Annotated in this window: 51 protein-coding genes (1 of these 51 running past the window's edge); 35 read left to right on the forward strand and 16 right to left on the reverse strand. The window is 71.8% G+C overall.

Annotated features, from left to right (window positions below; translation table 11 throughout):
- Window positions 1-34: 34 nt before the first annotated feature.
- From AB3X52_RS10665 to AB3X52_RS10675, 3 genes are all read right to left on the reverse strand, one after another.
- Entirely contained in the window at window positions 35-2,188 is a 2,154-nt protein-coding gene (locus AB3X52_RS10665; protein ID WP_367994048.1) for an MMPL family transporter, read from the reverse strand.
- A 122-nt stretch (window positions 2,189-2,310) separates the two neighbouring features.
- Window positions 2,311-3,321 (reverse strand): adenosine deaminase, encoded by a 1,011-nt coding sequence (locus AB3X52_RS10670; RefSeq protein ID WP_367994049.1) that lies wholly within the window; start codon window positions 3,319-3,321, stop codon window positions 2,311-2,313.
- A 34-nt stretch (window positions 3,322-3,355) separates the two neighbouring features.
- Entirely contained in the window at window positions 3,356-4,534 is a 1,179-nt protein-coding gene (locus AB3X52_RS10675) for a class I SAM-dependent methyltransferase (protein ID WP_367994050.1), read from the reverse strand.
- 276 nt (window positions 4,535-4,810) lie between these two features.
- Here AB3X52_RS10675 and groES point away from each other — a divergent pair, with 276 nt between their 5' ends.
- The 5 genes from groES (at window position 4,811) to AB3X52_RS10700 (ending at window position 9,816) form a co-directional block, all read left to right on the forward strand.
- A complete protein-coding gene (gene groES, locus AB3X52_RS10680) occupies window positions 4,811-5,104 on the forward strand; it encodes a co-chaperone GroES (RefSeq protein ID WP_367994051.1) in 294 nt (97 codons plus the stop codon).
- Between the two features lie 77 nt (window positions 5,105-5,181).
- The gene (groL, locus tag AB3X52_RS10685; protein ID WP_367994052.1) at window positions 5,182-6,804 is read left to right on the forward strand and encodes a chaperonin GroEL; all 1,623 of its coding nucleotides are present in this window, start codon (window positions 5,182-5,184) and stop codon (window positions 6,802-6,804) included.
- 189 nt (window positions 6,805-6,993) lie between these two features.
- Entirely contained in the window at window positions 6,994-7,998 is a 1,005-nt protein-coding gene (locus AB3X52_RS10690) for an amino acid ABC transporter permease (RefSeq protein ID WP_367994053.1), read from the forward strand.
- Entirely contained in the window at window positions 7,995-8,780 is a 786-nt protein-coding gene (locus tag AB3X52_RS10695) for an amino acid ABC transporter ATP-binding protein (protein WP_367994054.1), read from the forward strand. Before AB3X52_RS10690 ends, AB3X52_RS10695 begins: the two co-directional genes overlap by 4 nt.
- Before the next feature lie 58 nt (window positions 8,781-8,838).
- Window positions 8,839-9,816, forward strand: a complete 978-nt coding sequence (locus AB3X52_RS10700; RefSeq protein WP_367994055.1) for an ABC transporter substrate-binding protein — start codon at window positions 8,839-8,841, stop codon at window positions 9,814-9,816.
- Here the strand turns inward: AB3X52_RS10700 and AB3X52_RS10705 are convergent.
- The 3 genes from AB3X52_RS10705 to AB3X52_RS10715 are packed head-to-tail and all read right to left on the reverse strand — an operon-like array spanning window position 9,813 to window position 13,616.
- A complete protein-coding gene (locus tag AB3X52_RS10705; protein ID WP_367994056.1) occupies window positions 9,813-10,928 on the reverse strand; it encodes an LLM class flavin-dependent oxidoreductase in 1,116 nt (371 codons plus the stop codon). The two genes, AB3X52_RS10700 and AB3X52_RS10705, sit on opposite strands and share 4 nt — an antisense overlap.
- Window positions 10,925-12,322 carry an NtaA/DmoA family FMN-dependent monooxygenase gene (locus AB3X52_RS10710; protein WP_367994057.1) on the reverse strand — a complete coding sequence of 466 codons (1,398 nt, stop codon included), beginning with the start codon at window positions 12,320-12,322 and terminating at the stop codon, window positions 10,925-10,927. The genes AB3X52_RS10705 and AB3X52_RS10710 overlap by 4 nt, the downstream gene beginning before the upstream one ends.
- Window positions 12,323-12,329: 7 nt before the next feature.
- Complete coding sequence (locus AB3X52_RS10715; RefSeq protein WP_367994058.1) at window positions 12,330-13,616, reverse strand: LLM class flavin-dependent oxidoreductase; 1,287 nt, start codon at window positions 13,614-13,616, stop codon at window positions 12,330-12,332.
- Between the two features lie 34 nt (window positions 13,617-13,650).
- Between AB3X52_RS10715 and AB3X52_RS10720 the strand changes: the two genes are divergently transcribed.
- The 4 genes from AB3X52_RS10720 (at window position 13,651) to AB3X52_RS10735 (ending at window position 18,286) form a co-directional block, all read left to right on the forward strand.
- Window positions 13,651-14,820 (forward strand): LLM class flavin-dependent oxidoreductase, encoded by a 1,170-nt coding sequence (locus AB3X52_RS10720; RefSeq protein WP_367994059.1) that lies wholly within the window; start codon window positions 13,651-13,653, stop codon window positions 14,818-14,820.
- Between the two features lie 44 nt (window positions 14,821-14,864).
- A complete protein-coding gene (locus AB3X52_RS10725) occupies window positions 14,865-15,770 on the forward strand; it encodes a GNAT family N-acetyltransferase (protein WP_367994060.1) in 906 nt (301 codons plus the stop codon).
- An 83-nt stretch (window positions 15,771-15,853) separates the two neighbouring features.
- Window positions 15,854-17,362: an IMP dehydrogenase gene (gene guaB / locus AB3X52_RS10730; protein ID WP_367994061.1), complete on the forward strand. Its 1,509-nt coding sequence runs from the start codon at window positions 15,854-15,856 to the stop codon at window positions 17,360-17,362.
- A gap of 198 nt (window positions 17,363-17,560) precedes the next feature.
- Window positions 17,561-18,286, forward strand: a complete 726-nt coding sequence (locus AB3X52_RS10735) for a hypothetical protein (RefSeq protein ID WP_367994062.1) — start codon at window positions 17,561-17,563, stop codon at window positions 18,284-18,286.
- Between the two features lie 4 nt (window positions 18,287-18,290).
- Here the strand turns inward: AB3X52_RS10735 and AB3X52_RS10740 are convergent, their stop codons facing one another.
- Window positions 18,291-18,827, reverse strand: a complete 537-nt coding sequence (locus AB3X52_RS10740) for a hypothetical protein (protein ID WP_367994063.1) — start codon at window positions 18,825-18,827, stop codon at window positions 18,291-18,293.
- Window positions 18,828-18,866: 39 nt separating this feature from the next.
- Between AB3X52_RS10740 and AB3X52_RS10745 the strand changes: the two genes are divergently transcribed.
- Window positions 18,867-19,973: a GuaB3 family IMP dehydrogenase-related protein gene (locus tag AB3X52_RS10745; protein ID WP_367994064.1), complete on the forward strand. Its 1,107-nt coding sequence runs from the start codon at window positions 18,867-18,869 to the stop codon at window positions 19,971-19,973.
- 187 nt (window positions 19,974-20,160) lie between these two features.
- Here AB3X52_RS10745 and AB3X52_RS10750 read toward each other — a convergent pair whose 3' ends face one another.
- Window positions 20,161-20,742, reverse strand: a complete 582-nt coding sequence (locus AB3X52_RS10750) for a TetR/AcrR family transcriptional regulator (RefSeq protein ID WP_367994065.1) — start codon at window positions 20,740-20,742, stop codon at window positions 20,161-20,163.
- A gap of 91 nt (window positions 20,743-20,833) precedes the next feature.
- On the opposite strand from AB3X52_RS10750, the gene AB3X52_RS10755 reads away from it, so the two are divergent.
- From AB3X52_RS10755 to AB3X52_RS10790, 8 genes are all read left to right on the forward strand, one after another.
- On the forward strand, window positions 20,834-21,589 hold the full coding sequence (locus tag AB3X52_RS10755) for an SDR family oxidoreductase (protein ID WP_367994066.1): 756 nt from the start codon (window positions 20,834-20,836) through the stop codon (window positions 21,587-21,589).
- On the forward strand, window positions 21,589-22,398 hold the full coding sequence (locus AB3X52_RS10760) for an SDR family oxidoreductase (RefSeq protein ID WP_367994067.1): 810 nt from the start codon (window positions 21,589-21,591) through the stop codon (window positions 22,396-22,398). Before AB3X52_RS10755 ends, AB3X52_RS10760 begins: the two co-directional genes overlap by 1 nt.
- Window positions 22,395-23,384 (forward strand): NADPH:quinone oxidoreductase family protein, encoded by a 990-nt coding sequence (locus AB3X52_RS10765; protein ID WP_367994068.1) that lies wholly within the window; start codon window positions 22,395-22,397, stop codon window positions 23,382-23,384. Before AB3X52_RS10760 ends, AB3X52_RS10765 begins: the two co-directional genes overlap by 4 nt.
- Entirely contained in the window at window positions 23,381-24,016 is a 636-nt protein-coding gene (locus tag AB3X52_RS10770; protein ID WP_367994069.1) for an HAD family hydrolase, read from the forward strand. Before AB3X52_RS10765 ends, AB3X52_RS10770 begins: the two co-directional genes overlap by 4 nt.
- Window positions 24,013-25,095, forward strand: a complete 1,083-nt coding sequence (locus AB3X52_RS10775; protein ID WP_367994070.1) for a phosphotransferase family protein — start codon at window positions 24,013-24,015, stop codon at window positions 25,093-25,095. The genes AB3X52_RS10770 and AB3X52_RS10775 overlap by 4 nt, the downstream gene beginning before the upstream one ends.
- Complete coding sequence (locus tag AB3X52_RS10780) at window positions 25,095-26,327, forward strand: acyl-CoA dehydrogenase family protein (protein WP_367994071.1); 1,233 nt, start codon at window positions 25,095-25,097, stop codon at window positions 26,325-26,327. Before AB3X52_RS10775 ends, AB3X52_RS10780 begins: the two co-directional genes overlap by 1 nt.
- Window positions 26,328-26,465: 138 nt before the next feature.
- A complete protein-coding gene (locus AB3X52_RS10785) occupies window positions 26,466-27,653 on the forward strand; it encodes an acyl-CoA dehydrogenase family protein (RefSeq protein WP_367994072.1) in 1,188 nt (395 codons plus the stop codon).
- The gene (locus AB3X52_RS10790; RefSeq protein WP_367994073.1) at window positions 27,650-28,777 is read left to right on the forward strand and encodes an acyl-CoA dehydrogenase family protein; all 1,128 of its coding nucleotides are present in this window, start codon (window positions 27,650-27,652) and stop codon (window positions 28,775-28,777) included. Before AB3X52_RS10785 ends, AB3X52_RS10790 begins: the two co-directional genes overlap by 4 nt.
- A gap of 49 nt (window positions 28,778-28,826) precedes the next feature.
- Here the strand turns inward: AB3X52_RS10790 and AB3X52_RS10795 are convergent, their stop codons facing one another.
- Complete coding sequence (locus AB3X52_RS10795; protein WP_367994074.1) at window positions 28,827-30,038, reverse strand: PucR family transcriptional regulator; 1,212 nt, start codon at window positions 30,036-30,038, stop codon at window positions 28,827-28,829.
- A gap of 162 nt (window positions 30,039-30,200) precedes the next feature.
- On the opposite strand from AB3X52_RS10795, the gene AB3X52_RS10800 reads away from it, so the two are divergent.
- The 16 genes from AB3X52_RS10800 to AB3X52_RS10875 all read left to right on the forward strand — a co-directional run bounded on the left by AB3X52_RS10800 (window position 30,201) and on the right by AB3X52_RS10875 (window position 47,227).
- Window positions 30,201-31,037, forward strand: a complete 837-nt coding sequence (locus AB3X52_RS10800; RefSeq protein ID WP_367994075.1) for an ABC transporter ATP-binding protein — start codon at window positions 30,201-30,203, stop codon at window positions 31,035-31,037.
- Complete coding sequence (locus tag AB3X52_RS10805; RefSeq protein ID WP_367994076.1) at window positions 31,037-31,741, forward strand: ABC transporter ATP-binding protein; 705 nt, start codon at window positions 31,037-31,039, stop codon at window positions 31,739-31,741. The genes AB3X52_RS10800 and AB3X52_RS10805 overlap by 1 nt, the downstream gene beginning before the upstream one ends.
- 10 nt (window positions 31,742-31,751) lie before the next feature.
- The gene (locus tag AB3X52_RS10810; RefSeq protein ID WP_367994077.1) at window positions 31,752-32,630 is read left to right on the forward strand and encodes a branched-chain amino acid ABC transporter permease; all 879 of its coding nucleotides are present in this window, start codon (window positions 31,752-31,754) and stop codon (window positions 32,628-32,630) included.
- Window position 32,631: 1 nt separating this feature from the next.
- On the forward strand, window positions 32,632-33,669 hold the full coding sequence (locus tag AB3X52_RS10815; protein ID WP_367994078.1) for a branched-chain amino acid ABC transporter permease: 1,038 nt from the start codon (window positions 32,632-32,634) through the stop codon (window positions 33,667-33,669).
- A gap of 70 nt (window positions 33,670-33,739) precedes the next feature.
- Complete coding sequence (locus AB3X52_RS10820; RefSeq protein ID WP_367994079.1) at window positions 33,740-35,083, forward strand: ABC transporter substrate-binding protein; 1,344 nt, start codon at window positions 33,740-33,742, stop codon at window positions 35,081-35,083.
- A gap of 126 nt (window positions 35,084-35,209) precedes the next feature.
- Entirely contained in the window at window positions 35,210-36,022 is an 813-nt protein-coding gene (locus AB3X52_RS10825) for a serine hydrolase (RefSeq protein ID WP_367994080.1), read from the forward strand.
- On the forward strand, window positions 36,019-37,110 hold the full coding sequence (locus AB3X52_RS10830) for a dipeptide epimerase (protein WP_367994081.1): 1,092 nt from the start codon (window positions 36,019-36,021) through the stop codon (window positions 37,108-37,110). Before AB3X52_RS10825 ends, AB3X52_RS10830 begins: the two co-directional genes overlap by 4 nt.
- Window positions 37,107-37,751, forward strand: coding sequence for a C40 family peptidase (locus AB3X52_RS10835; RefSeq protein WP_367994082.1), 645 nt, complete (start codon window positions 37,107-37,109; stop codon window positions 37,749-37,751). Before AB3X52_RS10830 ends, AB3X52_RS10835 begins: the two co-directional genes overlap by 4 nt.
- A 44-nt stretch (window positions 37,752-37,795) precedes the next feature.
- Window positions 37,796-38,020 (forward strand): hypothetical protein, encoded by a 225-nt coding sequence (locus AB3X52_RS10840; protein WP_367994083.1) that lies wholly within the window; start codon window positions 37,796-37,798, stop codon window positions 38,018-38,020.
- A gap of 39 nt (window positions 38,021-38,059) precedes the next feature.
- Entirely contained in the window at window positions 38,060-39,799 is a 1,740-nt protein-coding gene (locus AB3X52_RS10845; RefSeq protein ID WP_367994084.1) for a glycerol-3-phosphate dehydrogenase/oxidase, read from the forward strand.
- A 147-nt stretch (window positions 39,800-39,946) separates the two neighbouring features.
- Window positions 39,947-40,546: a hypothetical protein gene (locus AB3X52_RS10850; RefSeq protein ID WP_367994085.1), complete on the forward strand. Its 600-nt coding sequence runs from the start codon at window positions 39,947-39,949 to the stop codon at window positions 40,544-40,546.
- A gap of 80 nt (window positions 40,547-40,626) precedes the next feature.
- On the forward strand, window positions 40,627-42,249 hold the full coding sequence (locus AB3X52_RS10855) for a succinic semialdehyde dehydrogenase (RefSeq protein ID WP_367994086.1): 1,623 nt from the start codon (window positions 40,627-40,629) through the stop codon (window positions 42,247-42,249).
- Between the two features lie 79 nt (window positions 42,250-42,328).
- Complete coding sequence (locus AB3X52_RS10860; RefSeq protein WP_367994087.1) at window positions 42,329-44,083, forward strand: GMC oxidoreductase; 1,755 nt, start codon at window positions 42,329-42,331, stop codon at window positions 44,081-44,083.
- Between the two features lie 414 nt (window positions 44,084-44,497).
- Window positions 44,498-46,078 (forward strand): glutamine-hydrolyzing GMP synthase, encoded by a 1,581-nt coding sequence (gene guaA / locus AB3X52_RS10865; RefSeq protein WP_367994088.1) that lies wholly within the window; start codon window positions 44,498-44,500, stop codon window positions 46,076-46,078.
- Window positions 46,079-46,247: 169 nt separating this feature from the next.
- Window positions 46,248-46,589 (forward strand): DUF3140 domain-containing protein, encoded by a 342-nt coding sequence (locus AB3X52_RS10870; protein ID WP_367994089.1) that lies wholly within the window; start codon window positions 46,248-46,250, stop codon window positions 46,587-46,589.
- Window positions 46,586-47,227 carry a UdgX family uracil-DNA binding protein gene (locus tag AB3X52_RS10875; RefSeq protein WP_367994090.1) on the forward strand — a complete coding sequence of 214 codons (642 nt, stop codon included), beginning with the start codon at window positions 46,586-46,588 and terminating at the stop codon, window positions 47,225-47,227. Before AB3X52_RS10870 ends, AB3X52_RS10875 begins: the two co-directional genes overlap by 4 nt.
- Before the next feature lie 140 nt (window positions 47,228-47,367).
- Here AB3X52_RS10875 and AB3X52_RS10880 read toward each other — a convergent pair whose 3' ends face one another.
- Both AB3X52_RS10880 and AB3X52_RS10885 read right to left on the reverse strand, forming a co-directional pair.
- Window positions 47,368-47,511: a GPGG-motif small membrane protein gene (locus tag AB3X52_RS10880; protein ID WP_367994091.1), complete on the reverse strand. Its 144-nt coding sequence runs from the start codon at window positions 47,509-47,511 to the stop codon at window positions 47,368-47,370.
- Window positions 47,512-47,600: 89 nt separating this feature from the next.
- Window positions 47,601-48,032, reverse strand: a complete 432-nt coding sequence (locus tag AB3X52_RS10885) for a DUF5709 domain-containing protein (protein ID WP_367994092.1) — start codon at window positions 48,030-48,032, stop codon at window positions 47,601-47,603.
- 160 nt (window positions 48,033-48,192) lie between these two features.
- On the opposite strand from AB3X52_RS10885, the gene AB3X52_RS10890 reads away from it, so the two are divergent.
- Window positions 48,193-49,785: a sulfatase family protein gene (locus AB3X52_RS10890; protein WP_367994093.1), complete on the forward strand. Its 1,593-nt coding sequence runs from the start codon at window positions 48,193-48,195 to the stop codon at window positions 49,783-49,785.
- Here AB3X52_RS10890 and AB3X52_RS10895 read toward each other — a convergent pair.
- The 5 genes from AB3X52_RS10895 to AB3X52_RS10915 form a co-directional block, all read right to left on the reverse strand.
- On the reverse strand, window positions 49,773-50,789 hold the full coding sequence (locus AB3X52_RS10895) for a formylglycine-generating enzyme family protein (protein ID WP_367994094.1): 1,017 nt from the start codon (window positions 50,787-50,789) through the stop codon (window positions 49,773-49,775). The genes AB3X52_RS10890 and AB3X52_RS10895 overlap by 13 nt on opposite strands.
- Window positions 50,790-50,976: 187 nt before the next feature.
- Window positions 50,977-52,650, reverse strand: coding sequence for a hypothetical protein (locus AB3X52_RS10900; RefSeq protein WP_367994095.1), 1,674 nt, complete (start codon window positions 52,648-52,650; stop codon window positions 50,977-50,979).
- 129 nt (window positions 52,651-52,779) lie between these two features.
- Window positions 52,780-54,249: a flavin-containing monooxygenase gene (locus AB3X52_RS10905; RefSeq protein ID WP_367994096.1), complete on the reverse strand. Its 1,470-nt coding sequence runs from the start codon at window positions 54,247-54,249 to the stop codon at window positions 52,780-52,782.
- Window positions 54,242-56,590, reverse strand: coding sequence for a 7,8-didemethyl-8-hydroxy-5-deazariboflavin synthase CofG (gene cofG, locus AB3X52_RS10910; RefSeq protein ID WP_367994097.1), 2,349 nt, complete (start codon window positions 56,588-56,590; stop codon window positions 54,242-54,244). Before cofG ends, AB3X52_RS10905 begins: the two co-directional genes overlap by 8 nt.
- Window positions 56,591-56,710: 120 nt before the next feature.
- Window positions 56,711-57,125: the 3' portion of an Ig-like domain-containing protein gene (locus AB3X52_RS10915; protein WP_367994098.1), read on the reverse strand. Its footprint extends 1,391 nt past the window's final position; 415 of the gene's 1,806 nt are visible here — the last part of the coding sequence; its start codon lies off the right edge, out of view; it ends in the stop codon at window positions 56,711-56,713.

Below are 57,125 nucleotides of genomic sequence, written 5' to 3' on the forward strand. Positions count from 1 at the left end.
CCCCCCCCCCCCCCCCCCCCCCGGCGGGGGAGGCTCAGACCCGGGTGAGCTCCCGCTCCTCGTCCTTCTTCTCGTCCCCGTGACCCGGCCACCACGCGGCGTGGCCGATGAGCGCGGTGAGGGCCGGGGTGAAGAACATCGCCATCACGAAAGCGGCGACGACGATGCCGAAGGCGATCGCGAAGCCCATCGTGGTGAGCAGCGAGTTCCCGGCCAGCATGAGCGAGGCGAAGGTGCCGGCGAGGATGACGCCGGCGGCCGCGATGGTGGGGCCGGCGTGCTTGACCGCCTGGGCGGCGGCGTCGCGCGGCGACCTGCCCTCGCGGGCCTCCTCGCGCAGGCGCGACACCATCAGGATGTTGTAGTCCGTCCCGAGCGCGACGACGAAGAGATAGATGTAGATCGGCAGCAGGAAGATCAGGCCCTGGTCGCCGCGGGCGTGCTGGAAGACCAGCACGGTCGCGCCCAGGGTCGCGCCGAAGCCGAGGCCGACCGACACCATGAGGTACCACGGCGCCACGAGCGAGCGCAGCAGCAGCCCGAGGATGATCATGATGATCACCGCGGCGACGGGGAAGACCACGGCGTAGTCGCGGTTCATCGCGGACTGGAAGTCGACGAAGACCGAGGTGAGACCGCCGACGTACGCCTGCGTGCCATCCGGTGCCGCCTCGTGGACGGCAGGTCGCAGGTCGTCCTTGACCGCGTGGATCGCGGCGTCGGAGGACGGATCGGCGTCGAGGACCGCGATGACGATCGCCGTGCTCGGGTCGGTCGGTGAGATGGTGGCGAGGCTCTTCTTCGCGCCGGGGACGACGGCGCCGACGCCCGGGGTCTTCGCGACGGCCGCACCGAACGCGTTGGCCGCGGCCTGGTCGATCGGCTTGCCGTCGGTCGAGCGCAGCACGATCGGGGTCGGCTGCGTGGCGCCGGCGGTGAAGCCGCCGTCCTCGAGCTTCTGCGTCGCCACCGACGACTCCATCGAGGTGTCCTCGCTGCTGGAGCCGAGGTCGAAGGTCGGATTGAACCCGCCCCACAGGAAGCAGAAGAGGGTGAGGATCACGAGTACGCCGCCGGAGGCTGCCGCGGTGCGGCCCGGTCGGCGGCCGAGCTGCTGGCCGACCCAGGCGAAGCGGCTCGCCGTCGGCTCCTGGCGCCACTTCTTCGACGGCCAGAACAGGGCGCGGCCGAGGACGGTGACGACGGCGGGGACCAGCGTGAGGGCGGCCACCAGGGTGACGGCGACCGCGATCGCCAGCGACGGGCCGATCGAGCGGAAGATGCCGAGCGAGGAGAGCACGAGGGTCAGGAAGGCGACGAAGACGGCGCCGCCGGCCGACGCGATGGCCTCGCCGGCGCGCTCGAGCGCATGGGCGACCGCGGCGCGGTGCTCCTCGCCCTCGCGCATCCGCTCGCGATAGCGGAAGAGGAAGAAGAGGATGTAGTCGGTCCCGATCCCGAACAGCACCACGATGAGGATGACGCTCGTCGAGTCGTCGGTCTTGAGGTGGAAGATCTTGGCCGCCCAGTCGATGAGGCCGTTGGCGATGGTCGAGACCAGGCCGACGAGCACGATCGGCATGAGGGCGATCAGGACGCTGCGGAAGATGATCGCGAGCAGCACGATGATGAGCAGGAACGTCGCCGCGCCGACGATCGCCTCGGCGTTCTTCCCCGACTGGGACTGGTCATAGCTCTGTGGCAGCGTCCCGGTGGTGAGCGCCTCGAGGCCGGTGCCGTCGGTGAGCTTCTTGAGCTGATCGCGCTGGTCGGTGACCTGATCGAAGTCCTTCTGCGACTGGCCGGTCACCCCGTCGGCGAGGTCGATGTTGACGATGGCGACCTGCTTGGTCGGTGAGACCTGCACGCCCTCCGCCCGGGTGAAGTCGGAGCCGAGCTTCAGCCCCTTCATCACCTGGTCGATCTTCGCGATGTCGGCGGTGCCGAGCGCCTTGCCGTCCGTCCGGTCGAAGACGACGGTCGCTCCCGTGTCCTGCTGCTGCGGGAACGCCTTCTCCGTGAGCTGCGCGGCCTTGATCGACTCATAGTGCTTCGGCAGGAAGTCCGACTGGTCGGTGGTCGCGTGGATCGTGGGCGCCGAGACGACCACGATCACCGCGAAGACGATCCAGGCGGCGATGACATACCAGGGATGGCGGGCGACGAAACGGCCCAGAGCACCGAACATGCCGCCCAAGTTATCCGCGCCGGGTGAACGTGCTCGCGGGGATACGTCAGCAAGCCGGCACGACAAATGTCACAAGCGGGGGCGCGGTCCGGCGTACGACGCCAGGTCGCTGCCCGCGCGGGTCATCGGTCCGGGCAGCGGGTGGCGAGCCAGTCGTCGACCTCGGCGAGGAGCGCGCGCCGCCGGTCAGCCGGCAGGAAGCTCGCGACGACCGCGTTGCGGGCCAGGTCGGCCAACTGGTGGTCACTGAGCCCGAAGGTGTCGGCGACGGCCAGGAGGTTGTCGTCGGCATACCCGCCGAAGTAGGCCGGGTCGTCGGAGTTGATCGTGACGAGCGCGCCCGTGTCGAGCAGCGCCGGCAGCGGATGGTCGGCCAGGGTCTCGACACCCTTGAGCCGGACGTTGGAGAGGGGGCACACGGTCAGAGGCACCCGCTCGGCGACCAGCCGCGCCATCAGGGCCGGGTCCTGCAGCGCGCGTACGCCGTGGTCGATCCGCTCCGCGCCGAGCAGGTCGAGCGCCTCGGCGACGCACTCCGGACCGCCCTCCTCGCCGGCGTGGGCGACGCGGTGCAGTCCGAGCTCCTTCGCCCGGGCGAAGACGTCGACGAACTTCGCGGGCGGGTTGCCGACCTCGGTGGAGTCCAGGCCGATGCCGACGATCGGGGCGTCGAGCGCGACGAGCTGCTCCAGCACCTCGCACGCCTCCTCGGCGGGACGGTCGCGGAGGAAGCAGGCGATGAGGGTGCTGGTGATCCCGGCGTCCTCGCCACGGCGGAGCCCCTCGGCGAGACCGGTGACGACCTCCGCCAGCGCGACGCCGCGGACCAGGTGGGCCTGCGGGTCGAAGAAGATCTCCGCATGGCGTACGCCGCCGGCGGCCGCTCGGCGCAGGTAGGTCTCCGCGAGCAGGGTGAAGTCGGCAGCCGTCCGCAGCACCGCCATGTTGTCGTAGTAGAGGTCGAGGAAGCTCTGCAGGTCGGTGAAGTCGTAGCGCGCCCGCAGTTCCTCCACGCCGGCGTAGGGGAGCGTCACGCCGTTGCGCTCCGCCAGGGCGACGATCAGCTCGGGCTCGAGGGTGCCTTCGATGTGGAGGTGGAGCTCGACGGTCGGAGGGGTCTCGAGAACAGGCATGGGCCCCACCCTAGGTGCCGCCGGCCGCGCGCCGTCAGGAGGCAGCGGTGAGCGGCTCGACGCGCAGACAGGTGCCCTCGCCGGCGACCCGGGTGAGCACGATCGTCGCCTCCTCCGGGCCTTGGAGGCCGAGTCGCCTGCGGAGCGTCTCGGGCGTGATCGCCACGCCGCGCTTCTTGATCGTGAGCCGGCCGACGCGGCGCTCGCGGAGTGCGGCGCGCAGCTGCTTCTCCCGGTAGGGCAGCTCCTCGATCACGCGGTAGCCCTTCGCGAACGGCGTGGTGTACGCCGCGTCACTGGTCACGTAGGCGATGTGCTCGTCCAGCAGGCCGCCCTGCACGCCTGCGGCCACCGCGGTGACGAGGCCGGCCCGGATGACCGCGCCGTCGGGTTCGTAGAGGAACGCGCCCAGCGGCTGCACGGCGGCCCCGGGGTCGTCCTCCGACGTCAGGGTGGCGAGGCCGCCCTCGCCGATGACCGTGGCCCGCCGGTCCGTCGTGGCGAGCATCCCGGACCACAGCGCCGCCTCCTTGACGTCGCCGTGGTCGCTCACCCACTCCGCCTCGACGCCGGCGGGGACCAGCTCGTGGGGGATGCCGGGCGCGACCTTGACGCACGAGTCCCGGCGCAGCAGCGTCTCGACGAAGGACCACGAGGGCGTCCAGCCCTCCGCGTCGAACAGTCGTCCTCGGGCGCCCCGGCGGGCCGGGTCGGCGAACGCGACCGCGAAGGGGGAGTGGTCCACCTCGGTCGCGTCGGCGACCTGCACGGCCCCCGGGAGATCGAGCGCCGCCAGGTTGGCGCGCGCGACGGCGACCCGGACCGGGTCCAGGTCGACGCCCGCCGCCGTGATGCCGGTCCGCGCGGTGGCGACCAGGTCGCCGCCGATCCCGCAGCCGAGGTCGATGACGCTCGCCGCGCCGAACGCGGCCAGCCGGGCGGCGCGGTGCTCGGCCACCGCCCGGCGGGTCGCCTGCTCCAGGCCGTCCGGGGTGAAGTACATCCGCGCCGCGTCGTCGCCGAGCTTCGCCCGCCCCTTGTCGCGGAGCTCGACCTGGGTCAGCGCCGCGGCGACGTACGCCGGCGCCGCGGTCCGGCGCAGGGCGGTCTGCACCGCCAGCGACGCGCCACCGGTCGCGGTGAGCTTGGTCGCTCGGGTCAGCAGCGCCTGCCCCTCGTCGGTGAGCAGCCACTCGAACGCCTCCAGATCCACCCCTCGATCGTCCCAGGTCCGGCCGCCGGCGAGCCGGCGACCCGGGCCGGACTTCCGTAGGACGGCTCGTTCGACCGACTACCCTGGCACTCCGTCGAGGTGAGTGCTAACGTCTGGCTTGGCACTCTCACCTTGAGTGTGCCAACAGCTTGCGAGCCGGGTGCGACCCCCGCGACGGCGTACGAGGCAACGCGCAGGCGACACGTGCATGCACCGCATGCACAACCCAATCACCCGCAAGTGTGACCCTGTTGATTGAAAGGGGAGGTCGACACCATGTCGATCAACATCAAGCCTCTCGAGGACCGGATCGTCGTCAAGGCGGTCGAGGCCGAGCAGACCACCGCCTCGGGTCTGGTCATCCCGGACACCGCCAAGGAGAAGCCGCAGGAGGGTGAGGTCCTGGCGATCGGCCCGGGCCGCATCGACGACAACGGCAACCGCGTCCCGCTCGACGTCGCTGTCGGTGACAAGGTCATCTACAGCAAGTACGGCGGCACCGAGGTCAAGTACGCCGGCGAGGAGTACCTCATCCTCTCCGCGCGCGACATCCTCGCGGTTATTGCCTGATTTCCGAGTCGTGAGTGTCAGCGAGGGCCCCGGGCCGCGCTGACACTCACGACTCGATCCGTTTCGAAGGAGAAACAATGCCGAAGATCCTGGAGTTCGACGAGAACGCCCGCCGTGCCCTCGAGCGCGGTGTCGACGCGCTCGCCAACGCCGTCAAGGTGACGCTGGGCCCGAAGGGTCGCTACGTCGTCCTCGACAAGAAGTGGGGCGCCCCGACCATCACGAACGACGGTGTGACCGTCGCGCGTGAGGTCGAGCTGGACGACCCGTTCGAGAACCTCGGTGCGCAGCTGACCAAGGAGGTTGCCACCAAGACCAACGACATCGCCGGTGACGGGACGACGACCGCGACGGTCCTCGCCCAGGCGATGGTCCACGAGGGTCTGCGCGCGGTCGCCGCCGGCGCGAACCCGATGGGCCTCAAGCGCGGCATGGACCAGGCCGCGGCCGCCGTCGGCGACGCGCTGCGCGCCGCCGCCCGCGACGTCGACAGCAAGGAGGACATGGCTGCGGTCGCGACCATCTCCTCCCGCGACAGCCACATCGGCGAGCTGCTCGCCGAGGCCTTCGACAAGGTCGGCAAGGACGGTGTCATCACCGTCGAGGAGTCCAACACCACGGGCACCGAGCTCGAGTTCACCGAGGGGATGCAGTTCGACAAGGGCTACATCTCGCAGTACTTCGTGACCGACCCGGAGCGCATGGAGGCCGTCCTCGACGACCCCTACATCCTGCTCCACCAGGGCAAGATCTCCTCGATCCAGGAGCTGCTGCCCCTGCTCGAGAACGTCATCCAGGCCGGCAAGCCGCTCTTCATCCTCGCCGAGGACGTCGACGGCGAGGCCCTTTCGACCCTGGTCGTCAACAAGATCCGCGGCACGTTCAACGCCGTCGCGGTGAAGAGCCCCGCGTTCGGTGACCGCCGCAAGGCGATCATGCAGGACATCGCGCTCCTCACCGGCGGTCAGGTCGTGGCGCCCGAGGTCGGCCTCAAGCTCGACCAGGTCGGCCTCGAGGTGCTGGGCTCGGCCCGCCGCGTCGTGATCACCAAGGACAACACGACCATCGTCGACGGTGGCGGCGACGCCGCGGCGGTCGAGGGTCGGGTCAAGGAGATCAAGGCCGAGATCGAGAACACCGACTCCGACTGGGACCGCGAGAAGCTCCAGGAGCGCCTCGCCAAGCTCGCCGGCGGCGTCTGCGTGATCAAGGTCGGCGCCCACACCGAGGTGGAGCTGAAGGAGAAGAAGCACCGCATCGAGGACGCCGTCTCCGCGACGCGTGCCGCGATCGAGGAGGGCATCGTCCCCGGCGGTGGCTCCGCGCTGATCCACGCTGTCTCCGTCCTGGAGAAGGACCTCGGTCTCGAGGGCGACGAGGCCGTCGGCGTACGCATCGTGCGCAAGTCGGCCGACGAGCCGCTGCGCTGGATCGCCGAGAACGGTGGCGAGAACGGCTACGTCATCACCACCAAGGTCCGCGACCTGGGTGCGGGACAGGGCTACAACGCCGCCACTGGTGAGTACGGCGACCTGGTCGCCCAGGGCGTCCTCGACCCGGTCAAGGTCACCCGCTCCGCGCTGGTCAACGCCACCTCGATCGCGGGCATGCTGCTCACGACCGAGACCCTGGTCGTCGACAAGCCCGAGGAGGAGGAGCCCGCGGCCGCTGCCGGTCACGGTCACGGTCACGGTCACTGATCGACCGCCTTTCCGCATCGAGTCGGCGTCCATGGACGCCGACTCGATGTCATTTCTCCCGCGAGTCGGCGTCCCTGGACGCCGGCTCGCAGGCATTTCACGCCGGATCCCTGCCCGGTCTTCCCGTGTCCCCTCTCTCTGCGTCTATGATGTCTACTGACTTAGTAGAGAAATAAGGGGAGGTGGCCGGTGACAGCCGACGTGGAAGCCCAGGTGGCGCAGGACGCCACGGCCGGGGACGTCCCCGGTGTGCCATTGGTCCACCGTGCGGGTGACGCGGAGCTGCTCGCGGCTCGACTCGTGCCGCGACGCAAGCCCGGCCAGTGGATCTCGGCGGCGATCGTCCTGGTCGTCGTCGCGCTGGTGATCCGCAGCCTCGTCACCAACCCGCGCTACCAGTGGGACGTGGTGCGCCACTTCTTTCTGCGGCCCTCGATCCTGGAGGGTCTGCTGCTGACCCTGTGGCTGACCGCTGCCGTGCTGGTCGTGAGCTACGTGATCGGGATCGGGCTGGCGGTCATGCGGCTCTCCGGCAACCCCGTCCTCAAGACGGTCAGCTTCGTCTACGTGTGGCTCTTCCGGTCCGTGCCGCCGCTCGTGCAGCTGCTGTTCTGGTTCGAGCTCGCCTCGCTCTACCCGAGGCTGAGCCTCGGCATCCCGGGGGTCAAGACCTTCGCCACGGTCGACACCGCCCACCTCTTCACCGCGCTGCTCGCCGCCTTCGTCGGCCTCACCTTCGACATGGCCGCGTTCTCCTCCGAGATCGTGCGCGGCGGGCTCCTCTCCGTGGAGCCCGGGCAGACCGAGGCCGCCAAGGCGCTGGGGCTCGGCAAGGGGCGGATCTTCCGGCGGATCGTGCTCCCGCAGGCGATGCCCGCGATCATCCCCGCCTCAGGCAACCTGCTCATCGGCCTGCTCAAGGCCACCTCGATCGTGTCGGTGATCGCCGTCCACGACCTGCTCCAGTCGGTCAAGCTGATCTACGCGCAGAACTACCTGATCATCCCGCTGCTGCTGGTCGCGACGATCTGGTACATCGTCCTGACGACGATCCTCTCGATCGGGCAGTACTTCGTGGAGCGGCACTACGCGAGGGGCAAGGGCGGGTCGTCCGGCCGCGGGTTCTGGCAGGTCGCCCGTGGCAACGTGCCGCTCTTCGGTCGCACGCGTCAGGACCTGGCGGGCATCGCATGAGCCTCGCCCCGGCGGCCCCTCCCGACGCCCCGCTCGTCCGCATCCGTGGGCTGCAGAAGCGGTTCGGGTTCCACACCGTCCTCGACGGCATCGACCTCGACGTACGCCGGGGCGAGGTCACCGTCCTGCTCGGTCCCTCCGGCTCCGGCAAGTCCACCCTGCTGCGCTGCATCAACCACCTGGAGAAGCCCGATGCGGGCTTCACCGAGGTCGGCGGCGAGATCATCGGCTACCGCAGGGACAATCGGCGCCTTCGCGAGCTGCCCGACCGCGAGGTGACCCGTCAGCGGTCCCGGATCGGGATGGTCTTCCAGCAGTTCAACCTGTTCCCACACAGGACCGCACTGGAGAACATCCTGGAGGGCCAGCTCGCCGCGGGCGTCCCGCGGAAGGAGGCGGCCGCCCGGGGCAGCGAGCTGCTCGAGCGGGTCGGGCTGGGTGGGCGCGAGTCGTCCTACCCCCGGCAGATGTCGGGTGGCCAGCAGCAGCGGGTCGCCATCGCGCGGGCTCTCGCCGTACGCCCCGAGCTGATGCTCTTCGACGAGCCGACCAGCGCCCTCGACCCGGAGATGGTCGGCGAGGTGCTCGCGGTCATGAAGGACCTCGCCGAGACCGGCATGACGATGATCGTCGTCACCCACGAGATCGGCTTCGCCCGCGAGGTCGCCGACCAGGTCGTCTTCCTCGACGACGGCCGGATCGTCGAGTCCGGCGCGCCCGCCGACGTGCTCACCGCTCCGCGCCACGACCGGGCGCGGGCGTTCCTCTCCGCCGTCCTCTGACCCGGTGGCTCCCGGTCCGCTCCATCAAGCCCCTCGGGCAAGACTGAAAGGAACCCCGTTGAAGAACACAACCCGGCCCTGGCGCACGCGCACGGCCGCACTCGGGATCGCCGTCACGGCGGTCCTCGCGCTCGCCGGTTGCGGCGGCGCGTCCGACACCCTGAGCGCCGCCGACAAGAAGGTCGGGTCCCAGACGTCCGCCTCCGCCGAGGCGGTCCCGACCCAGGACGTCGTCTCCGGGATCCAGGAGGACCCGAAGCTGCACGACCGCCTCCCCGCCGCCATCAGGAGCGGCGGCGTGCTCTCGCTCGGCACGACCGAGGCGACCGGGGAGTCGAGCCTGCCGCACGGCGGCACCGACGCCGCGGGCGACCAGATCGGTCTCGACGTCGACGTGCGCGAGGCGGTCGCGAAGCTGCTGGGCGTGAAGTGGAAGACGGAGTTCGGCAGCTTCGAGACGATCGTGCCGGGCACCCAGAGCGGGAAGTACGACGTCGGCCAGGCCAACTTCGCGGTCACCACCGAGCGGCTCGCGGTCGTCGACTTCGCGACGTACCTCAAGGACGGGCAGTCGTTCGTCACGACCGCGGACAGCGACCTCGACTCGGTCAAGACGCTGACCGACATCTGCGGCCACACCGTGTCCACGACCCCGGGATCGAGCTTCCAGCAGATCCTCGAGGCTGGCGCCGGGGAGTGCAAGAAGGCGGGCAAGCAGCCCTACAAGGTGCAGTACTTCGACGACAACGCGGCGATCCTGCTCGGCCTCCAGAACGGCAAGACCGACCTGTACTTCGGACCCACGCTGAGCCTGAAGTACCTCGTCGACCACCAGCCGAACCTGAAGTACCTCGGCGAGCTCAGCCTCACCGACGTGGGCTTCGTCGTCGCCAAGGGCTCCCCGCTCGCGCCGATCCTGGTCGACGCCGTCAACGAGCTCATCAAGAACGGCGACTACGGCAGGATCTTCGACAAGTGGGGCGTCTCGGACATCCAGATCGACAAGTCCGAGCTCAACCCGAAGCCCGCCTTCTAGCCGCGCCGGGTCCACTCCTCGGCGAGCAGCTCGTAGGAGTGGACCCGGTCGGCGTGGTCGTGAGTGATCGTCGTGACGACGAGCTCGTTGGCGCCGGTGGCCCGCTGCAGGACCTCCAGCTCGTCGGCGACCTGCGCGGGAGTGCCGACGAGCTGGGTGTCGACGCGGTCCTGCACGATCTCGCGGTCGGCGTCGGTCCACGTCCAGCGGCGCGCCTCCTCCGGCGTCGGGAAGGGGATCGCGCCCTCCGCCGTACGGATGCTGCGGACCCAGAGTCCGTAGCCGGTCGCGAGCTCGCGGGCCGTGGCCTCGTCGTCGGCGACGACGACGTCGGCCGAGACGGAGACGTACGGCGCGGGCAGGTCCGCCGAGGGCTCGAACGCGGCCCGGTAGGCACCGACCGCGTCGAGGACCGTGGCGGGGCTGACGTGGTAGTTGGAGGCGAACCGCAGGCCGCGTCGGCCCGCGACCTCGGCGCTCTCGCCGCCGCTGCTGCCGAGGACCCAGACCTGCAGGTCGGCGCCCTCGCCGGGGACCACGTGGGCCTCCTCGCCTTCGGCGGACTTGTAGGTGCCCGCGAGCAGTGCGAGTACGTCGTCGACCTGCTCCGCGTAGGGCTGCGGCTCGGCGCCCGGGAGGCTGAGGAGGGCCTTCTGCAGCGCGAACCGCGGCGAGCCGAGCAGGCCGGCGGGGGAGAAGCGGGGCGGGATGAGCAGGCCCTCCGGCGTACGCCCCACGAACGGATCTCCCGCGGGCGCGCCCGACGGCGGCTTGCCGCCCGAACGACCCAGGCCGAGGTCGAGGCGGCCCGGGTGGAGCGCGTCGAGCAGGCCGAACTCCTCGACGGTCGCGAGGGCGGTGCGGTGGCCCATCTGCACGGCGCCCGAGCCGACCCGGATCGTCGAGGTGGCGGCCGCGAGCAGGCCGAGCACGACCGCGGGCGAGGTGCCCGCGACGCCGGGGTTGAGGTGGTGCTCGGCGACCCAGTAGCGGGCGTAGCCGAGCGACTCGGTGTGCCGGGCGAGGTCGACGCTGTTGCGGAGCGCGTCAGTGGCCGTCGAGCCGGACGAGACCGGGACCAGGTCGAGGACGGAGAGCGGCGGCCGGCTCACGACGCCGCCTCGGTCCGGCCGGCGAGGTTGGAGGCCGCGGCGGGCCGAGGCGCGGCGAGACCGAGGTTGTCGCGCAACGTCGAGCCGTCGTACTCCGTCCGGAAGACCCCGCGCTCCTGCAGGATCGGCACGACCCGGTCGACGAACGGCGCCAGGCCGCCGGGCGTGAAGTGGGGGACGAGGATGTAGCCGTCGGCGGCGTCCGCCTGGACGAACCGGTCGATCGTGTCGGCGACGGTCTCGGGCGAGCCGACGAAGTTCTGCCGGCCGGTGACCTCGACGATGACCTCGCGGGTCGAGAGGCCCTTCTCGGCGGCGATCGCGCGCCAGCGCTCGGCCTGCTCGAGCCGGTCGCCGTGGCTGCGGGCGCTGGCCCGGCCCTTGGCGATGAGGTCGTCGCTCTCGACCGGGTCGACGGTCGGCAACGGACCGTCGGGATCGTGGTCGGAGAAATCGCGGTTCCAGAGCTGCTCGAGGAACTTGATGGCGGTCGCGGGCGACACCTGCGCGAGGCGCACCTCGCGCGCCAGTTCGGCGGCCTCCGCGTCGGTGTCGCCGAGGACGAACGTCGCCGAGGGGAGGATGAGGAGGTCCTCGCGGCGGCGGCCGTGCTGGGCGAGCCGGCCCTTCACGTCGGCGTAGAACGCCCGGCCCTCCTCCAGCTTGCTGTGCCGGGAGAAGATCGCGTCGGCGCTCGACGCCGCGAACTCGCGGCCCGCGTCGGAGTCGCCGGCCTGGAAGATCACCGGGCGGCCCTGCGGGCTCCGAGGCACGTTGAACTGGCCCTCGATGTCGAACTGGCTGTCGTGGTGCTCGAACCGTCCCGGGTCGGGGGTCGCGAGGAACCGGCCCGACTCCTTGTCGGCGAGGATCTCGTCGCCCTGCCAGGTGTCCCAGAGCTCGGTGGCGGTCTGCAGGAACGTCCTCGCGCGCTCGTAGCGCTGGTCCTGCGGGAGGTAGCCCGCGCGCCGGAAGTTCTCGCCGGTGAAGGCGTCCCAGCTGGTGACGACGTTCCAGGCCGCGCGGCCCCCGGAGAGGTGGTCGAGCGACGCGAACTGGCGGGCCACCTCGTAGGGCTCGTTGAACGTCGAGTTGATCGTCCCGGTCAGCCCGAGGTGGTCGGTCACCGCCGCGAGCGCGGCGAGGATCGTGAACGTGTCGGGCCGGCCGACGACGTCGAGGTCGTAGATCCGGCCCGCCTGCTCGCGCAGCCGGAGCCCCTCGGCGAGGAACATGAAGTCGAACCTCCCGCGCTCGGCGATCTGCGCGAACTCCACGAACGAGGAGAACTCGATGTGGCTGCCCGACGCGGGATCGCTCCACACGGTCGTGTTGTTCACCCCGGGGAAGTGTGCGGCGAGGTGGATCTGCTTCTGCTGTCTCTGCGTGCTCATGACGACCTCAGACGGTGGCGTAGCGGTTGGCGGGACGGGGCAGACCGAGGAGACCGCGCAGGGTGTCGGCCTCGTAGCGGTCGTGGAAGAGACCGCGGCGGCGCAGCTCCGGCACCAGCTCGCGGGTGATGCGCCTCAGGTCGTCCGGGAGTACGGCGGGGCGCAGCCGGAAGCCGCTCAGACCGGCGGCGTGCCACTCGGCGAGGAGGTCGGCCAGGCCGGCGGGCGTACCTGCGAAGACGAGGGCGTCCGAGGCGAGGCCGGCGAAGTCCGGGCCCGCGGCGTCGTCGAGCCGCGCGAGCCGGTCCAGGGCCGCCTGCTCGCTGTCGTCGAGGACGACCAGGACGTCGCCGAAGACGTGCACCGTCTCCGCGCTCCTGCCGGCGGCCTCCTGGGCGGCGCGGATCTCGTCGAGGATCGGCCCGATGCCGGCCGTGTCGGCCGGGGTGACGAACCCGAGGTCGGCCGCGCGGCCGACGAGCTCGAAGGGCACCGACTGGTGGGCGAGGGCGGCGACCACCGGCTGACCCTGGGGCGGCCGCGGCGTGATCGAGGGCCCCTTCACCGAGAACCAGCGGCCCTCGAAGTCGATGTAGTGCAGCTTGTCGCGGTCGATGAAGCGGCCGGTCGCGACGTCGCGGATCTCGGCGTCGTCCTCCCAGCTGTCCCACAGCCGGCGCAGCACCTCCACGTAGTCCGCCGCCTCGTCGAAGCTGTCGCGGAGCAGCTGCTGCCCGGCGGGGGTCGCGAGGCCGTCGTACGCCAGCTGGGGGAACTCGCGCCGCCCGAGGAGCGCCGCATCCCGGCGTCGTGGCGCCACCTGCACGCGTACGCCGGCGCGGCCGGTGCTCACGTAGTCGAGTGTCGCGATCGCCTTGCTGAGGTGGAACGGCTCGGTGTGGGTCACGACCGCCGTCGGGATGAGGCCGATTTGGCGCGTGAGCGGGGCGATCCGGGAGGCGACGAGGACGGCGTCGAGGCGGCCGCGGACCCGGTCGGTGCGGCCGTCGGCGACCTGCCCGCTCTGCCCGGTGTGCGCGCTCCGCGCGAGGGGGTCCTCGGTCTGCAGCGAGAGGCTGTCCTCGATCGTGACGAGGTCGACCAGGCCGGCCTCGGCCTCGGCGACCAGGTCCGCCCAGTAGCCCGGGGTCAGGAGCTCCGCCGGCCGGGCGTCGGGCTCCCGCCAGGAGGCCGGGTGCCAGCCGGTCCCGTCGAGCGCGACGGCGAGCCGGAGGCGTGGGTGACGTGGGGGAGGACCGGAGAGCCGGTCGGAGGACGGCGACGGAGCGGTCATGGCAATAAAACTATCAAGTCACTAGATTTAATCCATGAAGTTCCAGGTCCTCGACATCGTCCCCCACCTCACGAACCCGGTCACGGGCCGCGCGATCAGCCCGGATGAGCGGCTCTCGCAGACACTGACCGCCGCGCGCTACGCCGAGGAGCTCGGTTTCGACGCGGTGGCGCTCGGCGAGCGGCACGCCGGTGCGTTCCTCTCCAGCGGCGTGACCGTGCTGCTCGGGGCGGTCGCCGCGACGACCAGCCGGGTCCGCATCGGGACCGGCGTCACGGTGCTCTCGATCCTCGACCCGCTCCGGGTGGCGGAGGACTACGCCACCGTCGACCAGCTCTCCCGCGGTCGGCTCGAGATCGTGATCGGCAAGGGCAACGAACTGCGGCAGTTGCCGATGTTCGGGATCAAGGAGGGCGAGCAGTGGGACGCTCTCGCCGAGAAGTATGCGCTGCTGCGTCGGCTCTGGCGCGAGCAGGACGTCACCTGGGAGGGGAGATTCCGGCCGCCGCTGCAGGAGGTCACGAGCCTGCCCCGCCCGTACGCCGGCGCGCCGCGCGTCTGGCACGGCTCAGCGACCACCCGCACCTCGGCGAGCCTCGCGGCGAAGCATGGTGATCCGCTGTTCAGCGCCAACGCGATCCAGCCGCGCGACAACTACGCGGTCCTCATCGACCACTATCGCCGCGAGTACGCGGAGCAGGGTCACGACCCGCGGTTCGCGTACGTCGGCGCCGGCGCGGGGTTCCTCTACCTCGCCGACACGACGCAGGAGGCGAAGCAGGCCTTCGGGCCGACGTACGAGCAGATGGTCGCCCATCATCTCAGGCCCGGGAACCACACACCGGGCAATGAGATGACCTTCCGCGATATCGACAGCGCCGTCGCCGCGGGGCCAGTGCTGGTCGGCAGCCCGCAGCAGATCGCGGAGAAGATCCTGTGGTGGCACGAGGCGTTCGGTCACGACCTGCAGTCGTTCAGCCTGCCGACCATGATCCCCCACGAGCAGCAGCTCCACATGCTCGAGCGGCTCGCGGCCGAGGTCCTGCCGGTGGTCCGCCGGGCCGCTCCGACGACGTTATGGTCCGACGAGGACCCGTACGGCGCCCGCCCGGCCGTGCACGGGCGCACCGTCGCCGACGCGGCCGCCGAGATCGAGAAGACCCGGACGCTGACGCCCGTTCGCGCGCCCGACCCACACGCGTAACCGGCCGTAACCGGGCTGCAACAGGGCGCGCGCAGACTGTCGCCATGCTGTGGAGAGTGCGTACGACGCTGCCCGACCGTCCGGGCGCGCTGGCGGTCCTCGCGCAGCGCTGCGGCGCGGCCGGGGTCAACATCCTCGCCCTCCAGATCTTCCCCGGCCTCGAGCGGGTCACCGACGAGGTCGTCCTGCGCACGCCTCCGGGCTGGGGCGAGCAGGAGATCGTCGCGCTGCTGGAGTCGTCGGGTGGTGCCGGCGTCGTCGTACAACCGTGCACGGAGGCGGCGCTGACCGACCAGCCGACCCGCTACGTCCGCGCCGCGCGGACCATCCTGGAGCGGCCGATGGCCTTCCCCGAGGTCGTCGCCCGGCTCTTCGACGCCGAGGAGGAGCCGTCCGATCCGAGCGTCGTGCACGACACGCTCGAGATGGTCGTCGGGGACGTGCAGGTCCAGGTCCACCGGCGTGCGCCGTTCACCGATACCGAGCGCGCCCGTGGCGCCGCGCTGGCGGACGTCGTCGACGACGTCCTGCGGCGGAGCCGGGAGTCCGTCGCCCTCGGCGCCCGGCCGCCCGTGCGCCGCCTCGGCGGCGGTACGGCGCCGGAGTACGTCGTCGACGGTGACACCGTCACCGCCGTGCTCGACGGGGTCGCCGTCGGTCTGGCGCAGCTCCGGCCCGCGATGACCGAGGGCGACGCGGAGGTGCGGCCCGTCGTCGTCCGCGTCGACCCGCCCTGGCAGCGTCGCGGCATCGGGACCAGGCTCCTCGTCGACGCGGCCCGGCTCGCCCACGCCCTGGGGGCCGCCGAGGTGCTGCTCACCGCCAGAGCGGACAACCAGGCGATCCTCCCGATGGTGATGGCGACCGGGATGCGCGGCCGCATCCGGATGGCGGCCGACGAGCTCACCGTCCGCATCCCCGTCCGTGACCTCCGGCCGCTGACGAGCTGAGCGTCGTACGCCGTGGGCGAACGCACATCCATCGGCCGCTCGACGTTTCGGAGATGTCCGTGGGGGCGCCGTAACATCTAGTCATGGAGATCGCTGACGTACCTGCGAAGTTCGCCACCCTCGGCCTCACCTATGACGACGTGCTCCTCCTGCCCGGCTATTCGGACCTGGCGCCGTCTGACATCGACACCACCAGCCGGCTGACGCGCGAGATCTCCCTCAAGGTGCCGCTGGTCTCGGCCGCGATGGACACCGTGACCGAGTCGCGGATGGCGATCGCGATGGCCCGACAGGGCGGCATCGGCGTGCTCCACCGCAACCTCTCCATCGAGGATCAGGCCTATCAGGTCGACCTGGTCAAGCGGACTCAGACCGGGATCATCTCCAACCCGGTCACGATCGGCCCTGACGCAACGCTCGAGCAGCTCGACCGGCTCGCTGGCGAGTACCGCATCTCAGGGTTCCCGGTCGTCGACGCCGACAACAGGTTGATCGGCATGATCACCAACCGCGATCTGCGGTTCACGCCCGTCGCCGAGTGGGCCACCACCAAGGTCGACGAGGTGATGACCCCGATGCCGCTGATCACCGGCGACGCCGGCATCAGCCGTGAGGATGCCACCGCGCTGCTGCGTCAGCACAAGCGCGAGCGGCTGCCGCTGGTCGACGAGCAGGGCCGCCTCGCCGGGCTCATCACCGTCAAGGACTTCGTCAAGGGCGAGCAGTTCCCGAACGCCTCCTACGACGCCGACGGCCGTCTTCTGGTCGGCGCGGCGATCGGCTACTTCGGCGACGCCTGGCTGCGGGCCACGACGCTCATCGAGGCCGGAGTCGACGTGCTGGTCGCTGACACCGCGCACGGCAACGTGCAGATGCTCATCGACATGGTCAAGAAGCTCAAGAGCGACCCGGCCACCAAGCACGTCCAGGTCATCGGTGGCAACGTCGCCACCAAGGAGGGCGCCCAGTCCTTCGTCGACGCCGGCGCGGACGCGGTCAAGGTCGGGGTGGGCCCCGGCTCGATCTGCACCACCCGCGTCGTCACCGGCGTCGGCGTCCCACAGATCAGCGCGGTCTACGAGGCTGCGCTGGCCTGCCGGCCCGCCGGCGTACCCGTGATCGCCGACGGCGGCCTCCGCTACTCGGGTGAGATCGGCAAGGCGATCGTCGCCGGTGCCGACACCGTCATGCTCGGCTCGATGCTGGCCGGGACGGCAGAGGCGCCGGGTGACCTGCTCCTCATCAATGGCAAGCAGTTCAAGGCATACCGCGGCATGGGCTCCATGGGCGCCATGTCCTCGCGCGGCAAGAAGTCCTATTCCAAGGACCGCTACTTCCAGGCCGAGGTCACCAGCGACGACATGATCGTTCCCGAGGGCGTCGAGGGCCAGGTGCCTTACAAGGGCTCGCTGGCGACCGTCGCCCACCAGCTCGTCGGTGGCCTGCACCAGACCATGTTCTACGTCGGTGCGCGCACGGCGACCGAGCTGCAGGAGAAGGGCAAGTTCATGCGGATCACCTCGGCCTCGCTGAAGGAGAGCCACCCGCACGACATCCAGGTCACCGTCGAGGCGCCGAACTACCACAGCTGACGCACGACGCATCGAAGCACCACGAACGGCCCGGCTCCCGCCGGGCCGTTCGTCGCTCCGTTCGTTGTTTCGTCTGCCACCACCGCGGGTATGCGTCGGCGGTGAGCTCGGTGGTGCCAGGAGCTGTCGCTCTCCGGCCTGGCGCTGGCCGGTTCGGCACAGGTCTACGAGGACAACGACGCCGACGCCAACGCTCGGATGGACCAGGTCTGGCCGGGGGTGGGGAAGCCGCCGCCGCTGGATGACGAGGCGAGCGGAGGCAAGGTGGAGGATCCCGCGGGGCCGCTCGACGAGGTGCCCGAGTCGGAGGTGATGATCCCGGATCCGGTGCACTGGATCATGGACCAGGCGGGGTGGCTCTCCATCGGCAACGACGTGCTCAAGGTGGCCAGCATCTTCGGCCTCGACCCTGCCGCGCTGCTGACCAAGTCCATCGCCGGCGACTACTCGATGGTCGCGCGGGGAGGGCACGCCGCGGACGCGGTGGCCGAGTTCGAGCGTGAGCACCGGCCGGACCGCGCCCGGCGACCCTGGGCTGCCCGACGCGGCCACCGCCGCGGAGATGGAATCGCCCGAGGTCGACTACTCGGCGATCTCAGCAGTGGCCGGCAACGACCCGGTAACGACCCGGTCCTGGTCCGGCGGCTGCGGGCGGACATCGCGGTGATCGCCCGACGTACCGACGACCCGGGCCTGCGTGACCTGTGCCTGTCCGTGCTGCGTGGCACGCAGAGCGTCCGGCGGGTCTTCGAGCATCCCCCCTTCGCCCGGCTGACGCGGACGAGCGTCGACAACCTCCAGGCCGGCATCGACCGGCTCGATGAGGAGGAGCGGGCGGACCTGCTCGCCGGCATCGGCGTGGATGCGTTGCCGGAGGAGAGGCAGTTCGCGCTGATGGAGGGCCGGCCGTTGCCGGAGGAGTGAGCCGCTACGCGGCGGTGAAGAACACGCGGGTCCCCGCCGGGGCCTCGGCCAGGTCGTCGGCGTTGACGTCGATCCGCGCGCCGCACTCGGTGGCCCGGTGGCGGAGGTCCTGCACGAAGGTGGGGTACCCGACCAGGAAGTAGATCCGGAACGGGCGCTTCCCGGTGGCGGCGACCCAGACCACCAGGCGATGGCGATCGGCGCGCCGGCCCGTCCGCTCGTGATGCACCGCTGTCAGGTCCGACAGCCGCACCCGGACCTGGGTGAAGCGGCTCAGCACGACCAGCTCGTCGTCGGTCACGACGACACGGCGTCGCAGCTCGCTCCACAGTCCCAGCGCGGCGGCGATGGCGATCAGCGGCAGGATCACGATGCCGGCGGTGGCGCCGGAGGCGATCGCCGGGATCGTCAGCAGCAGGCAGAAGAAGGCGAGTACGACGAGTCCGACGACGATCCTGATGCGGAACGCCTCTCTCGGCTTGTACACGACCGGCGCCGAGGGGAGGCCGGCGGCCCGCGGGGTGTTCATCTCCCTGTGCACCCGCACGAGTATGGCATCGGCCTCATCTAGACTTCCCCGGTGACCGAGATCGAGATCGGACGGGCCAAGCGGGCGCGACGCGCCTATTCCTTCGACGACGTGGCGATCGTGCCGAGCCGCCGTACGCGTGACCCCGAAGAGGTCAGCACGGACTGGCAGATCGACGCCTACCGCTTCGACATCCCGGTCCTGGCGGCCCCGATGGACTCGGTGATGTCGCCCGCGACGGCGATCAAGCTGGGTCAGCTCGGCGGTCTCGGCGTCCTCAACCTCGAGGGCCTGTGGACCAGGTACGACGACCCCGAGCCGCTGCTCGAGGAGGTCGCCGGCCTGCGCGGGGTCGAGGGGACCAAGCGGCTGCAGGAGATCTACACCGAGCCGATCAAGGCGGAGCTCATCGCCGAGCGGCTGCGCGAGGTCCGAGAGTCGGGGGTGACCGTCGCCGGGGCGCTGAGCCCGCAGCGGACCAACGAGTTCGCGAAGACGGTGGTCGACGCGGGCGTGGACATGTTCGTCATCCGGGGCACCACCGTGTCCGCCGAGCATGTCTCCTCGCAGGCCGAGCCGCTCAACCTCAAGGAGTTCATCTATGAGCTCGACGTCCCCGTCATCGTCGGCGGCTGCGCCACCTATCAGGCGGCGCTCCACCTGATGCGCACCGGCGCCGCGGGCGTCCTCGTCGGCTTCGGCGGCGGTGCCGCCCACACGACCCGCACCGTCCTCGGCGTGGCGGTGCCGATGGCCTCCGCCGTCGCGGACGTCGCCGCGGCCCGCCGGGACTACCTCGACGAGTCCGGCGGACGCTACGTCCACGTCATCGCCGACGGTGGCGTCGGCCGGTCCGGCGACATCGCGAAGGCGATCGCCTGCGGCGCCGACGCGGTCATGGTCGGCTCGCCGTTCGCGCGCGCGAGCGACGCGCCCGGCCGTGGCTTCCACTGGGGCGCCGAGGCCCACCACGCCGAGTTGCCGCGCGGCCAGCGGGTGGAGTTCGAGGCCGTCGGCACCTTCGAGGAGATCCTCTTCGGCCCCTCCCACGTCGCCGACGGCACGATGAACCTCGTCGGCGCCCTCAAGCGCGCCATGGCCACCACCGGCTACACCGAGCTCAAGGAGTTCCAGCGCATCGAGGTCGTCGTCGGCTGAGCCCGGCCGAGTGGCCGGTTGTAGCCCGTCGAGTTGCGCGTTGTGGTCGGTCGAGTTGTCGGTTGTGCCCGGTCGAGCTGCGGGTTGTGGTCGCTGGCGTCGTACAAACCCACGACTCGACCCTTCCAAACCCACGACTCGGCCCGTCCAAACCGACGACTCGACCCGTCCAAACCGACGACTCGACTCAACGTGGGGCGGCGCCGACGATCCGCAGGGCCATGTCGGCGTACCCGTCGGCGACGTCCTCGGGTGACCAGCGTCCGCCGTCGTCGTACCAGCGCGCGATGTCGATGCCGAGCGAGAGCAGCGCGGTGGCGGCCATCCGCGGACAGGGGACGTCGAAATCACCGGCGGCGGCCCCGGCCTCGACGACCCCGCGGACGAGCCGGTCGATCTCGTGCCGGAGCGCCAAGATCTCGGCGAGGTGCTCGGGACTGAGCGCCGCGAGCTCGTAGTTCACCACCCGCGCATGGGTGTGGCCGCGCGCGTGGTGCACGGCGAAGTCGTGCACGAGGGCGCGTAGTTGCTCGGTGGGGGAGTCGTGGCGCGCGATCGCGTCGCGCACCAGGCGCAGCGTCGCCTCGTGCCCCTGCAGGGACAGCTCGTGGAGGAGCTCCTCCTTGGAGCGGTGGTGCACGTAGAGCGCGGCCGGGCTCATGCCGGCCGTGGTCGCGATGTCGCGCGTCGTCGTGCCGTGGAAGCCCCGCTCGGCGAAGGCTGCGACCGCGGCCTCGCGTAGCCGGCTTCGCGAGCTGTCCGTCGCCATGCCCTTCCCTCCTCGCCCTCGCCGTCCTACAGTGACTGCTGTCACAGCATAAGCAAGCGCTTAGTCAGCAGCCAAGCACGAGGGAGAGCGGATGTCGAGGTTCGAGGGACGTACGGCGATCGTCACCGGCGCGAGTCGCGGGATCGGACTGGGGATCGCCCGGCGGCTCGTCGACGAGGGCGCCAAGGTCGTGATCACCGCCCGGAAGCCGGAGGCGCTGGCGGAGGCGGTCACCGCCCTCGGCGGCCCGGAGCACGCGCTCGGGATCGCCGGCAGGGCCGACGACGTCGACCACCAGGCCGAGGTGATCGGGCGCGCGATCGACACGTTCGGCAGCGCCGACCTGCTCGTCAACAACGCCGGCATCAACCCCATGGCCGGTGGCCTGCTCGACCTCGACCTCGGGGCCGCGCGCAAGACCATCGAGGTCAACTGCCTGGCCGCGATCTCCTGGGTCCAGCAGATCCGGAAGGCCTGGCTCGGCGAGCACGGCGGCGCCATCGTCAACGTCTCGTCGGTCGCCGGCCTCGCGCCCACGCGGCTGCTCGCGATCTACGGTGCCAGCAAGTCGATGCTCAACTACCTCACCCAGGGGCTGGCGCTCGAGCTCGGCCCCGACATCCGGGTCAACGCCGTCCTGCCGGCGGTGGTGAAGACGAAGTTCGCCACCCTGCTCTACGAGGGCAAGGAGGCCGAGGTCGCCGAGGCGTACCCGCTCAAGCGGCTCGGCACGCCGGAGGACATCGCCGGCGTGGTCGCCTTCCTCCTCTCCGAGGACGCCGCCTGGGTGACCGGCCAGCTGCTCACGGTCGACGGCGGCGTCACGCTCGCCGGCGGTGGGGTCTGATGGTGACCTCGCCCCTGACGGCGGGCAGCGGGGTCGTCGTCACCGGGGCCGCGCGCGGGATCGGGAAAGGCCTCGCCGCGAAGCTGACGGCCGAGGGCTGCCGCGTCGTCGTGGCTGACGTCGACGCCACCGAGCTGCAGCGGACGGCCGCGGAGCTCGGCGCCCATCCGGTCGCGAGCGACCTCAGCACACAGGCCGGCGTCGCGGCGCTGGTCCAGGCGGCGGAGGACCACCTCGGCGCGATCGATGCGTGGTATGCCAACGCCGGCATCGACCGGGGTCGCGGTCTCGACGCCTCCGAGGACGACTGGGCGGCGTCGTACGACGTCAACGTGCTCGCCCACGTGCGCACGGCGCGTCTCCTGGTGCCGCGCTGGCTCGCGCGGGCGGAGCAGGAGGAGCACGGCGGGCGGTTCGTCGTCACTGCCTCGGCCGCGGGGCTGCTCACGATGGTGGGCGCCCCGGCCTACTCCGTGACCAAGCATGCGGCGGTCGCCTTCGCGGAGTGGCTCTCGGTGACCTACCGCCACCGCGGCGTTGTCGTCCAGGCGATCTGCCCGCAGGGCGTGCGGACCTCGATGCTCAAGCGCTCGCAGGGCCTGCAGGACCTGCTCAGCCACGACGAGGCGCTCACCCCGGCGCAGGTGGCCGACGTGGTCTGGGAGGCCGCCCAGGACGACCGGTTCCTGATCCTGCCGCACCCGCAGGTCGCGGACTACTACGCCGGCCGGGCGGCCGACCCTGACCGTTGGCTTGCCGGGATGAACCGGATCCAACGTCGACTCGAGGAGCAGGGGGTCCTGTCATGAGGGCGTGGCGTGTCGCCGAGCTGGGGGAGCCGCGGGACGTGATGACACTGGCGGACGTCGAGGATCCGCGGCCGGGGCCCGGTCAGCTCGTCGTCCGGGTCCTCGCCTCGCCGGCCAACTTCCCCGACGTGCTCATGTGCCGCGGGCTCTACCAGGTGCGGCCCGAGCTGCCGTTCACACCGGGTGTGGAGCTGTGCGGCGAGGTCGTCTCCGTCGGCGACGGCGTCACGGACGTCACGCCGGGCGACCGGGTGATCGGCGCCGGCGCCCTGCCGTACGGCGGCTTCGGCGAACTCGCCCTCATGGAGGCCGCGACCACGTTCCCCGCGCCGAGCGGGCTCGACGACGCGCAGGCGTCGTCGCTCTACATCGGCTACCAGACGGGATGGTTCGCGCTCCACCGCCGGGCCGCGCTCCAGCCCGGCGAGACGCTGCTCGTCCATGCGGCGGCGGGCGGTGTTGGCAGCGCGGCGGTCCAGCTCGGCAAGGCTGCCGGCGCGACGGTCGTGGGCGTCGTCGGCGGGTCGGAGAAGGCGAAGGTCGCGGCGGCGTTGGGGGCCGACGTCGTGGTCGACCGCTACACCGACGACTTCGTCGCCGTGGTCAAGGAGATGACCGGCGGTCGTGGCGCCGACGTCGTCTACGACCCGGTCGGCGGCGACACCTATGACCGGTCGACCAAGTGCATCGCCTTCGAGGGCCGGATCCTCGTCATCGGCTTCGCGGGCGGGCGCATCCAGCAGGCGGCGCTCAACCACGCGCTGATCAAGAACTACGCGATCCTCGGCCTGCACTGGGGGCTCTACAACCAGCAGGCGCCGGGGCTGGTGGCGCAGTGCCATCGCGAGCTGGTGAGGCTCGCCGACGAGGGCGCCATCGCGCCGCTGGTGAGCGAGCGGCTGCCGCTGGAGCGGGTCGCCGACGGCGTACAACGCCTCGCCGACGGCACCACCGTCGGCCGGGTCGTCTACGAGGCCTCGGCATGAAGGCGGTCGTCCTCGACTACGGCGGCGTGCTGACCTCACCCGTCGGCGCCTCGATCACGGCCTGGCTCGAGGCCGACGGGATCCGTCCGGAGAGCTTCACCGCCGTCCTCAAGGAGTGGCTGGGCCGCGACGCCGCGCCGGGGACGCCGATCCACCGCCTCGAGCTCGGCGAGCTGAGCATCGCCGAGTTCGACGCTCTGCTGGCCGCACGCCTGCAGACGTACGACGGCGGCCCGGTCGCGGCGCAGGGCGTGCTGTCGCGGCTGTTCGCCGGGCTGCGCCCCGACCCCGCGATGTGGAAGCTCGCCGAGGACCTGTGTGCGGCGGGCCACCGGGTCGCGCTGCTCTCCAACAGCTGGGGCGACACCTACCCGCGTGACCGGCTGACGGCGCTCTTCGACCCGATCGTGATCTCGGCCGAGGTGGGGCTGCGCAAGCCGGACCCGGCGATCTATCGGCTCGTCCTCGAGCGGCTCGGGGTCGACGCCGAGGAGTGCGTGTTCGTCGACGACGCGGAGCCCAATATCGCGGGCGCGCGGGCGATGGGCCTCGAGGCGGTGCTCCACACGGACGCCGCCACCACCCGGGCGGCCCTGGCCACCCTCGTCCCGGAGCTCGGAGGTGTGGCGTGATCGCGCAGGAAGCGACCGAGAGCCTCCCCGGTCTCGACCTCGCCCGGCTCCACCCGTGGCTGGTCGAGCACCTCCCCGAGGTTCGCGCCGCCTCGCCGGCGGGGCTCACCGCGCGCCACATCGCCGGTGGGAAGTCCAACCTCACCTACGAGGTGGGGGACGGCACGGGCACCTGGATCGTCCGGCGTCCACCGCTCGGTCACGTGCTGGCGACGGCGCACGACATGGCCCGGGAGTACACCGTGATGACCGCGCTGCGCGACACCGCTGTGCCGGTGCCGAGGACCTTCGCGCTCTGCCGTGACGAGGAGGTGCTCGGTGCGCCGTTCTATGTGATGGAGCGGGTGGTCGGACGGCCCTACCGGCACGCCAGCGAGCTGGAGCCGCTCGGGCCTGCGCGGACCCGCGGGCTGTGTGAGCAGCTGGTCGACGTCTTGGCCGCGCTCCACGCCGTCGACCCGGCCGAGGTGGGGTTGGGCGACTTCGGTCGCCCGGAGGGGTTCCTCTCCCGTCAGGTCGGCCGCTGGAAGAAGCAGCTCGACGCCTCCCACACCCGTGACCTCCCTGCCGCCGAGGAGCTCCACCGCCGGCTGGCGGCCGCGGTCACGACGGTCGAGGAGGTCGGGTCGGTGCCGGGGATCGTCCACGGTGACTACCGGCTCGACAACGTCCTCACCGACACCGACACCGACACCGACGACGGCGAGGACCGGATCCGGGCGGTCGTCGACTGGGAGATGGCCACGCTCGGCGACCCCGTCACCGACCTCGCCGTCCTCATCACCTATCAGCGGATGGCCGACTGGGCCGCCGATGGGACCGTCACCGACGTGAGCCGGGCTCCGGGCTGGCTCTCCGAGGACGAGCTCCTCGGGCGCTACGACGCGGCCAGCCACCGCGACCTCACCCACTTCGGGTTCTACCTCGGGCTCGCGGCCTTCAAGCTCGCCGCGATCCTCGAGGGCATCCACTACCGCTACCTGCAGGGCCAGACCGTCGGGCCCGGCTTCGACACCGTCGGCGACGCGATCCACCCGCTGCTGGACGCCGGCCTCACCGCACTAGGAGAGAGAGCCTGATGGACTTCGCACATGACGCCCGCACCGAGGAGCTCCGGGCGGACCTGCTCGACTTCATGACGTCGTACGTCGAACCGGCGGAGCCGGTCTTCGACGAGCAGCTGGCCGCACAACCGGACCCGTGGGCCTGGGACACCGTGCCGGTGCTCCAGGAGCTGCGGGCCGAGGCCCGCAGCCGGGGACTGTGGAACCTCTTCCTGCCGGGGGAGGCAGGCGCGGGGCTGACCAACCTGCAGTACGCCCCACTCGCCGAGCTCACCGGCCGCAGCCACCTTGCGCCCGCCGCGCTCAACTGCGCGGCGCCCGACACCGGCAACATGGAGGTGCTGGCGCAGTTCGGGACCGAGGTACAGAAGAAGGAGTGGCTCGAGCCGCTCCTCGACGGCCGGATCCGGTCCTCGTTCGCGATGACCGAGCCCGACGTGGCCTCCTCGGACGCGACCAATATCGCGACCCGGATCGAGCGCGACGGCGACTCCTACGTGATCAACGGCCGCAAGTGGTGGATCACCGGGGCGATGAACCCCAACGCGACGATCCTCATCGTCATGGGCAAGACCGACCCCGACGCCGAGCGCCACCGGCAGCAGTCGATGATCCTGGTCCCGCGTGACACCCCGGGGCTGGAGGTCAAGCGCGGGATGGAGGTCTTCGGCTATGACGACCACGACCACGGCGGTCACGCCGAGCTGGCCTTCCACGACGTGCGCGTGCCGGTGGCGAACCTGATCGGCGAGGAGGGGGCCGGGTTCGCGATCGCGCAGGCGCGGCTGGGTCCTGGCCGGATCCACCACTGCATGCGGTCGATCGGTCTCGCGGAGAAGGCGGTCGAGCTGATGTGCGAGCGGGTCGAGGGTCGGGTGGCGTTCGGCCGGCCGCTCGCGGAGCAAGGCGTGGTCCGGGACTGGATCGCGGAGTCGCGGGTCCGGATCGAGCAGCTGCGGCTGCTGGTGCTCAAGACCGCGTGGCTGATGGACACGGTCGGCAACAAGGGCGCCCACACCGAGATCCAGGCGATCAAGATCGCGACGCCGGCCACGGTGCAGTGGATCCTCGACAAGGCCATCCAGGCGCACGGTGCCGGCGGGCTCTCGCAGGACTTCCCGCTGGCCCGGGCGTACGCCGGCATCCGGACGCTCCGGTTCGCCGACGGCCCCGACGAGGTGCACAAGAACGCGCTGGCCCGCGCCGAGCTGCGCCGCCAGGCCGCACGCCGGGAGGGACCCCGATGAACCACCCCACTCGATTCTCGGCCTCCCCCGCTCCGCTCCTCCGCCCGACAATCGATCGGGGACCCCGATGAGCCACCCCACTCGATTCTCGGCCTTCCCCGCTCCGCTCCTCCGCCCGACCATCGAGCGGGGACCCCGATGACTCCCGACGAGCTGCGGGAGCGCGTGGCGGCGTTCCTCGCCGAGCACGACCCGGCCACCACCGACCGGTCCGCGTTCCTGCACGCGCGCTACCGCGCCGGCCTCGCCTGGGTCTCCTTCCCCGAGGGGTACGGCGGCCTCGGCCTGCCCCGGGCGCTGCAGCCGCTGGTCGACGGGCTGTTCGCCGCCGCCGGGGCGCCCGACAACAACCCTCGGCGCAACGGCATCGGGCTCGGCATGGCCGCGCCCACGATCCTCGCGTTCGGCACCGAGGAGCAGAGGCAGCGCTACCTCGAGCCGCTGTGGTGCGGTGAGGAGATCTGGTGCCAGCTCTTCAGCGAGCCGGGCGCCGGCTCCGACCTTGCGGGTCTGGCGACGCGTGCGGTCCGCGACGCCGAGGGCTGGGTCGTCAACGGACAGAAGGTCTGGACGTCGGGCGCGCACAACGCGGACTTCGCGATCCTGGTGGCGCGCACCGACCCGGACGTCCCCAAGCATCGCGGACTCACCTACTTCCTGTGCGACATGCACGCCCCGGGCGTCGACGTACGCCCGCTACGGCAGATCACCGGCGAGGCGGAGTTCAACGAGGTCTTCCTGACCGACGTACGCATCCCCGACGGCCAGCGCCTCGGCGAGGTGGGGGACGGGTGGCGGGTCGCCAACGCGACGCTCAACAACGAACGAGTGGCGATCGGCGGCCACGCCCAGCCGCGTGAGGGCGGCATGGTCGGGCTCGTCGCCCAGTCGTGGCGGGAGCGGCCCGAGGCCCACACGCCCGAGCTGCACGACCGGCTGATGCGGCTCTGGGTCGAGGCCGAGGTCGCCCGGCTCACCGGCCAGCGGCTGCGCCAGAAGCTGGCGGTGGGGCAGCCGGGTCCCGAGGGCTCGGCCATGAAGCTCACCTTCGCCCGGATCAACCAGGAGCTGACCGGCCTCGACCTCGAGATCCGGGGTGCCGACGGGCTGCGCTACGAGTCCGAGCCGGGCTGGACGATGCGGCGACCCGAGCAGGTCGACATGACCGGTCGCGACGCCGTCTACCGCTACCTGCGCGCCAAGGGGAACTCCATCGAGGGCGGCACCTCCGAGATCCTCCGCAACATCGTCGCCGAGCGCGTCCTCGGCCTGCCCAGTGAGCCGCGCGTCGACAAGGACGTGCCGTGGAAGGAGATCCCGCGATGACCGCGACCCACGCGCGCGACGACGTCGAGCTGCGCGACACCGAGCTGGAGCAGGACCTGCGCACCACCGTCCGCGACTTCCTCGCCGACCGCTGCGAGCCGGGCGCCGTGGCGGCGCTCTACGACGGTGACCGCTCGGCCGTCGCCGGCCTGTGGAAGGGGCTCGCCGGCGACCTCGGTCTCGCCGGGCTGCTCGTCCCCGAGGAGTACGGCGGCGCCGGGGCCTCCGCCCGCGAGGCGGCCGTGGTGCTCGAGGAGCTGGGGCGCTCCGTCGCCCCGGTGCCGTTCCTCACCAGCAGCGTCATCGCGACGACCACCCTTCTCGCCGGGCCGACCGACGCCGGTCGGGAGCTGCTCACCGGGCTCGCGACGGGGGAGCGGACCGCGGCGCTCGCGCTGCCGCTGACGGCCGCGGTCGGCGACGACCTGACCGACGCGTCAGTCAGGTCGCCGGTCGTCTCCGTCGCCGGGGCGATCGAGGCCGACGTCCTGCTGGTCCCGGCCGTGGCCGAGGGCGGTCTCGAGCTTCGGGCCGTCCCGGCGAGCGCGGTGACCGTCACCCCGGTCGTCTCGCTCGACATGAGCCGCCAGCTCGCCGACGTGACCGTGGACGCGCCGGCGGCGGCCGACGCCCCGGTCGTCGTCGGTGCGCCCGCCGCCCTCGATGCGATACGCCAAGGACTGATGGCCGGCACCGCGCTGCTCGCCGCCGAGCAGGTCGGCGTGGCGCAGTGGTGCCTCGCCCAGACGGTCGCCTACCTCAAGCAGCGGCGCCAGTTCGGCCGGATCGTCGGCGGCTTCCAGGCGCTCAAGCACCGGCTGGCCGACCTCTACACCAGCGTGGAGGGTGCCTCGGCCGCGGCGACCTACGCCGCCGCCGTACTCGCCGCCGAGGGCCCGGCGACCCAGGAGGCCGAGATCGCCGCCCGTGTCGCCGCGGCCTGGTGCGGCGACGTCGCAGTGACCGCCGGCGAGGAGGCGGTCCAGCTCCATGGCGGCATCGGGATGACCTGGGAGCATCCCACCCACCTCTACCTCAAGCGTGCGAAGGCGGACCAGCTCGCCCTGGGCCTCCCCGGTGCCCACCGGGCCCGGCTGGGGGATCTGGTGGATCTGACCGTGTGAGTGGCTGACCGGGCGTCCTGCGCTCGGCCCGGACGAGCTCGGCGCAGGCTCAGCGGTCGAGTGCCATGAGGCCGAGCTGCAGCAGCAGCCGGTCCTCGGGGTCGTCCAGGCGACGCCCGGTCAGCGACTGCAGCTGCCGCATGCGGTACATCACCGTGTTGCGGTGGCAGAACAGGTCCTGCGCGGCGTGGGTGGGCGAGCCGTGGTGGGCGAGGAGGGCCCGCAGCGTCTCGACGAGCACCTCCGCCTGGTGGTTGGGCTGGGCGAGGACCGGACCGAGGGTCCGGCGCACGAGGAGCGCGGTCACGGCCGGGCTGGCGGTGAGCAGCACGCGTGGCAGCCGGTCCTCGACGTCGGAGACCTCGGTGCGTCCCCGCGGGATCGTCTCCACCGTGTGGCACGCGAGCTGGAAGGCCGTGCAGAAACCCGCCAGGCCGGTGGAGGCGGCGACGCCGACCCGACCCGAGGAGCATTGGGCGAGCAGCGCGACGACGTCACGGACCGGGTGGCTGCCGAGTCGGACCAGGCCGAAGTGCAGGTCGCCGCGGACCTGCCAGTACGACGTCAGCCCGGCCTCCTCGAGCCGGTCGTCGGGGTTGCGCAGGGGGCTGTCCCGGTCGCCGTCGAAGGCGGCGACGACGCAGGCGAGCGGCTCGTCGGCGGCGACGCCGAGCACCTCCTGCACCTCGGCCGCGAAGGCGGGATCGCTGCCGCGGCCCTCGACGAGGCCGTCCAGGAGCCGTCCCTGCAGCTGCAGGTCGCGGCGCTGCAGCAGCGCGCTCTCCTTGCGGTAGGCCGCCGACATCACGGAGTTCTGGACGTCGAGGTTGGACCAGATCCGGCGGCCCGCGACCAGGACGACGTACTCGTCGAGCTCGGAGCCGGGCTCGCGCTGGCGGTGCACGAGCGCCTCCCAGAGCACGCGGGTACCCATCGTGTAGGCGTTGAGGACGAGCTCGAGCGGCACACCCTGGCGGGCGCGGCGCCGGCCGGTCTCCCGCCAGAGCTCCTGCGCGTCGTCCGCCGTCGCCATCCCGGCCATGGCGCGCAAACCCAGTCGGACGTGCTCGCGCGTGCTCTGCCGCAGGTCGGCCTGGATCTGGGGCCCCGCGGTGTCGTACCACTCCCGCTCTCGCTCGAGCAGCGTCAGGGTGATGTCGTCGGCGATCGCGTCGGCGCGGGGGACGAGGCCGGCCCAGGCGCGCTCGACCTGACGCCGGAGTGCCTCCCCCGACGCCGATGTGTCCTGGGTCACACGCACGCAGGCACCTTCGCACGAGCGCACAGTCCTGCCAAGAGGCCTCGGCGGACCGCCGCGGGGAACCGGACGGGGAGCCCGAACAGGATTGGGCGCTCCGCCCATGTCCGGTGCTGTGCTCAGCGACCAAAGTGATCCCCGTCACATCACGGGAGAGGGATGCCGATGGCCGACGACGCTGCCCCCCTGCGGCCGGGTGCCGCACCGCTCTTCTCGGTCCAAGACGTGTCCGTGCGGTTCGGTGGGGTCCACGCTCTCTCCGGGGTGTCGCTGGAGGTCGCGCCCCACGAGGTGCTGGGCGTGATCGGCCCGAACGGCGCCGGCAAGACGACCCTCTTCAACGTGCTCTGCGGGTTCGTCGTGCCGCAGCAGGGCGAGCTGTCCTGGGAGGGCCGTCGACTGCCGCGGGTGCGTCCCTCCCGCCTCGCCCGGCACGGCATCGCGCGGACCCTGCAGGGTCTCGGCCTCTTCGACCGGATGAGCGTGCTGGAGAACGTCGTCGTGGGCGCTGAGGTGCACGCCCGCTCCGGCTTCTGGGCGGGGCTCGCGGGACTCGGCAGCCGCGACGAGGCCAGACTCACCGAGCGGGCGCGGGCGACGCTGGCCAGGCTCGGCATCGAGGAGTACGCCGACCGGCTGCCGCCCAGCCTGCCCTACGCGATCCGGAAGAAGGCCGCCCTCGCCCGGGCACTGGTGGCGGAGCCCCGGCTCCTGCTGCTCGACGAGCCGGCGAGCGGGCTCTCGCGCGAGGAGATGGACGAGCTCGGGGCGCTCATCCGCGAGCTGACCGAGTCCACGGCCACCATGCTCGTCGAGCACCACATGGATCTGGTGATGACCGTGTGCGACCGGGTGATGGTGCTCGACTTCGGGCGGGTCATCGCGAGCGGGACGCCCGCCCAGGTCCAGGACGACCCGGCGGTCCTCGCGGCCTACCTCGGCAACGCCGTCGACCATGCGCAGGTGGAGCACTCCGCCGGGACCGCGACGGAGGTGCGTTGATGCTGGCCGTGGACGACCTCGTCACCCGCTACGGCGCGGTGACCGCGCTCGACGGCATCAGCCTGGAGGCGCCCGAGGGGCAGGTGACCGCCGTGCTCGGGGCCAACGGCGCCGGCAAGACCACGCTGCTGCGGACCATCTCCGGGCTGGTCCGGCCGCAGCAGGGTCGGGTCCTGCTCGACGGCACGGACCTCAGCAGGACGCCGCCGGAGAAGATGACCAGCCTCGGCATCGCGCACGTCCCGGAAGGGCGCGGCGTCATCGCCGAGCTCTCCGTGGCGGAGAACCTCCGTCTCGGCGGGCTCCACCGCCGCGCCGGGGCCGAGGCGGTGGACCTCGACCGGGTCTTCGCGTTGTTCCCGGTCCTCAAGGAGCGTCGCACCGCGACCGCCCACGTCCTCTCGGGCGGGGAGCGGCAGATGCTCGTCATCGGTCGCGCGCTGATGGCGGCGCCCCGCATCCTGCTCCTCGACGAGCCGTCGTTGGGCCTCGCGCCCCGGGTCGTCGCGCAGATCCTGGCGCTGCTGCGCAACCTCGTCGAGAGCGAGGGCCTCACGGTCCTGCTCGTCGAGCAGAACGCGGCCAGCGCCCTCTCGATCGCCGACCGCGGTGTCGTGCTCAACCTCGGCAGCGTCGTCGCCAGCGGCGCCGCCGAGAGGCTCGCCGCCGACGAGAAGCTCCGTCACGCCTACCTGGGGTTCTAAAGGAGGGACCGTGCAACAGTTCTTCACCACGCTCCTTGCGGGCCTGACGCTGGGCGCCGTCTACGCCGCCTTCGCGCTGGCGCTCTGCCTGATCTGGCGCTCCACGCGGGTGGTCAACTTCGCGCAGGCGCCGATGGCGATGGTCACGACCTACGTCGCGCTCGAGGTCATCGACCACACCGGCAGCTACTGGTTCGGCTTCGCCGTCGCGCTGCTCGCCGGGCTCGTCCTCGGCGCGGTGGTCGAGCGTGGCTTGGTCCGGTTCGTGGAGGGCAAGTCCGACCTCAACGTCGTCATCCTGACGCTCGGCCTCTTCGTCGTCCTGCACTCGCTGGCGGCGATCGTGTTCGGACAGGACTACAAGTCGTTCCCGGCGCCGTTCGGGCTGCGCGGCCTCCACGTCGCCGGCCACGACATCGCGATCACGGGCTTCGGGATCTTCACACTGATCGCCGTCGCGGTCGTCTTCGGGCTCCTCGTGGCGCTCTTCCGCTTCACCGACCTCGGGCTCAAGATGCGGGCCTCGGCGTTCAGTCCCGAGGTGGCGCGGCTCCTCGGCGTACGCGTCGGGAAGATGCTCACCCTCGGCTGGGCGCTCGCCGCGGTGGTCGGCTCCCTGGCCGGGCTGCTCGTCGCCGGCGGCAACCTGGTCTTCCCGCAGTTCATGGACTCGGTCGTCGTCTACGGCTTCGTGGCCGCGGTCCTCGGCGGCCTGGACAGCCCTGCGGGATCGGTCGTCGGCGGCCTGGTCCTCGGCCTCGCACTGAGCTTCGTGAGCGGGTACGCCGCGTCCGACCTCGTCCCGATCACCGCGCTCGGGATCCTCGTGCTCGTGCTGCTGGTGCGGCCGGGCGGTCTCTTCTCCCATGTCGCCGAACGGAGGGTCTGAGATGGCAGCCATCACGCGGGTGTGGCGGATCCCGCTGGTCCGCCACGGCGTCCTCGGACTCCTGGCTCTGGTGGTCATGATCTTCGTGCTGAGCCAGCTCAGCCCGTTCCGCAACGCCCAGATGGCGACGATGGCCTACCTCGCGATCGCCGCAGGCGGCCTCACCGTCCTCACGGGTCTCTCCGGGCAGCTCTCGCTCGGCCACGGAGCGTTCCTCGCCGTCGGTGCCTACACGTCGGCGTACCTCCTCAAGGACGGTGACCCGCCGTTCCCGCTCGTGGTCGTCATGCTCGTCTCGGTGGTGATCACGGTCGTCGTCGGCGCCGTCGTCGGGGTCGCAGCCGCGCGGCTCAAGGGCCCGTACGTCGCCGGCGCGACCCTCGCGCTCGCGGTGGCCGTCCCCGCGCTGGTGAGGTACGCCGGCGGTCTCGGCCAGGAACAGGGGCTCCACGTCGTGGTCCCCGACGTGCCGCGCTGGTTCGACGACACCATCTGGCAGATCACCGGCGTCGACGTCGACCCGACGAGCTACGTCGCCTACCTCGGCTGGATCGCGCTCATCGTCAGCTACGTCCTGCTGGCGAACCTCATGCGCAGCCGCACCGGCCGCAACTGGCGCGCGCTGCGCGACAACGACGTCGCCGCCGAGATCGCCGGCATCACGCTGGGTCGGTCGCGGGTCCTCGCCTTCGTCGTGAGTACGGCGGCGGCCGGCCTGGCCGGGGCCGTGATGGCGCTCGCGGTGCGGGTCGCGGCGCCGAGCGGCTTCCCGGTCGATCTCTCGCTGACGCTGATCAGCGCGGTCGTGCTGGGCGGGCTCGGCAGCCTCACCGGTGCCCTGCTGGGGGCGGCGTTGCTGACCTTCCTGCCTCAGGCCGTCACCAGCTGGGGCACGTCAGCGGGCCTCTCCGACGTCCAGGCCGCGGAGCTCGCGCCCGTCGTCTACGGCCTCATCATGATGGCCGTCATCCTGCTCGCGCCCGCCGGCGTGGTGGGCAGCCTCCGTCAGCTCTGGCAACGCCGACGAGGCCTCGTCTGAACCCTCGTCGCCTCGCTGCCCGCGACTCCCTCGTCGTACACCTCGCACCACCCGAGAAGGAGACCGACACATGACACGCACGACACGCAGGGGACACCGGCTCCGCGGCTCGGCAGGGGCCGTGGCGCTGCTGCTCGTCGGGGCGCTCGCGCTGGCGGGCTGCGGCCGCGACCAGAGCAGCCGCGACGAAGGAAGTGCGGGCGACTCCACCGGGGTCACCGACACCTCCATCAAGATCGGCGCGACCTACCCGCTCACCGGGGTGGCGGCGCCCGGCTACAGCGAGATCCCCAAGGGGGTGAAGGCGTACTTCGACTACGTCAACGACCACGGCGGCGTCTACGACCGCAAGATCGACTACGTCGTGAAGGACGACGCCTACAACCCGACCACGACGAGCTCGGTCACCAACGAGCTCGTGCTCAAGGACCAGGTGTTCGCCGTGATGGGGGCGCTCGGCACGCCGACCCACGAGGCGGTCGTCGACTTCCTCAACTCCAGCAAGGTGCCCGACGTCTTCGTCTCGAGCGGCTCGGTGACGTGGGGCGACGATCCGACGAAGCACCCCTGGACCTTCGGCTGGCAGACGGACTACGAGTCCGAGGGCAAGATCATCGGCAAGTGGATCGCGGACAACATGCCGCACGCCAAGGTCGGTCTCTTCCTGCAGAACGACGACTTCGGCGCCTCGGGCGAGAAGGGGCTGCGGCAGTACATCGACAAGCAGATCGTGGCCGTGTCGAAGTACACCCCCGGCGGGACCGACGTGACGCCGCAGATCGCCGCGCTCAAGGCGAAGAAGGCCGACCTCGTCGTGGGCTTCAACGTGCCGTCCTACACCGCGCTCTCGCAGCTGGTCGCGATGAAGCTGAACTACCAGCCGCAGTGGTTCTACTCCAACGTGGGCAGCGACGCGACGCTCGTCGGCTCTCTGCTGGCGAACTTCTCCAAGGGGCAGGTCAAGAACGGCGCGGCGCTGCTCAACGGCGTCATGACCACCGCCTACCTGCCCACGGTCGACATGACCGACGACCCGTGGATCCAGCTGTTCGAGAAGGTCTGGAAGGCCAATGGCGTCAAGGGGCCGCTGAGCAACTACGAGGTCTACGGCATGGCGCAGGCCTACACGTTCGTCCAGGCGCTGCAGGCGGCCGGCAAGGACCTCACCCGTGAGGGGCTCGTCAAGGTGCTCGAGGAGCAGGGCGGGAGCCTCACCGGGCCCGTGTATGCGCCGTACCGCTTCAGCGCCGACAGCCATCTCGGCACCTCGGGCATGAAGGTGGTCAAGCTGGAGGGCGGCAAGGTCCAGCAGGTCACCGGCGTCGAGACCACCGACATCGGCGATGCTGCCATCACCAACGCCGACCAGGAGGAGGCGACGCCGCCGGCCGACGGCATCCCGCCGGCCAAGTAGCGACACTCCGCCGGTCGAGTCGAGCCCGGACACGGCGGGGCCGGCGCGAGACCCCCACCTCGCCTCCGCAGGAGGTCCGATGGTGGGGGTCTCGACCCCACGGGCCGGCGCCTGTGGGGTCTCGCCGTGGCCACTACGCTCGAGGGCATGACCGTGGGGATGGGTGACGCGCTGGTCTCGACCTGGGTGAGCGGGCTCGACGGCCCACCCATGCACGCACAGAACGTCAACCAGCAGCACGACGCCGCGAGCCTGGTGAAGCTCCCGGTCGCGATGGCGGCCTACCGCCTCCTCGACCGTGGCGAGCTCGACCTCGACGAGCAGGTCGCCGTGCACGACGAGTTCGCGTCCGTCGTCGACGGCGCGCGCTTCACGATGAGCGCCGCGGACGACCAGGACCCGGAGACGTGGGAGGCGATCGGCGGCTCGCTCCCGCTCCATGATCTCGTACGACGGTCGCTGACCCGGTCGGGCAACCTGGCCGCCAACCTCGTCCTCGAGCGGGTCGGGCTCGCCGAGGTCGCGGCGGTCCTCGCCGATGCCCACTGCTCGCCCATGACGGAGGTGACCCGGTGGATCGGGGACGCTCCGGCGCGCGACGCGGGACGCACCAACCTCGTGACCGCCCACGACATGGGCCGCCTGCTCGCCGGCCTCGCCGGTGGGCGGCTGGCCTCGCCGGCGTCGAGCGCGGCGCTGGAGGAGATCCTGCGCGACCAGGTCTACCGCGACGCGATCCCGGCGGGGCTGCCGGGTGACGTGTCGGTCGGCAACAAGACGGCCTGGATCGACGGGGTCCGCCACGACGTCGCGATCGCCCGCCCGGAGGGCCGCGACCCGGTCGTCATCGCCATCTTGACGACCGGGCTCGACGACGAGGAGTCGGAGTGGCGGATCAGCGAGCTGGCGCGCTTCCTGTGGGACACCCTGCCGGCGTGATCACCGGCCTCCGCACGCGCGTTGTCCGGGTCCCGCTGCGGGCGCCGTTCATCACCGCGCAGCGGCGCACGGACGCCGTGGAGACGCTCGTCGTCGAGCTGAGCGACGAGGACGGCGTCACCGGCTGGGGCGAGGCACCGCAGGTCTGGCGGGTCACCGGGGACTCCCTGGCCGGCTCCCGTGCCTGTCTCGAGGGGCCGCTGCGCGAGGTGCTGGTGGGCGCGCCCGTCGACCCGCGGGAGACCGCTCCGCGGGTGCAGCGCGCGGTGGTCGCCAACCATGCCGCCAAGATGGCGGCCGACATCGCGCTCCACGACCTCGCCGCGCGGCGTACGGGTCGGACGCTCGCCGAGCATCTCGCGAGCCTCGTCGGGGCGACCGCCACCACCGGCCCGGTCCGCACCGACGTGACGCTCTCCGCCGGTGAGCCCGCCGACCTGGCCGAGGCGGCGGTCGCCCGGGCCCGGGAAGGCTTCACGACGCTCAAGGTCAAGGTCGGGACCGACGCCGGCACCGACGTGGACCGTGTGCTCGCCGTGCGCGCCGCGGTCGGGCCCGACGTCGTGCTCCGCCTCGACGCCAACCAGGGCTGGGACGCGCGCGAGGCCGTGCGCGTGATCGGCGAGCTCGAGGATGCCGGTGCCGGTCTCGAGCTGGTCGAGCAGCCGGTCGCCCGGCGCGATCTCGCCGGCCTCGCCCACGTCCGCCGCCACGTCGCGACGCCGGTGATGGCCGACGAGTCGGTGTTCGACCTCGACGACCTCGTCGAGGTCATCCGCACGGGCGCCGCCGACTGTGTCAACGTCAAGCTGGCCAAGTGTGGCGGCCTGACGCCGGCGCTGGAGATGCTCGAGGTCGCTGGGCGCCACGGGCTGGGCCGCATGGTCGGCTGCATGATGGAGTCCCATCTCGGCGTCGGCGCGGGCGCCGCGCTCGTCGCCGCGCTGGGACTTCCGGGCGCCCACGACCTCGACGCCGGCTGGTGGGCACGCTCCTCGCCGTACGTCGGCGGAGTGGTGTACGACGGCGCGCGGATCGCGCTCCCGGACGAGCCGGGCCTCGCGATCACCGGACTGGTGGCGCGATGACATTCACGGTCAGCGCGGTCAGCGACGTGCGTGCCGAGCCCGACGACGCCGCCGAGCTGGTCACCCAGCTGCTCCCCGCTGAGTCGGTCGAGCGCCTCGCGCAGGTAGGGGAGTGGAGCCGGATCGTGGCGCCCGCCCAGCCGTCGGCGCGCGACGAGCGGGGCTATCCCGGCTGGGTCCGCACCGCCGCTCTCACCCGAGGTGACACCCAGCGTGCGCTCGGGCGCACCCTCGGCGTCGCCTCGCTCGTCGACGAGGCGCGGCGCTATCTCGGCACGCCCTATCTGTGGGGAGGGACGACGGCCGCCGGCATCGACTGCTCCGGCCTGACCCACGTCAGCGCCCGCGCGCTCGGACGCACCATCCCGCGTGACGCGCGGGACCAGGCCCGCGCGCTCGCGCCGGTCGACCTCGCCGACGTGCGCGCGGGCGACCTCTACTTCTTCGCCGCCAGCGACGGCCGGGTCACCCATGTCGCGATTGCGACCGGCCCGCTCGGCCCCGACGGCAGCCGGCCGATGATCCACGCCTCCGACGCCGACGGCCAGCACGCCGTCGTGGAGGAGCCGATGAGCGACGTACGCCGCGCTGCCCTCGTGGCGGCCGCACGGCTGACCGGTGTCCTGGCGGATGAGGTTTGAACCACGGGTGCGGCGGCGAGAGTCCCGTCATGACGAATCCGGTGATGACATGTCCGACGTGTGGCCCCCAGGAGTTCCGCCCGGGTTTCATCGACGACGTGGCCGTCGACCGCGGTGCCGTCCGTTGGGTCGCGGGGCCGATGCAGGTCTCGCCGCTGGGACGGTCGGCGAGCCTGACGCGCGAGCAGCGCCCCGTGCTCGCCTACGCCTGCGGGAAGTGTGGCCGGCTCGAGCTCTATGTCGGCTCGGCGCCCGACAGGCGGGTCTGACGTCCGCGGTGGCGTGGACCCCTTTGGCAGGATGAGGGCATGACCCACGCCGGGGTGCTGAGCCCGACGACCCGTGACCATGCGATCGCGGCCATGACGGGAGCCGCGGGGGAGGCCGAGCTCGACGTGCTCGTGGTCGGCGGCGGGGTGACGGGCGCCGGGGTCGCGCTCGACGCGGTCACGCGGGGTCTCGCGACCGGGCTGCTGGAGCAGCGCGACCTCGCCTCCGGCACGTCCTCGCGCTCTTCCAAGCTCATTCACGGCGGGCTGCGCTACCTCGAGATGATGGACTTCGCCCTCGTCCGGGAGGCCCTGCAGGAGCGTGGCCTGCTCCTCACCCGGCTCGCGCCGCACCTGGTGCGTCCGGTGCCGTTCCTCTATCCGTTGACCCACCCCGTCTGGGAGCGGGGGTACGTCGGCAGCGGGCTGCTCCTCTATGACGCGATGGCGTCGTTCGGACCGCTGTCGGGACTCGGCGGCTCCGGTCTGCCGCGTCACCGTCACCTCACCCGGCGCCGGGTGGCGCGGATCGCTCCCGACTTCCGGACCGACACGATCACCGGCGCGATCCACTATCACGACGCCCAGGTCGACGACGCCCGCCTCGTCCTCACGATCGCCCGGACCGCCGCGAGCCACGGCGCCCAGGTTGCGACCCGGGTCCGCGTGACGGGGTTCCTGCGCGAGGGCGAGCGGGTGGTCGGCGTACGCGCTCGGGACCTGGAGCACGGGCAGGACCTCGAGATCCGCGCCCGCGTCGTCGTCAACGCGGCCGGCGTGTGGACCGACGAGATCCAGGAGATGGTCGGGGGCCGTGGCGCGCTCCACGTGCAGGCGAGCAAGGGCATCCACCTCGTCGTCCCGCGCGACCGGATCCGCTCGGAGTCCGGCTTCATCGTCCGCACCGAGAAGTCGGTGCTCTTCGTCATCCCCTGGGGCCGACACTGGATCATCGGGACCACGGACACGCCGTGGTCCTACGACCTCGCCCACCCGGCGGCGTCGCGCACCGACATCGAATACGTCCTCGACCACGTCAACGCCATCCTGCGTGAGCCGCTCGACCACGAGGACGTCGAGGGCGTGTACGCCGGCCTGCGACCGCTCCTGTCGGGGGAGTCCGAGCCGACCTCGAAGATCTCGCGTGAGCACACCGTGGTCACGCCGGTCCCGGGCCTGGTGATGATCGCGGGCGGCAAGCTGACGACCTACCGAGTGATGGCGAGGGACGCTGTCGACGCGGCCGGTCACTCGCTGCGGACCACCACCAACCTCCAGCTGCGCCGCTCGATCACGGAGAAGGTCCGGCTGCTCGGTGCGGACGGCTTCGAGACGCGCGCCAACCAGCGGGTGCTGCTGGCGCGCCGCTCGGGCCTCCACGTCGCCCGCATCGACCACCTCCTCGGTCGTTACGGCGGCCTCGTCGACGAGCTGCTCGACCTGGTCCATGCGCGCCGGACGCTCGCCCTCCCGCTCGAGGGCGCCGACGACTATCTCGCCGCGGAGGTGGTCTACGCGGTCACCCACGAGGGCGCTCGCCATCTCGACGACGTCCTCGCCCGCCGGACGCGGATCTCCATCGAGACCTTCGACCGCGGTGTCTCCGCCGCCCCCGGCGTCGCCCGGCTCATGGCCGCCGAGCTCGGCTGGTCGGCCGACCGGGTCACCGAGGAGGTCGACCACTACCGCCGCCGGGTCGAGGCCGAGCGCCGGTCCCAGTTGATGCTCACCGACCAGGAGGCCGACGAGGCCCGGGTCTCCGTCACCGACCTGGTGTGACTCTGCCTCTTCGGAGTGCTGCGCTCATCGTCGGCTTCCAGCGCGTCTGGGTTGATTGACGTCGACGCGTGTCTGGCTTGGGTGCCATTCCCGTGGCTTGCGGACTTCCGGAGGCCACCGGCCGGTCGCCGACACTACGCTCGGCCGGTGACCGAGACCTCGCGCGTGCTCGCTGTGCCTCCCGACCCCGACCGCCTCGAGCACGAGCTCTTCACGGTGATGCCGCTGACGCCCGAGCTCGTCGACCTGGACCTCGAGGCCTACCTCGCCAGCCCTCGCGTGATCGCCACCCACAGCGCCGGTCGCTGGCCGGTCGAGGGGTTCACCCGTGAGAACGACCTTGCTCTCCTCGAGCAGCACGCGGCGGACCACCGGGCCGGGCGCGCCTTCACCTACCTGCTGCTCGACCCGGCGGGGAAGCGGTCGCTGGGCTGCGTCTATCTCAACCCGCTGCGCGACTACCTCGTGCGGGTCGGGGCGGCCGCGCCGACCCTGACGGCGTACGCCGCCGGCCGGACTGCGATGGTGACCTTCTGGATCCGCGAGGACCGGGATGCGGAGCTGAGCGCCCCGGTCGCGGCGGCCGTGCACGACTGGCTCAGGTCGGCGTGGAGGCTGGTGGGTCACCTCTTCCGCGTCCTCTCGGACGAGCGCGCGTCGGTGGCAGCGCTGGGCGCGCTGGGACTCGAGGGGCTCGAGCTCGCGTTGCCCGCTGAGCCTCGTCCCTACCGGTGGTTCGCGGGTTGACATCCACGCCTGGAATGTCGACCCGTCCCACTCCAGGTGACTCACTGGTAACCGAGACGCCTGTCACATACTCTCGGTACATGAGCGCATCGAACCCGACTCCGTCCGGCGGCCCCCTGGTGGAGGGCCCGCGCGACCCGGAGCACGACGTCACGGCGTCGTACGCCCTCGAGCCCGACTACGTCGCCCGTCTGACGGCCCGCATCCTGGCCACCTCCGGGGAGAGCAAGGAGGCGCGCTCGCCGCTCAACGGGGCGCCACTGGCCCACATCCCGCAGTCGACCGAGGCGGACGTCGACGAGGCGTTCGCGCGCGCTCGCAGGGCTCAGGAGAAGTGGGCGGCGACGCCGGTCGCGGAGCGCGAGGCGTTCCTGCTGCGACTGCACGACCTCGTGCTCGATCGCCAGCAGGAGATCCTCGACCTGATCGTGCTCGAGTCGGGCAAGGCACGCAAGCATGCCTTCGACGAGCCCCTCCACATCGCCCTGACGGCGCGCTACTACGGCCGCAGGAGTCGCGAGATCCTCGGCACCGAGCGCCGCGCGGGCGTCATCCCGGCGCTGACCCGGGTCGACCTCAACCACGTGCCCAAGGGCGTGGTCGGCATCATCTCGCCGTGGAACTATCCGTTCACCATGGCGCTCTGTGACGGCCTGGCCGCGCTCGCCGCCGGCAACGCGGTCGTCGCCAAGCCGGACGCGCAGACCATGCTGAGCGCGCTGCTCGGTGCGCAGCTCCTGGAGGAGGCCGGGCTGCCGAAGGACCTATGGCAGGTCGTCGCCGGTCCCGGCTCCAAGATCGGGACCAACATCATCGAGCGGGCCGACTACATCTGCTTCACCGGATCCACGCAGACCGGCAAGATCATCGGCAAGCAGTGTGCGGAGCGGCTGATCGGCTGCTCGCTCGAGCTCGGGGGCAAGAACCCGATGCTCGTCCTCGCCGACGCCGACGTCGAGCGGGCCGCCGAGGGCGCCACCCGCGCGGTCTTCTCCAACGCCGGACAGCTCTGCGTCTCTGTCGAGCGGCTCTTCGTCGCCGACGCGATCTATGACCGCTTCGTCGAGCGGTTCGTCGCCCGCACCCAAGCGATGACCCTGGGGGCGACGCTCGGATGGGACAACGACATGGGCCCGCTCATCAGCCAGGACCAGGTCGACACCGCGACGGCGCACGTCGAGGACGCGGTCGCCAAGGGCGCCCGGGTCCTCGCCGGCGGCAAGGCCCGCCCCGACCTGGCGCCGTACTTCTTCGAGCCGACCATCCTCGAGGGCGTCACCCCGGAGATGACGGTGTTCGGCAACGAGACCTTCGGGCCGGTCGTCGCGATCTACCGCTTCCACAGCGAGGACGAGGCGGTCGAGCGGGCCAACGACGGGGAGTACGGCCTCAACGCCTCCATCTACAGTCGGGACGCCGAGCGGGCCCGCCGCCTTGCGAGCCGCGTCAAGTGCGGCACCGTCAACGTCAACGAGGCCTTCGCGGCGTCCTTCGCCAGCATCGACGCGCCGATGGGCGGCATGCGTCAGTCGGGCATGGGTCGCCGCCAGGGCTCCGAGGGCATCCTGCGCTACACCGAGACCCAGTCGGTCGCGACGCAGCGGGTGTTGCGCTTCTCGCCGATGCTCGGTCTCTCCGAGGAGGCCTACGCCAAGGTGATGACCGCGAGCCTGCGCGTCCTCAAGAAGCTGGGGCGGGCATGAGCGAGTGCAAGCGAGCGATCATCGGATATCTCATGCGGCCGCGTCCGTATTCTTTCGCTTTCTTGACGGAGGTGGCCGCATGACGGCGGGCCGTCGTCGGAAGAGCACCGCGACCCACGCCGGCCCGCACTACGACGTCCTCGTCGTCGGCTCCGGCTTCGGCGGCTCGGTCACGGCGCTGCGGCTGACCGAGAAGGGCTACAAGGTCGGTGTGCTCGAGGCGGGCGCGCGTCTGGCCGACAGCGACTTCGCGGACACCTCGTGGGATCTCAAGCGGTTCCTCTTCGCCCCGGCGATGGGCTGCTACGGCATCCAGCGGATCGACATGGTGAAGGACGCCCTGATCCTGGCCGGCGCGGGGGTCGGCGGTGGGTCGCTGGTCTATGCCAACACCCTCTACGAGCCGCTCGACCCGTTCTACGCGGATCCGTCGTGGTCTCACATCACCGACTGGAAGAGCGAGCTGGCGCCGTACTACGACCAGGCCAAACGGATGCTCGGCGTCGTGGTGAACCCGTTCGTCACGCCTGCCGACAAGGTGATGCAGCAGGTCGCCGAGGAGATGGGCGTGGGGGAGACCTACCACCAGGCGCCGGTCGGCGTCTTCTTCGGCCAGGAGGGCGTCGCGCCCGGCGCCGCCGTGGACGACCCGTTCTTCGGAGGCGAGGGCCCCGCCCGCAACACCTGCACCCAATGCGGCGAGTGCATGGTCGGCTGCCGCCACAACGCGAAGAACACGCTGGTCAAGAACTACCTCTACCTCGCGGAGAAGAAGGGCGCGGTCGTCCACCCGCTCACCACCGTGACGCGGGTCTACCCCCGTGAGGGCGGTGGCTACGTCGTCGAGGCGCGCTGGACCAAGGCGAAGCTGTCGCGGCGTGCGGCCGTCAAGACCTTCACCGCCGACCAGGTGGTCTTCTCGGCGGCGGCCCTCGGCACCCAGAAGCTGCTCCACCGGCTCAAGGCGACGGGCGACCTCCCGGAGATCTCCGACCGGCTCGGCCAGCTGACCCGCACCAACTCCGAGGCGATCCTCGGCGCGATCGCGCCCGACCTTGCGGTGGACTACAGCGAAGGCGTCGCGATCACGTCCTCGGTCCACCCCGACGCCACGACCCACTTCGAGCCGGTGCGCTACGGCCACGGCAGCAACGCGATGTCGATGCTGCAGACCGTCCTCACCGACGGCGGGCCGGGCCGGGTGAAGCGGTGGGCCCAGGAGATGTGGAGGCAGCGCAAGCACCTCACCGAGCTGTACGACGTCAAACACTGGTCCGAGCGGATGATCGTCCTGCTCGTCATGCAGGCGCTCGACAACTCCATCACCGTCTTCCCGAAGAAGACGCCGTTGGGCTGGCGACTGTCGTCGAAGCAGGGCCACGGCGCGCCCAACCCGACGTGGATCCCGGCGGCCAACGAGGGCGCGCGCCTGATGGCGAAGGCGATGTCGAGCAACGGCAAGGAGGGGTTCCCCGGCGGCACGATCGGGGAGCCCTTCAACATCCCGATGACCGCCCACTTCATCGGCGGGTGCGCGATCGGGGACTCGCCGGAGACCGGTGTCGTCGACCCCTACCAGCGGCTCTACCGCTACCCGGGGCTCCACGTCGTCGACGGCTCGACGATCTCGGCCAACCTGGGTGTCAACCCGTCGCTGACGATCACCGCCCAGGCCGAGCGGGCGATGGCGTTCTGGCCCAACAAGGGTGAGGCCGACCCGCGTCCGCCGCTCGGCGCCGACTACGCCCGCGTCGACCCGGTCGCCCCGCGGTCGCCGGCCGTCCCGCCGACCGCTCCGGCGTCGCTGCGGCTGCCGATCGTCGGCGCGAGCTGAGGGCGCGGCCCGAGGCGTGGGGGAGGGCGCTAGCTGGGACGCTTGCTCCAGTTAGAATTTTTCTCGGAAATCCGGTGGCCCGCCGTAACCGGCGTCCGGGAGCCTCGTTGGAGTGATCGGACCCGGGATTGCTCCCTCCCTTAACTCCTCGGGTCTCTCCAGTCCAGGCGCTGTCCAACAGATGCGTGGACGATCAGGGCCCGGCCACCCTCCCTCCCCGGCCGGGCCCTGGTGCATTTGGCGGCGGGAACGACCGCCGCACGTGGCCGGGTCGGCGTCCATGGACGCCGACCCGGCTGCTGTCAGCGGATCGAGTCGGCGCTCGTGCACGTGGACGCCTGCGCACGAGCGCCGGCTCGGCAGCCGCTCCCTGCGGGATTCGGCCTGCGTCGTACGCCTCGATAGGATCCGTCCATGACGGAGGCTCCTGCTCGAGAACACGACCTCGTCCTGGTGGTCGACTTCGGCGCGCAGTATGCGCAGCTGATCGCCCGCCGCGTCCGGGAGGCGCGGGTCTACTCCGAGATCGTGCCCCACACGATGCCGGTCGCGGAGATGCTGGCGAAGGACCCGAAGGCGATCATCCTCTCGGGCGGCCCGTCGAGCGTGTACGCCGACGACGCCCCGTCGATCGACACCGGCCTCTTCACGGCCGGGACGCCGGTCTTCGGGATGTGCTACGGCTTCCAGCTGATGGCCCAGGGCCTCGGCGGCACGGTCGACGCCACGGGCGCGCGCGAATACGGCCGTACGCCGGTGACCGTCACCGACGAGGGCACGCTTCTCGCCGACATCCCGCCGGTCCACAACGTCTGGATGTCCCACGGGGACTCGGTCACCGCGGCTCCCGAGGGCTTCTCCGTGCTGGCCTCGACGCCGGTCACCCCGGTCGCCGCGTTCGAGGACGTCGCGAAGGGCCTGGCGGGTGTGCAGTGGCACCCCGAGGTCCTCCACTCCGAGCACGGCCAGCGGGTGCTCGAGCACTTCCTCTGGGACATCGCCGGCTGCCGGCAGACCTGGACGATCGGCAACATCGCCGAGGAGCAGATCGAGCGCATCCGCGAGCAGATCGGCGAGGATGGCCGGGCCATCTGCGGCCTCTCCGGCGGCGTCGACTCGGCCGTCGCGGCCGCGATCGTGCAGAAGGCCATCGGGGACCGACTGACGTGCGTCTACGTCGACCACGGGCTGATGCGCAAGAACGAGACCGAGCAGATCGAGCGGGACTTCGTGGCCGCGACCGGCACCAACCTGGTCGTGGTCGACGCGGAGAAGCAGTTCCTCGACGCGCTCGCCGGGGTCACCGACCCGGAGGAGAAGCGCAAGATCATCGGTCGGGAGTTCATCCGGACCTTCGAGGCGGCCGAGGCCGACATCATCAAGAGTGCCCCCGAGGGCACGAAGGTGGCCTTCCTCGTGCAGGGCACGCTCTACCCGGACGTGGTCGAGTCGGGCGGTGGCGCCGGCACTTCCAACATCAAGTCCCACCACAACGTGGGCGGTCTCCCCGAGGACCTGGAGTTCGAGCTCGTCGAGCCGCTCCGCACCCTCTTCAAGGACGAGGTCCGGCTGGTCGGCGAGCAGCTCGGCCTGCCCGACGAGATCGTCTGGCGCCACCCCTTCCCCGGGCCGGGGCTGGGCATCCGCATCATCGGCGAGGTCACCCGCGAGCGGCTCGACCTCCTGCGCGAGGCGGACGCGATCGCGCGCGAGGAGCTCACCAACGCCGGGCTCGACCGCGACATCTGGCAGTTCCCCGTGGTGCTCCTCGCCGACGTACGCTCCGTCGGCGTGCAGGGTGACGGGCGCACCTACGGCCACCCGGTCGTCCTGCGACCGGTCACCTCCGAGGACGCGATGACGGCCGACTGGGCGCGGCTGCCGTACGACCTGCTCGAGCGGATCTCGACCCGGATCACCAATGAGGTCCGCGACATCAACCGCGTCACCGTCGACATCACCTCGAAGCCCCCGGGCACCATCGAGTGGGAGTGACGAGACGTCACTCGTTCCCGGCGAGAGGTCGCTCAGTCCCGGACTGAGCGACCTCTCGCCGGGTCTCGGTGACCTCTCGCGAGGAATCGGTGACCTCTCGGCGGGTCGTCGTGCTGGCCCGGATCGGGTACCAGCAGGGCGTACCCACGCCAGATCGAAGGAGGCACACATGGCCGAGACGATCGTCGACGACCTGCTCTGGGAGAACTTCCACCGGGCCGTGAACATGACCTCGCGCGAGCTGCGGGACTGGCTGTCCGTGCAGGGCGCCGGCGAGGAGACCGAGACCGAGCCCGACCACGCCGGCCCGGAGCTCGGCCACCGGGTCGCCGACATCCTCGGCAAGCGCCGCGCCGACCTCACGCCGGACGACGTCGAGGCGATGCGACGGGTGGTGAACAAGGTGACCGACCTGCGCGGCGGCGACGTGGGCGAGTGGGAGCCGACCGCCGGCGACGACCGGTGGCGCCGCCGCCTGATGAACGTCGGGCACGACCCGCTGAAGCCGTGACCGCGGCGCCCGGGGCGTCGGCCTGGGTTCCGGACCGGCCGACGCTCGCCCGGCTGCGGACGGCGGTGCAGGACTGCCGCGGGTGCGAGCTCTACCGCGACGCCACGCAGGGCGTCATGGGCGAGGGGCGTACGCCGGCCCGGCTGATGCTCCTCGGCGAGCAGCCCGGCGACCGGGAGGACCGTGAGGGCGAGCCCTTCGTAGGGCCCGCCGGCGGCGTCCTCGACCGTGCCCTCGCCGACGCCGGGGTCGACCCGGAGCAGACCTACACCACCAACGTGGTCAAGCACTTCCGCTTCCACACCGTCGGCAAGCGCCGCATCCACGACTCGCCCGGCCGGGCGCACGTCACCGCCTGTGCGCCCTGGCTGGCCGCCGAGCTGAGCCTCGTGCGGCCGGCGGGCGTCGTGCTGCTCGGCGCCACCGCCGGCAAGGCGCTCTACGGCACCGGCTTCCGGGTCGGCGAGGCCCGTGGTCGTCTCCAGGACTGGCCCGAGCTCGTCGAGGCGCCCGGGCCGCCCTGGGTCCTCGCCACCGTCCACCCCTCGGCGGTCCTGCGAGCCCGCGACGACCGGCAGGCGGCGTACGACGGGCTCGTGGCGGACCTGCGGGTCGCGCGCACGGCGCTCGACGGCTGAGCCGCTCGGCTGCCACGGCCGAGGCCGCGTCCGGTCGCACCCGGACGCCGGGTCGCACCCGGACGCCCGGCCACGCCGGACGCACGAAGGCGCCGCCCGCATGGGCGGCGCCTTCGGCCTGTTCGATCTCGGGCCGGCCGTCAGGTGAAGATGCTGACCCCGCCGGGACCGACGAGGCATCCGAGCACGATGAGTGCGATGCCCCACAGGATCTGGCCCCGGAAGAGGCTCACGATCCCGGCCACGACCAGGATCACGGCGATGACCCACAAGACGAACGCCATGTGTTCCCTCCTTGGTAGGTGAGCCGAGGAGGTACCCGCGTCCGGGTCGTCGTCATGCACAGCGTCGCGACGGCGACCCGGCGCAGCGCTCACTCCTCCCAGTCGTCCGGGACGATGTGGACCGCGGCCTCCTCGGCCGAGGCGGCACCGCCGTCGATCCCCACGTCGTTGCCGACGAGGTCGCTCTCGGTGTCCTCCCCGAAGCCCTGGTCGGGGTCGACGAGGCGTCCGGCCCGGCGGTCGCCGACCTCGCCGTCGTCGACCTCGTCGTAGGCCGAGGGCGAGGCATAGGGATCCTCCTCCGGGACCTCCTGGCGCAGCCGCTGGTCGATGGACTCGCGGTGCTCCTCCTCCCACGGCGTGTTGCCGTAGCCCTGGCCCGCCGAGTAGCGCTCCGGAGGGCTGTAGCCCGGGTCGAGCTGGTCCTCGGGGTCGTTCTCGTCCCGCAGAGTGTCCTCGGCGCCCGGCTGGTCCTCGTCGTCGACGCTGTAGTCGCCGTACGACTCTCGCTGTTCGTCCACGCGCGCACTCCTTTCGACCGCAGAATGTGCCTGGCCGTCACGTTACCCGCGTGGCTGGAGTGGCAATAGAACATTAAGTCAATAGACTTATGTTGCAACCAAACAAGGGCGTACGACGTCGAAAGTGTGACGATCCCCGACGGACCAGGACGGAGCCTCGATGTCCCGACGTAGCAGGCTGGCGGCGCTCGCCGTCGGTGCGCTCGCCTGTAGCGCCCTGGCCGTGGCCGGGTTCGCCGGCGGCGGGCACGGCGGGGTCGGCCCGGGGTCGGCGCCGGCCGCGGCGGATGCGGGGACGACCGGGCAGACCGCCAGCGCGCTGCGGGTGCTGCCTGCGACGCAGACGCCGACGCCGAGCTGGACGCCGTACGGCGCGGGTGGCGAACGGCGCCCCAACATCTTGATGATCACCTCTGACGACCTCGCCGTCTCGGACCTCGACTACATGCCCCATGTGCGGCAGCTGCTCGCCCGGCAGGGCGTCACGTTCACCGATGCGGTCGCGCCGACCCCGATCTGCGTCCCCGCGCGCGCGTCGCTGCTGACCGGGCAGTACGCCCACAACCATGGCGCCCGGACGATCAGCGGCCCGTATGGCGGCTACCAGGCCTTCGACGAGCGCCGCACGCTGCCGGTCGCACTGCAGCGGGCGGGCTACGACACGCTCTTCACCGGCAAGTACCTCAACGGGTACGGCGAGGACGGGACCGAGCACGTCGTCCCTCCCGGGTGGACCGACTGGCGCGCCACCGTCGACCCGTCCACCTACGGCTTCTGGAATCCCCAGATCAACCACAACGGCGTGGTGACGCAGTACCACCGCTATACGACGTACCTCATGCGCGACCAGGCCGACACGATGCTCGAGGAGCCGAGCCGGACCCAGCGACCGTGGTTCATGTGGGTCAACTACGTCGCGCCCCACCACGGTGGCCCGATCCAGGAGGAGGACCCGGCGAACCACTTCACGGGCTGGGCCGGCACGCTGCAGACGACGGTTCCCGCGCCCGAGGACGATCACCGGTACGACGACGTCCCGCTGCCGAAGCGACCCGACATGTTCGACGTGCCGACCGGCGTGCCCGCCGACTCGCCCTCACGCGCCCACCACTGGACCGCGCAGCAGAAGGAGGCCCTGCGCTCGGTCTACGACCAGCGGATCGAGGCCGTCCAGGCCGTCGACCGCGCGGTCGCCAGCCAGATCCGGGTGCTGCGATGGACCCACCAGCTCGCCCGGACGATCGTCATCTTCGCCTCCGACAACGGCTACGCGACCGGCGAGCACAACATCAACGGCAAGCTGATCCACTACGACTCGATCATGCGGATCCCGGTCCTGATGCGCGGCCCGCGGATCCCGCACGGCACCACGGTCGGCACGACGCTGACGAACCCCGACATCGCGACCACGATCCTCGCCGCAGCCGGGGCCACGCCGCTGCGGCCGCAGGACGGCGTGAACATCCTGCCGTGGTTGAGGACGCCGACCCAGCTGCGCGTCGTGCCTATCGAGGGCTGGCGGGTCCAGAACGGCACGCGACGGCTCTACTTCGGGGTTCGGGTCGGGCCTTGGACCTACGTGCAGCTGCGGCACGGCGAGGAGCTCTACGACCGTGCCACCGATCCCTACGAGCTGCATTCGCTGGTCCACGACGCGCGCTATGGCACGGTGCTCGAGCAGCTCCGCGAGCTCAGCCGGGCCGACAAGAACTGCCGCGGCTCGAGCTGCCCGAAGGCGTTCTATCCGGCGTGAGGCGCGGTCGGGGCGACGTCCGCCACGCAGCGGAAGCCGAGGTTGGCGGCGGTCGAGTCCGGCGGTGAGCTCGACCGCGCCGAGACCCGGTAGCGGTGGCAGTAGGACTCGTGGCAGAGGAAGGACCCGCCCCGCATGACGCGGGTGAGGCCCTCGTCGGGTCCGCGCGGGTCCGCGACCGCGCGCCCGGCCGACGACGCCGCGGCGGCGCAATCGGCGTAGCAGGTCGGGGAGAACCAGTCGGCGCACCACTCCCAGACGTTGCCGACGCTCTGGTAGATCCCGAAGCCGTTCGGCGCGTAGTGCTTCGCCGGCGCGGTGGTCAAGAACCCGTCGTCGAGGGTGTTGACCTCGGGGAAGTCGCCCTGCCACACGTTGCAGCGGTGGACGCCGCCCGGCACGAGCTCGTCGCCCCACGGGAACCGCGCGCCGTCGAGGCCGCCGCGGGCGGCGTACTCCCACTCGGCCTCGGTCGGCAGGCGGGTGCCCGCCCAGGCGCAGTAGGCCAGGGCGTCGTCGTACGAGACGTGGACGACGGGATGGTGGCTGCGCTGCCGGATGCTGCTTCCCGGGCCCTCCGGGGACCGCCAGGTGGCGCCCCGGACGCCCAGCCACCACGGGGTGTCGGGGGAGCGGCCGAGCACGTCGCGAGGATCGCCGGTGAAGGTGAGGTGGAAGACCGCGGAGAACCCCTCCCGCTCCGCCGTCGTGACGTGGCCGGTCGCCTTGACGAATCGGGCGAACTCCTCGTTCGTCACGGTCGTCGCGTCGATCCGGAAGGGCGGCAGCGTGACGTCGTGGACCGGTCCCTCGCCGTCGGCCGGATAGCCCTCACCGGTGCTGTCGCCCCTCGCGAACGTCCCGCCCGGCAGGTCGACGAGACCACGTCGTCGCTTGCGCGGGAGGGCCGGCGGACGGGTTGCCGGCGGCGCACCGATCCGCCGGATGGTGCCGAGGCCCAACGGCTCGGGCTCGGGGGCGGGGACGCAGCACGGGCCGGACACGGGGTCAGCCTAAGGCGGCCTGTGGCCGTGCCGCTCGGGAAGCGGTCACCCGGACTGGCAGAGGTGCTGGTCGGGCGGGCTCGGCGCCGCGACATTCCGGGCGACACGCCGAGAAGAGCGCTGGGCGCGTCGCCGATGCCGGTTCAGGTGACCGGCAGGGCCGCCGGCGCCGCCCGGCCGTCGATGCTCACCGGAACCGCATGGTGGCGGAGTGCTTCCCGATCCTTGCCGTGATGGTGCCGTGCGGGGTGAAGTCGAAGTAGAACCCGTTGCCCACGCCGCGGCCGTCGGAGCTCGTGGTGAGCGTCTTGCGGCAGTGCGCCCCGCAGCTGAAGCCGCCGGTCGTGGTGTTGACGACCTTGAGCTGCGCGAAGGAGGCGAACCCCTCGACGTGCAGCGCATAGCTGAGGCATCCGGGCGCGGCGTCGCAGGTGGGCTGACGCTTCCACCAGATCCGCGGGGGCTTCGACGTGCCGCAGAGCTGCTTGCCGCTGCTCCGGGTGGTGCCCCAGCCGTAGGTCACGACGGTCTTGGCGTCGACGCAGGCGCGCTCGCCGCCCATCGACGTCCCCGCGGTGTAGGTCGTGGTGTCGGAGCCGTGTGCGGTGGCCTTCACCCCGACGCTGAGCTCGGCGACGCCGTTCTGGGCCGTCGGCTTCGTGAGCACGAAGTCCACGGCGCGGTAGCTCGGGCGGACCCGGCCGGTCGGCGCGGCCGGATCGGCGGCGTAGCAGTCGTCGAGCTTCTCGGCGGCCTCCTGGTTGTCGTGGAGCAGGCCGCGGTCGCGGGGCTTCAGATCGGTCTGCGCGAGCACGCCCGCCACCGGGCCGGTGCCGATGTCGGCCAGGCAGTCGGTCGTGGCGAGATGCCACTGTCGGCCGATCGCGGCGGTCCAGTCGTCGCTGCACTCGAGCAGGCCTTGGACGAACGCGCGCGCGTCGTCGGACTGCCAGGCGCCCGTGTAGCGCCACCCGTGGGCGGCCGCGTCGTCGGCCTCGATGAGCCCATGGTCGTCGAGCGTGCCGGATCGGCTGTGGTGGAGCAGCCTGGTGCTCGCACACGACACGTCGGAGGCGTCGGCCCAGGCGGGGGCGTCGACGGCCTCGGCGATGACGGCCGCGGCCGCCTTGTCCTTGCTGCTCAGCGGCCCGAACCCGAGCCGCCCGGTGAAGAAGCCCCAGGCGGAGAGGCTGCCGACGAGCACCAGCACGGCGGCCACCGCCACGAGGACCGGCCAGCGGCGCCGACGCGGCGGCTCGGCGTACGCCACCGGCAGGGTGCTGGTCGCGTAGAGCCCGCCGGGCGGCGGGGCCTGGACCGGTCGCGACCGCGACCACGGTGCGGCCGTCGGGCCGGGCGGCGGAGCGGTGGGTGGAACCGGCGGTGCCGGCGGTGTCTGAGGCGGTCGAGAGATCCGGGTGGGCTCGTACGCCGCCGGCTGCTGCTGGGCCTGCTGGGGCTTGTGGCGCTGCAGCGGCGACGGCGACCCGGGGAGCTGCGTCGGCGCCTCGGTGGGCGCGTCGACGCGCTGGAGCGCGGCCTCGAGCGCGCCCGTCCAGGACTGCACCGTCGTGGCTGGGACCGGCGGCGTGACGAGACAGACGGCCGGACCGGCCTCGGTGACGTCGAGGATCTGCAGGCCGAGCCCGCTGCCGCCGCGGGCGAGGGTCGCAGCCTCGCGGCTGAGCCGGTGGCGCAGGTCGGGCGGAACGGGCGAGCCCACGAGGACGACGGTCAGCCCGACCGGACGGTGGAGCGCGGTGTCCGTCGCGTCGTAGACCGCGACCCGGTCACGGTGGCCGCGCTGCTCCCCGAGCAGGTAGCGACCGAGTTGGTTCCCGGGAACGGGGAACGGCGTCATCGAATGTCCTTGCCTCCTCGGGGCCGCCTCCGACCCCGTCCGCGTGTGGTCCGTCTTGTTCCTACCGCAGCGTGCGCGCCGGAAACCTGCCGGCCTCGCCCGGTTCCTCTCCGGGGCACGAGATCCGGTTCAGCGCTCGTCGGCGGCTCGTCCGAACGCCGCCGGCTCGAAGGTGGCGTTGAGCCGCCGGAACTCGCTCGCACGCTCCGGCCAGAGCAGGACGATGCGGCCCGAGCGCGGGTCGAGGTACCAGCTCTCGCAGCCACCCCGGAGCCACACCGTGCGTGCCGCGAGCCGGTCGACGAGGTCGGTGTAGGCGGCCTCGGCGGCCGCCGAGACCTCGAGCGGGCGAGCGTCGCGGGCGAGGTGGTCGAGCGCGCCGAGGATGTAGTCGAGCTGGGCCTCGATGATCTCGATCGCCGAGTGGTGGCCCAGCGTGGCGTTCGGGCCGTCGACGATGAAGAGGTTGGGGAATCCGCTCACCACCGTCGAGGCGTGGCTGGTCATGCCGTCGCGCCAGTGCTCGGCGAGGGTCTCGCCGCGGCGGCCCACCACGAGCTCGGCGTAGGGCTGCCGGGCGGTCTCGAAGCCGGTCGCGAACACGAGCACGTCGAGGTCGTACGCCGCGCCGCTGGCCGCGGTCGCGCGCGAGCCCTCGACCCGGGCCAGCGCCGACGCCTCGAGCGTGACGTCGGGACGCTGCAGGGCCGGGAAGTAGTCGTCGCTGAAGACCGCGCGCTTGCATCCGATGTCGTACGTCGGCGTCAGAGCCTCCCGCAGCGCCGGGTCGTCGACCTGGTCGGCGAGGTGTCCGAGGGAGCGAGCGCGCAGCACCCGGGCGGCGTCCGAGCCCGCCAGCCTCGCCTCGAAGAGGCGTTCGGCCTCGGCAGCGAGCTCGGTCCGCGAGGGGCGCGGCTCTCCGGCGGCGTATGCGCGATCGCCACGGGGCAGGACCCACGCCGGCGTGCGCTGGAAGACGACCGTGTGCCGGGACTCCTGGGCGACGTGGGGGAGCAGCTGCACGGCGCTCGCTCCCGTGCCGACGACCCCGACCCGCAGACCGGTGAGCGGCTCCGGCTCCCAGCGGGCGGAGTGGAACGCCCGTCCGCTGAAGCCGGCCAGCCCGGGGACGTCGGGCAGCCGGGGCTGCGTCAGCCGACCGGCAGCAAGGACGAGGACGTCTGCCGTGAGCGGTCCTCGCGAGGTGACCAGACGCCAGCACCGAGCCGCGTCGTCCCAGGTGGCGGACTCCAGGGCCGTGCCGAGGCGCACGTGGGCAAGCACGCCCTCCTCGGCGGCCGCCTTGCGCAGGTAGTCGAGGATCTCGGGGCCCGGCGCGAAGACACGGGACCAGTCGTCCTTGGGGCGGAACGAATAGGAGTAGAGGTGGCTCGGGATGTCGCAGGCCACGCCGGGGTAGACGTTGTCGCGCCAGACGCCGCCGACCTCGTCGGCGCGCTCGAGCAGGAGGAAGTCGCTCGCGCCGGCGCGGCGCAGCCGGATGCCGAGGCCGAGCCCGGCGAGGCCGGCGCCGACGATCGCCACCCGGGTCCGTCCGTCGGCCGGGTGGCGGAGGGGACCCGCCGTCAGGTCAGTCATCCCGCGGCCCCTGCGGGTGGCCGTAGACGGTCGTGCGCTGGCGGACCGGGCGGCCCAACTCGCCCGCGAGCCGGGTGACGTCGGCGACGGTCAGCTGCCGACCGGCCTCCGGGCCGGCGGCCGGGTCGAGGACACCGTCGAGGAGGACACCGCCCAGGTCGTCGGCGCCTCCGGACAGCGCCAGCTGGGCGCCGCGCAGGCCGAGCTTCGTCCAGGCCGCCTGGACGTGGTCGAGGCGGCCGGCGAGGAGGAGCCGTGCGACCGCATGGACGGCCCGCGACTCGCGCAGCGACGGGCCCGGGCGCGCACCGGGGACCCTGACCGGTGACTCGAAGGGCAGCCACGGCATCACGATCAGCTCGGTGAAGCCGCCGGTCTCGTCCTGGATCCGCGCCAGGGTGCGCAGGTGGCGGACCTGGTCGACCGGCGACTCGATGTGGCCGTAGACCATCGTCGCGGTCGAGCGCAGGCCGACGCGGTGGGCCGCCCCGATCGCCTCGACCCAGGCGTCGGCCGGGATGTCGGTGCCGGCGGTCAGGGCGGCGCGGATCTCGTCGTCGAGGATGCGGGCGGCCGTGCCGGGCACGGTGTCGACGCCCGCCTCCTTCAGCCGCGGCAGCCACGCCGACAGCGGGAGCCCGGCGCGGGCCGCGCCGTCGCGGATCTCTGCCGGCCGGAACGCATGCAGGTGGACGCCGGGGGCGGCCGCCTTCACGGCGCGGGCGAACGCGAGGTAGCCCTCGGCGCCCTGCTCCACCGGGACCGGCCCTTGGGCGCAGATCTCCGTGGCACCGAGGTCGACCGCCTCCCGGACCAGGTCGGCGACGCGGTCGAGCGGCAGGCCCAGCGACGGGTCGAGGTTGCGGTTCACCGCATAGGTGACGGTCTCGCCCACGAGGTCGCGGCGTACGTCGTCGGCGAGCCGCGCCAGGGCGTCCAGCTCCGCTCCGTCGGCGTGGAGCAGCGCGACGTACTCGGCGTCCGACAGGCCGGCCGGGTCGGCCTCCGCCTTGGCGAGCAGGCGCGCGAACGGCCGGCCCGATGTCGCGGTGGGCGTCGCCGGCGAGGCCGGGTAGGCCCCAAGCCGGGCGTCGTCGCGGGCCAGTCCGTAGTCGTCCGCGAGGGCAAGGACACGGCCGAGGAGCCGGTCGTCGACCCAGCCGCCGCCCGCGCGTGCCTCGCGCAGGTAGTGGGGGTGTGTCGTGAGCCGCTCGCGCAGCTGGTAGCCGTCGCGCGCGGTGAGGCGGGCGAGCTCGTCGATCTGAGGCCACGGCCGCTCCGGGTTGACGTGGTCGGGCGTCAGCGGGCTGACGCCGCCCCAGTCGTCGATGCCGGCACGGACCAGCAGGGAGAGCTCGGTCGCGTCGGTGAGGTTGGGTGGGGCCTGGACGCGCAGGTCCGGGCCGAGGACCAGTCGGGTGACGGCCACGGCCGCGGCGTACTCCTGCGTCTCGAGGTCGGGCGCACCGAGCATCGCCGTCGCCGGCTTGGCGCGGAAGTTCTGGACGATCACCTCCTGCAGGTGGCCGTGCCGGGCCTGCACGTCGCGGAGCGCGAGCATGGCGTCGACCCGTTCGGCGTACGTCTCGCCGATGCCGAGGAGCACGCCGGTGGTGAACGGGATCCGCGAGCGGCCGGCGTCCTCCAGGACCTGCAGTCGCAGCGCCGGGTCCTTGTCGGGCGAGCCGAAGTGGGCCTCGCCGGGCTCCGTCCACAGCCGCGCGGAGGTGGTCTCGAGCATCATGCCCATCGACGGCGCGACCGGCTTGAGCCGCTGCAGCTCGACCCAGGACATGACGCCCGGGTTGAGGTGGGGCAGCAGGCCGGTCTCCTCGAGCACGAGCCGGGCCATGGCGCCGACGTAGTCGAGCGTCGAGGCGTAGCCGTGCTCGTCGAGCCAGTCGCGTGCGGCCTGCCACCGGTTCTCCGGCCGGTCGCCGAGGGTGAAGAGCGCCTCCTTGCAGCCCAGTGCCGCGCCCTGACGGGCGACGTCGAGGATGTCGTCGGGGGAGAGGTACGGCGCGAGCCCGGCCTTCGCCAGCTTGCCGGGGGTCTGCACGAACACGCAGTAGTGGCAGCGGTCCTGGCACAGGTGGGTGATCGGCAGGAACACCTTGCGGGAGTAGGTGATGACCCCCGGGCGTCCGGCCCGCGCCAGCCCTTCGTCGCGGACGCCGCCGGCGACCGCGAGCAGCCGGTCCAGCTGCTCCCCGCGGGCGTGGAGCAGTGTCTCGGCATCGGTGCGGTCGACCGGGTGCGGGGCCGTCTCCACACGCGCGAGCGCTTCATCGAGCGCCCGCTCGCTCACGACCGTGTCCGTCGAGGAGGAGGTGGCTGTCACCGGGTCAGGCTAACGAGTCCGTGGTCGCGCGCTCGGGGGCGCCCGTGACCGCATCGAGGCCGCTCGGCACGCGACGTGGCCGCCCGGCGGTGCCGGGCGGCCACGATCGGTGTCAGCGGATCAGTGCTTCTTGTGGGCCTTCTTGTGCTTGACCGGCTTGGGCGCCTTGACGACGACCATCTTGGTGATCGCCGACTTCGTGAGCGAGGCGTTGCCGGCGTACGTCGCGACCACGCGCCACGTCCCGGCCCGGTTGATCTTCCAGAAGTTCGCCGTGGCGCGACCGTTCCTCAGCGTCAGGGTGCGGGTCTGCATCACCCGGCCGTAGCGCTTGAGCTGGACCTTGACCTTGCCGCTCACGGCTCCACGGTGGGTGCTGTGGACCGCCACCGTGGCCGTCGGCTTCTGGTGGAGCCTGACGCCCCGGACCGACGAGGTGGTGCGGGTCGAGTCCTTGGTGATCCGCAGGGTCGACGCGGCCGAGGTGCTCGCCAGGTAGGTGTCGGTGTCGGTCGGCGCGAACGCGGCGGTCACG

This window comes from Nocardioides eburneus (assembly GCF_040838215.1).
Lineage (GTDB): Bacteria > Actinomycetota > Actinomycetes > Propionibacteriales > Nocardioidaceae > Nocardioides > Nocardioides eburneus.

What these genes read in the sequence shown, in the direction of transcription:
- AB3X52_RS10665 (WP_367994048.1), bottom strand. Translation starts at nt 2,188, where the DNA reads ATGTTCGGTGCTCTGGGCCGTTTCGTCGCCCGCCATCCCTGGTATGTC.
- AB3X52_RS10670 (WP_367994049.1), bottom strand. Translation starts at nt 3,321, where the DNA reads ATGCCTGTTCTCGAGACCCCTCCGACCGTCGAGCTCCACCTCCACATC.
- groES (WP_367994051.1), top strand. Translation starts at nt 4,811, where the DNA reads ATGTCGATCAACATCAAGCCTCTCGAGGACCGGATCGTCGTCAAGGCG.
- groL (WP_367994052.1), top strand. Translation starts at nt 5,182, where the DNA reads ATGCCGAAGATCCTGGAGTTCGACGAGAACGCCCGCCGTGCCCTCGAG.
- AB3X52_RS10695 (WP_367994054.1), top strand. Translation starts at nt 7,995, where the DNA reads ATGAGCCTCGCCCCGGCGGCCCCTCCCGACGCCCCGCTCGTCCGCATC.
- AB3X52_RS10710 (WP_367994057.1), bottom strand. Translation starts at nt 12,322, where the DNA reads ATGAGCACGCAGAGACAGCAGAAGCAGATCCACCTCGCCGCACACTTC.
- AB3X52_RS10715 (WP_367994058.1), bottom strand. Translation starts at nt 13,616, where the DNA reads ATGACCGCTCCGTCGCCGTCCTCCGACCGGCTCTCCGGTCCTCCCCCA.
- AB3X52_RS10720 (WP_367994059.1), top strand. Translation starts at nt 13,651, where the DNA reads ATGAAGTTCCAGGTCCTCGACATCGTCCCCCACCTCACGAACCCGGTC.
- AB3X52_RS10725 (WP_367994060.1), top strand. Translation starts at nt 14,865, where the DNA reads ATGCTGTGGAGAGTGCGTACGACGCTGCCCGACCGTCCGGGCGCGCTG.
- guaB (WP_367994061.1), top strand. Translation starts at nt 15,854, where the DNA reads ATGGAGATCGCTGACGTACCTGCGAAGTTCGCCACCCTCGGCCTCACC.
- AB3X52_RS10735 (WP_367994062.1), top strand. Translation starts at nt 17,561, where the DNA reads ATGGACCAGGTCTGGCCGGGGGTGGGGAAGCCGCCGCCGCTGGATGAC.
- AB3X52_RS10750 (WP_367994065.1), bottom strand. Translation starts at nt 20,742, where the DNA reads ATGGCGACGGACAGCTCGCGAAGCCGGCTACGCGAGGCCGCGGTCGCA.
- AB3X52_RS10755 (WP_367994066.1), top strand. Translation starts at nt 20,834, where the DNA reads ATGTCGAGGTTCGAGGGACGTACGGCGATCGTCACCGGCGCGAGTCGC.
- AB3X52_RS10760 (WP_367994067.1), top strand. Translation starts at nt 21,589, where the DNA reads ATGGTGACCTCGCCCCTGACGGCGGGCAGCGGGGTCGTCGTCACCGGG.
- AB3X52_RS10765 (WP_367994068.1), top strand. Translation starts at nt 22,395, where the DNA reads ATGAGGGCGTGGCGTGTCGCCGAGCTGGGGGAGCCGCGGGACGTGATG.
- AB3X52_RS10770 (WP_367994069.1), top strand. Translation starts at nt 23,381, where the DNA reads ATGAAGGCGGTCGTCCTCGACTACGGCGGCGTGCTGACCTCACCCGTC.
- AB3X52_RS10780 (WP_367994071.1), top strand. Translation starts at nt 25,095, where the DNA reads ATGGACTTCGCACATGACGCCCGCACCGAGGAGCTCCGGGCGGACCTG.
- AB3X52_RS10785 (WP_367994072.1), top strand. Translation starts at nt 26,466, where the DNA reads ATGACTCCCGACGAGCTGCGGGAGCGCGTGGCGGCGTTCCTCGCCGAG.
- AB3X52_RS10790 (WP_367994073.1), top strand. Translation starts at nt 27,650, where the DNA reads ATGACCGCGACCCACGCGCGCGACGACGTCGAGCTGCGCGACACCGAG.
- AB3X52_RS10800 (WP_367994075.1), top strand. Translation starts at nt 30,201, where the DNA reads ATGGCCGACGACGCTGCCCCCCTGCGGCCGGGTGCCGCACCGCTCTTC.
- AB3X52_RS10805 (WP_367994076.1), top strand. Translation starts at nt 31,037, where the DNA reads ATGCTGGCCGTGGACGACCTCGTCACCCGCTACGGCGCGGTGACCGCG.
- AB3X52_RS10815 (WP_367994078.1), top strand. Translation starts at nt 32,632, where the DNA reads ATGGCAGCCATCACGCGGGTGTGGCGGATCCCGCTGGTCCGCCACGGC.
- AB3X52_RS10820 (WP_367994079.1), top strand. Translation starts at nt 33,740, where the DNA reads ATGACACGCACGACACGCAGGGGACACCGGCTCCGCGGCTCGGCAGGG.
- AB3X52_RS10835 (WP_367994082.1), top strand. Translation starts at nt 37,107, where the DNA reads ATGACATTCACGGTCAGCGCGGTCAGCGACGTGCGTGCCGAGCCCGAC.
- AB3X52_RS10840 (WP_367994083.1), top strand. Translation starts at nt 37,796, where the DNA reads ATGACATGTCCGACGTGTGGCCCCCAGGAGTTCCGCCCGGGTTTCATC.
- AB3X52_RS10845 (WP_367994084.1), top strand. Translation starts at nt 38,060, where the DNA reads ATGACCCACGCCGGGGTGCTGAGCCCGACGACCCGTGACCATGCGATC.
- AB3X52_RS10855 (WP_367994086.1), top strand. Translation starts at nt 40,627, where the DNA reads ATGAGCGCATCGAACCCGACTCCGTCCGGCGGCCCCCTGGTGGAGGGC.
- AB3X52_RS10860 (WP_367994087.1), top strand. Translation starts at nt 42,329, where the DNA reads ATGACGGCGGGCCGTCGTCGGAAGAGCACCGCGACCCACGCCGGCCCG.
- guaA (WP_367994088.1), top strand. Translation starts at nt 44,498, where the DNA reads ATGACGGAGGCTCCTGCTCGAGAACACGACCTCGTCCTGGTGGTCGAC.
- AB3X52_RS10870 (WP_367994089.1), top strand. Translation starts at nt 46,248, where the DNA reads ATGGCCGAGACGATCGTCGACGACCTGCTCTGGGAGAACTTCCACCGG.
- AB3X52_RS10880 (WP_367994091.1), bottom strand. Translation starts at nt 47,511, where the DNA reads ATGGCGTTCGTCTTGTGGGTCATCGCCGTGATCCTGGTCGTGGCCGGG.
- AB3X52_RS10890 (WP_367994093.1), top strand. Translation starts at nt 48,193, where the DNA reads ATGTCCCGACGTAGCAGGCTGGCGGCGCTCGCCGTCGGTGCGCTCGCC.
- AB3X52_RS10900 (WP_367994095.1), bottom strand. Translation starts at nt 52,650, where the DNA reads ATGACGCCGTTCCCCGTTCCCGGGAACCAACTCGGTCGCTACCTGCTC.
- AB3X52_RS10905 (WP_367994096.1), bottom strand. Translation starts at nt 54,249, where the DNA reads ATGACTGACCTGACGGCGGGTCCCCTCCGCCACCCGGCCGACGGACGG.